The sequence below is a fragment of the Vibrio sp. HI00D65 genome, from assembly GCF_001635455.1.
Lineage (GTDB): Bacteria > Pseudomonadota > Gammaproteobacteria > Enterobacterales > Vibrionaceae > Vibrio.
This window is the reverse complement of the sequence record NZ_LWEH01000364.1, coordinates 173,015-230,685: the sequence shown is the minus strand read 5'-3', so window position 1 is coordinate 230,685 and position 57,671 is coordinate 173,015. Positions and strand designations below refer to the sequence as shown.

At 44.1% G+C, this 57,671-nt stretch carries 54 protein-coding genes and 4 pseudogenes (2 of these 58 running past the window's edge); 25 read left to right on the top strand and 33 right to left on the bottom strand.

All coding sequences use genetic code 11. The features are described 5' to 3' along the window. From A3712_RS20950 to A3712_RS20870, 17 genes are all read right to left on the bottom strand, one after another. Nucleotides 1-29: the 5' portion of a flagellar biosynthesis anti-sigma factor FlgM gene (locus A3712_RS20950; RefSeq protein ID WP_008223385.1), read on the bottom strand. 259 nt of this gene lie to the left of the window's left edge; the window shows 29 of its 288 coding nt (coding positions 1-29); its start codon is at nt 27-29; its stop codon lies beyond the left edge, outside the window. A gap of 61 nt (nt 30-90) precedes the next feature. Further along, nucleotides 91-1,098, bottom strand: coding sequence for a hypothetical protein (locus A3712_RS20945; protein WP_063524911.1), 1,008 nt, complete (start codon nt 1,096-1,098; stop codon nt 91-93). Between the two features lie 13 nt (nt 1,099-1,111). Further along, nucleotides 1,112-2,116: a FliG C-terminal domain-containing protein gene (locus A3712_RS20940; RefSeq protein ID WP_063524910.1), complete on the bottom strand. Its 1,005-nt coding sequence runs from the start codon at nt 2,114-2,116 to the stop codon at nt 1,112-1,114. A 32-nt stretch (nt 2,117-2,148) separates the two neighbouring features. After that, complete coding sequence (gene fliF / locus A3712_RS20935) at nt 2,149-3,822, bottom strand: flagellar basal-body MS-ring/collar protein FliF (protein ID WP_063524909.1); 1,674 nt, start codon at nt 3,820-3,822, stop codon at nt 2,149-2,151. A 14-nt stretch (nt 3,823-3,836) separates the two neighbouring features. Then, complete coding sequence (locus A3712_RS20930) at nt 3,837-4,211, bottom strand: flagellar hook-basal body complex protein FliE (protein WP_157618832.1); 375 nt, start codon at nt 4,209-4,211, stop codon at nt 3,837-3,839. Between the two features lie 29 nt (nt 4,212-4,240). Then, complete coding sequence (locus tag A3712_RS20925) at nt 4,241-5,038, bottom strand: OmpA family protein (protein WP_231891853.1); 798 nt, start codon at nt 5,036-5,038, stop codon at nt 4,241-4,243. 98 nt (nt 5,039-5,136) lie between these two features. Continuing rightward, complete coding sequence (flgL, locus tag A3712_RS20920) at nt 5,137-6,021, bottom strand: flagellar hook-associated protein FlgL (RefSeq protein ID WP_063524906.1); 885 nt, start codon at nt 6,019-6,021, stop codon at nt 5,137-5,139. A gap of 10 nt (nt 6,022-6,031) precedes the next feature. Further along, a complete protein-coding gene (gene flgK / locus A3712_RS20915; protein WP_063524905.1) occupies nt 6,032-7,411 on the bottom strand; it encodes a flagellar hook-associated protein FlgK in 1,380 nt (459 codons plus the stop codon). Beyond that, nucleotides 7,411-7,929: a rod-binding protein gene (locus tag A3712_RS20910; protein WP_157618830.1), complete on the bottom strand. Its 519-nt coding sequence runs from the start codon at nt 7,927-7,929 to the stop codon at nt 7,411-7,413. Before A3712_RS20910 ends, flgK begins: the two co-directional genes overlap by 1 nt. Then, on the bottom strand, nt 7,929-9,056 hold the full coding sequence (locus A3712_RS20905) for a flagellar basal body P-ring protein FlgI (RefSeq protein WP_063524904.1): 1,128 nt from the start codon (nt 9,054-9,056) through the stop codon (nt 7,929-7,931). Before A3712_RS20905 ends, A3712_RS20910 begins: the two co-directional genes overlap by 1 nt. Next, on the bottom strand, nt 9,056-9,691 hold the full coding sequence (flgH, locus tag A3712_RS20900; protein WP_063524980.1) for a flagellar basal body L-ring protein FlgH: 636 nt from the start codon (nt 9,689-9,691) through the stop codon (nt 9,056-9,058). The genes A3712_RS20905 and flgH overlap by 1 nt, the downstream gene beginning before the upstream one ends. A 134-nt stretch (nt 9,692-9,825) precedes the next feature. Next, nucleotides 9,826-10,611: a flagellar basal-body rod protein FlgG gene (gene flgG, locus A3712_RS20895; RefSeq protein WP_063524903.1), complete on the bottom strand. Its 786-nt coding sequence runs from the start codon at nt 10,609-10,611 to the stop codon at nt 9,826-9,828. Nucleotides 10,612-10,622: 11 nt separating this feature from the next. Continuing rightward, a complete protein-coding gene (locus A3712_RS20890) occupies nt 10,623-11,357 on the bottom strand; it encodes a flagellar basal body rod protein FlgF (RefSeq protein WP_063524902.1) in 735 nt (244 codons plus the stop codon). A 4-nt stretch (nt 11,358-11,361) separates the two neighbouring features. Continuing rightward, complete coding sequence (gene flgE, locus A3712_RS20885) at nt 11,362-12,588, bottom strand: flagellar hook protein FlgE (protein WP_063524901.1); 1,227 nt, start codon at nt 12,586-12,588, stop codon at nt 11,362-11,364. Between the two features lie 160 nt (nt 12,589-12,748). Beyond that, nucleotides 12,749-13,417 carry a flagellar hook capping FlgD N-terminal domain-containing protein gene (locus A3712_RS20880; protein WP_063524900.1) on the bottom strand — a complete coding sequence of 223 codons (669 nt, stop codon included), beginning with the start codon at nt 13,415-13,417 and terminating at the stop codon, nt 12,749-12,751. A gap of 36 nt (nt 13,418-13,453) precedes the next feature. Further along, on the bottom strand, nt 13,454-13,882 hold the full coding sequence (gene flgC / locus A3712_RS20875; RefSeq protein ID WP_008223411.1) for a flagellar basal body rod protein FlgC: 429 nt from the start codon (nt 13,880-13,882) through the stop codon (nt 13,454-13,456). A gap of 20 nt (nt 13,883-13,902) precedes the next feature. Continuing rightward, nucleotides 13,903-14,250, bottom strand: coding sequence for a flagellar basal body protein (locus A3712_RS20870; RefSeq protein WP_008223413.1), 348 nt, complete (start codon nt 14,248-14,250; stop codon nt 13,903-13,905). A 171-nt stretch (nt 14,251-14,421) separates the two neighbouring features. On the opposite strand from A3712_RS20870, the gene A3712_RS20865 reads away from it, so the two are divergent. The 9 genes and pseudogenes from A3712_RS20865 (at nt 14,422) to A3712_RS20825 (ending at nt 21,177) form a co-directional block, all read left to right on the top strand. Further along, complete coding sequence (locus tag A3712_RS20865) at nt 14,422-15,189, top strand: FliM/FliN family flagellar motor C-terminal domain-containing protein (RefSeq protein WP_063524899.1); 768 nt, start codon at nt 14,422-14,424, stop codon at nt 15,187-15,189. Continuing rightward, nucleotides 15,182-15,565, top strand: a complete 384-nt coding sequence (locus tag A3712_RS20860; RefSeq protein WP_008218033.1) for a FliM/FliN family flagellar motor switch protein — start codon at nt 15,182-15,184, stop codon at nt 15,563-15,565. The genes A3712_RS20865 and A3712_RS20860 overlap by 8 nt, the downstream gene beginning before the upstream one ends. Nucleotides 15,566-15,591: 26 nt before the next feature. Continuing rightward, nucleotides 15,592-16,332, top strand: coding sequence for a flagellar type III secretion system pore protein FliP (gene fliP / locus A3712_RS20855; RefSeq protein WP_063524898.1), 741 nt, complete (start codon nt 15,592-15,594; stop codon nt 16,330-16,332). Next, nucleotides 16,329-16,598: a flagellar biosynthesis protein FliQ gene (gene fliQ / locus A3712_RS20850; protein WP_063524897.1), complete on the top strand. Its 270-nt coding sequence runs from the start codon at nt 16,329-16,331 to the stop codon at nt 16,596-16,598. Before fliP ends, fliQ begins: the two co-directional genes overlap by 4 nt. Nucleotides 16,599-16,600: 2 nt before the next feature. Next, nucleotides 16,601-17,383, top strand: coding sequence for a flagellar biosynthetic protein FliR (gene fliR / locus A3712_RS20845; RefSeq protein ID WP_082856285.1), 783 nt, complete (start codon nt 16,601-16,603; stop codon nt 17,381-17,383). Further along, the gene (gene flhB, locus A3712_RS20840) at nt 17,376-18,515 is read left to right on the top strand and encodes a flagellar biosynthesis protein FlhB (RefSeq protein ID WP_063524896.1); all 1,140 of its coding nucleotides are present in this window, start codon (nt 17,376-17,378) and stop codon (nt 18,513-18,515) included. The genes fliR and flhB overlap by 8 nt, the downstream gene beginning before the upstream one ends. Nucleotides 18,516-18,620: 105 nt before the next feature. Beyond that, nucleotides 18,621-19,511, top strand: a pseudogene (locus tag A3712_RS20835) (GNAT family N-acetyltransferase). 81 nt (nt 19,512-19,592) lie between these two features. Then, nucleotides 19,593-20,432: a helix-turn-helix domain-containing protein gene (locus A3712_RS20830; RefSeq protein WP_063524895.1), complete on the top strand. Its 840-nt coding sequence runs from the start codon at nt 19,593-19,595 to the stop codon at nt 20,430-20,432. Between the two features lie 112 nt (nt 20,433-20,544). Further along, nucleotides 20,545-21,177 carry an esterase/lipase family protein gene (locus A3712_RS20825; protein WP_063524894.1) on the top strand — a complete coding sequence of 211 codons (633 nt, stop codon included), beginning with the start codon at nt 20,545-20,547 and terminating at the stop codon, nt 21,175-21,177. Nucleotides 21,178-21,278: 101 nt separating this feature from the next. Here A3712_RS20825 and A3712_RS20820 read toward each other — a convergent pair whose 3' ends face one another. Then, nucleotides 21,279-22,253: an arginine deiminase-related protein gene (locus A3712_RS20820; protein ID WP_063524893.1), complete on the bottom strand. Its 975-nt coding sequence runs from the start codon at nt 22,251-22,253 to the stop codon at nt 21,279-21,281. Between the two features lie 589 nt (nt 22,254-22,842). Between A3712_RS20820 and A3712_RS20815 the strand changes: the two genes are divergently transcribed. Next, nucleotides 22,843-24,675: an ABC transporter ATP-binding protein gene (locus A3712_RS20815; protein ID WP_063524892.1), complete on the top strand. Its 1,833-nt coding sequence runs from the start codon at nt 22,843-22,845 to the stop codon at nt 24,673-24,675. Nucleotides 24,676-24,928: 253 nt separating this feature from the next. On the opposite strand, the gene A3712_RS20810 is transcribed toward A3712_RS20815, so the two are convergent. Further along, nucleotides 24,929-26,161, bottom strand: a complete 1,233-nt coding sequence (locus tag A3712_RS20810) for a DUF711 family protein (protein ID WP_063524891.1) — start codon at nt 26,159-26,161, stop codon at nt 24,929-24,931. Between the two features lie 566 nt (nt 26,162-26,727). On the opposite strand from A3712_RS20810, the pseudogene A3712_RS27940 reads away from it, so the two are divergent. Further along, a pseudogene (locus A3712_RS27940) lies at nt 26,728-27,053 on the top strand (recombinase family protein); the annotation flags it as partial. 529 nt (nt 27,054-27,582) lie between these two features. After that, nucleotides 27,583-28,113 carry an orotate phosphoribosyltransferase gene (gene pyrE / locus A3712_RS20800; protein ID WP_063524978.1) on the top strand — a complete coding sequence of 177 codons (531 nt, stop codon included), beginning with the start codon at nt 27,583-27,585 and terminating at the stop codon, nt 28,111-28,113. A gap of 157 nt (nt 28,114-28,270) precedes the next feature. Here the strand turns inward: pyrE and A3712_RS20795 are convergent, their stop codons facing one another. Next, nucleotides 28,271-28,528: a helix-turn-helix domain-containing protein gene (locus A3712_RS20795; RefSeq protein ID WP_063524977.1), complete on the bottom strand. Its 258-nt coding sequence runs from the start codon at nt 28,526-28,528 to the stop codon at nt 28,271-28,273. Between the two features lie 39 nt (nt 28,529-28,567). Here A3712_RS20795 and A3712_RS27540 point away from each other — a divergent pair, with 39 nt between their 5' ends. From A3712_RS27540 to A3712_RS20770, 6 genes and pseudogenes are all read left to right on the top strand, one after another. Continuing rightward, nucleotides 28,568-28,717, top strand: coding sequence for a hypothetical protein (locus tag A3712_RS27540; RefSeq protein ID WP_157618829.1), 150 nt, complete (start codon nt 28,568-28,570; stop codon nt 28,715-28,717). Between the two features lie 135 nt (nt 28,718-28,852). Further along, on the top strand, nt 28,853-29,257 hold the full coding sequence (locus A3712_RS20790) for a putative signal transducing protein (RefSeq protein WP_063524890.1): 405 nt from the start codon (nt 28,853-28,855) through the stop codon (nt 29,255-29,257). Nucleotides 29,258-29,672: 415 nt separating this feature from the next. Next, nucleotides 29,673-30,410: a helix-turn-helix domain-containing protein gene (locus A3712_RS20785; protein WP_063524889.1), complete on the top strand. Its 738-nt coding sequence runs from the start codon at nt 29,673-29,675 to the stop codon at nt 30,408-30,410. 10 nt (nt 30,411-30,420) lie between these two features. Then, on the top strand, nt 30,421-30,780 hold the full coding sequence (locus tag A3712_RS20780) for a hypothetical protein (RefSeq protein ID WP_063524888.1): 360 nt from the start codon (nt 30,421-30,423) through the stop codon (nt 30,778-30,780). 182 nt (nt 30,781-30,962) lie between these two features. Continuing rightward, nucleotides 30,963-32,819: an MFS transporter gene (locus tag A3712_RS20775; protein WP_063524887.1), complete on the top strand. Its 1,857-nt coding sequence runs from the start codon at nt 30,963-30,965 to the stop codon at nt 32,817-32,819. A gap of 78 nt (nt 32,820-32,897) precedes the next feature. Then, nucleotides 32,898-33,604: pseudogene (locus tag A3712_RS20770) on the top strand (IS5 family transposase); the annotation flags it as partial. Between the two features lie 155 nt (nt 33,605-33,759). Here A3712_RS20770 and A3712_RS20765 read toward each other — a convergent pair. The 4 genes from A3712_RS20765 to A3712_RS20750 all read right to left on the bottom strand — a co-directional run bounded on the left by A3712_RS20765 (nt 33,760) and on the right by A3712_RS20750 (nt 37,398). Then, nucleotides 33,760-33,999, bottom strand: coding sequence for a hypothetical protein (locus A3712_RS20765; RefSeq protein WP_063524886.1), 240 nt, complete (start codon nt 33,997-33,999; stop codon nt 33,760-33,762). A 91-nt stretch (nt 34,000-34,090) separates the two neighbouring features. Then, complete coding sequence (locus A3712_RS20760; RefSeq protein WP_063524885.1) at nt 34,091-34,861, bottom strand: SDR family NAD(P)-dependent oxidoreductase; 771 nt, start codon at nt 34,859-34,861, stop codon at nt 34,091-34,093. A 393-nt stretch (nt 34,862-35,254) separates the two neighbouring features. Further along, on the bottom strand, nt 35,255-36,625 hold the full coding sequence (gene safD, locus A3712_RS20755; protein WP_063524884.1) for a sulfoacetaldehyde dehydrogenase SafD: 1,371 nt from the start codon (nt 36,623-36,625) through the stop codon (nt 35,255-35,257). Between the two features lie 17 nt (nt 36,626-36,642). Continuing rightward, complete coding sequence (locus A3712_RS20750) at nt 36,643-37,398, bottom strand: sulfite exporter TauE/SafE family protein (protein WP_082856284.1); 756 nt, start codon at nt 37,396-37,398, stop codon at nt 36,643-36,645. 271 nt (nt 37,399-37,669) lie between these two features. Here A3712_RS20750 and A3712_RS20745 point away from each other — a divergent pair, with 271 nt between their 5' ends. Further along, nucleotides 37,670-39,055: an aminotransferase family protein gene (locus A3712_RS20745; RefSeq protein ID WP_197465880.1), complete on the top strand. Its 1,386-nt coding sequence runs from the start codon at nt 37,670-37,672 to the stop codon at nt 39,053-39,055. Here A3712_RS20745 and pdxR read toward each other — a convergent pair. Beyond that, the gene (pdxR, locus tag A3712_RS20740; RefSeq protein WP_063524881.1) at nt 39,039-40,529 is read right to left on the bottom strand and encodes a MocR-like pyridoxine biosynthesis transcription factor PdxR; all 1,491 of its coding nucleotides are present in this window, start codon (nt 40,527-40,529) and stop codon (nt 39,039-39,041) included. The two genes, A3712_RS20745 and pdxR, sit on opposite strands and share 17 nt — an antisense overlap. A gap of 160 nt (nt 40,530-40,689) precedes the next feature. Between pdxR and A3712_RS20735 the strand changes: the two genes are divergently transcribed. Next, a complete protein-coding gene (locus tag A3712_RS20735; RefSeq protein WP_231891852.1) occupies nt 40,690-42,264 on the top strand; it encodes an alanine/glycine:cation symporter family protein in 1,575 nt (524 codons plus the stop codon). 67 nt (nt 42,265-42,331) lie between these two features. On the opposite strand, the pseudogene A3712_RS28735 reads toward A3712_RS20735, so the two are convergent. Beyond that, nucleotides 42,332-42,729 (bottom strand): annotated as a pseudogene (locus tag A3712_RS28735) (transposase); the annotation flags it as partial. 117 nt (nt 42,730-42,846) lie between these two features. Then, nucleotides 42,847-43,611: an SDR family oxidoreductase gene (locus tag A3712_RS20730; RefSeq protein WP_063524880.1), complete on the bottom strand. Its 765-nt coding sequence runs from the start codon at nt 43,609-43,611 to the stop codon at nt 42,847-42,849. 555 nt (nt 43,612-44,166) lie between these two features. Here A3712_RS20730 and aphA point away from each other — a divergent pair. Then, entirely contained in the window at nt 44,167-44,856 is a 690-nt protein-coding gene (gene aphA, locus A3712_RS20725; RefSeq protein ID WP_063524879.1) for an acid phosphatase AphA, read from the top strand. A 297-nt stretch (nt 44,857-45,153) separates the two neighbouring features. On the opposite strand, the gene A3712_RS20720 is transcribed toward aphA, so the two are convergent. Then, nucleotides 45,154-45,429 (bottom strand): HU family DNA-binding protein, encoded by a 276-nt coding sequence (locus A3712_RS20720; protein ID WP_063524878.1) that lies wholly within the window; start codon nt 45,427-45,429, stop codon nt 45,154-45,156. 747 nt (nt 45,430-46,176) lie between these two features. Here A3712_RS20720 and A3712_RS20715 point away from each other — a divergent pair. Then, complete coding sequence (locus A3712_RS20715) at nt 46,177-46,884, top strand: DUF445 family protein (RefSeq protein WP_063524877.1); 708 nt, start codon at nt 46,177-46,179, stop codon at nt 46,882-46,884. Nucleotides 46,885-46,993: 109 nt separating this feature from the next. Here the strand turns inward: A3712_RS20715 and A3712_RS20710 are convergent, their stop codons facing one another. Continuing rightward, a complete protein-coding gene (locus A3712_RS20710) occupies nt 46,994-47,482 on the bottom strand; it encodes an Lrp/AsnC family transcriptional regulator (protein WP_061031933.1) in 489 nt (162 codons plus the stop codon). Nucleotides 47,483-47,760: 278 nt separating this feature from the next. Here A3712_RS20710 and A3712_RS27935 point away from each other — a divergent pair, with 278 nt between their 5' ends. Continuing rightward, a complete protein-coding gene (locus tag A3712_RS27935; RefSeq protein ID WP_197465879.1) occupies nt 47,761-47,931 on the top strand; it encodes a hypothetical protein in 171 nt (56 codons plus the stop codon). A gap of 649 nt (nt 47,932-48,580) precedes the next feature. Here A3712_RS27935 and putP read toward each other — a convergent pair. From putP to A3712_RS20685, 4 genes are all read right to left on the bottom strand, one after another. Further along, nucleotides 48,581-50,071: a sodium/proline symporter PutP gene (putP, locus tag A3712_RS20700; protein WP_063524975.1), complete on the bottom strand. Its 1,491-nt coding sequence runs from the start codon at nt 50,069-50,071 to the stop codon at nt 48,581-48,583. Between the two features lie 156 nt (nt 50,072-50,227). Continuing rightward, entirely contained in the window at nt 50,228-50,932 is a 705-nt protein-coding gene (locus tag A3712_RS20695) for a hypothetical protein (RefSeq protein ID WP_063524875.1), read from the bottom strand. Between the two features lie 11 nt (nt 50,933-50,943). After that, a complete protein-coding gene (gene putA, locus A3712_RS20690; RefSeq protein WP_063524874.1) occupies nt 50,944-54,081 on the bottom strand; it encodes a bifunctional proline dehydrogenase/L-glutamate gamma-semialdehyde dehydrogenase PutA in 3,138 nt (1,045 codons plus the stop codon). A gap of 181 nt (nt 54,082-54,262) precedes the next feature. Next, complete coding sequence (locus A3712_RS20685; protein WP_008218001.1) at nt 54,263-55,087, bottom strand: helix-turn-helix domain-containing protein; 825 nt, start codon at nt 55,085-55,087, stop codon at nt 54,263-54,265. A gap of 483 nt (nt 55,088-55,570) precedes the next feature. On the opposite strand from A3712_RS20685, the gene A3712_RS20680 reads away from it, so the two are divergent. Together A3712_RS20680 and A3712_RS20675 are read left to right on the top strand one after the other, a co-directional pair. Then, the gene (locus A3712_RS20680; RefSeq protein WP_063524873.1) at nt 55,571-56,674 is read left to right on the top strand and encodes a PEGA domain-containing protein; all 1,104 of its coding nucleotides are present in this window, start codon (nt 55,571-55,573) and stop codon (nt 56,672-56,674) included. Between the two features lie 167 nt (nt 56,675-56,841). Further along, nucleotides 56,842-57,671, top strand: the beginning of a protein-coding gene (locus tag A3712_RS20675; RefSeq protein ID WP_063524872.1) for a formylglycine-generating enzyme family protein. Its footprint extends 1,003 nt past the window's final position; the window shows 830 of its 1,833 coding nt (coding positions 1-830); its start codon is at nt 56,842-56,844; its stop codon lies off the right edge, out of view.

Below are 57,671 nucleotides of genomic sequence, written 5' to 3'. Positions count from 1 at the left end.
TTCACATTGTCGACCTTAATTTGACTCATCTCTGCCTACCCATTTTGCTGCACTACTAATTAACTATAACGGCAGTATTTCGTCTCTGTTTCACCTTTTTCTCAATAGTTTGATTACATTGTCTCTAGTTGGCCCGCTAAAGCCGCGGTGAATTGACTTCAGCGACAGCTCTGGATTACTCACTAACTGATGTTTAAAACTGCCTAATTTGTGCAACTCGGGATGTGAACAAAACGCGATAAGCTGGTCAGCTTTTTTCCTTTTCACTTTCAACATTTTCGATAATGCCAAATACAGTTTATTGACCCGTTCAAGCAAGGCATCGATTTGTTGATTCGAGCCCGGCTCATTGACCAACAAGCGACTGATGTCGTCTAACACCGGATAGCGAGCTTGAGCCGGTACCGCAATCGGTGGTCCTTCAGCATACCGACCGCCTTGGCCCGAAACGAAGACCTGCCCATCCCACAATCGCCATTGTTGGTCTCGAATGCCGATCACAAACTCTTGTTGTTCATTAAATCTGAGCTGCAAATGCGCATAAGCAAACATCATCTTGAATTGTTCTAGCAATACCTCTCTGTCTTCAGAGCGTTCAAACGCCAACGGTATCAAGCGGTTGTTGATGTACAGAGAGACAACTTCATCACGAAACCGCTCTCGCTGTAAGTCGAGCCCCGGAACCGTGAACTCAATAAAAGGGTTATCGCCTTGAATCGGTGCAAAACTTGAATCCACCACATAATCACCAAACAACCGTTTCTGACTCCAAAACACCAGTTTTTTCTTAATGACATCAATATGGTTGGCTTGTTCAGGGTTGTACTGGTTCAGCTCGGCTAACTGGCGCAGCTTAATCAATTCACTCGCCACGGTTCGTAACACTTCCCCAGCCATCATGAGCCTGCTGTACATTTTGTGAGAGTCGGCGACTTCAGCAATTAACTTAGGCCTTTCTTGCAAGTTCATTTGCACCATTTGCTGTCGAATGAGTGCATTATTCGGCTTGTTGCTGGTCAGCTTTTCCGGCTTCTTAATCTTTCCCGTTGTTGTCGGATTCACCTGATTCTTGCGCTGCGTAATACCCGTGAGTTTCATACTGCCTCTCCAATTAGGTCAACCTTGGCTCGTTAGCAAAGTTCAGCTTGATGATCTCTTCCGATTGCATTTGTTTGACGATTTCAATGATATCTTTACGTGCTTGCTCAACCTGACTGACTGGCACCGCGCCAATGCGCACCAAGTTTTCTTTGAGCTGAGTCGATACCCGTTGCGGCATAGAGTTAATGATGTAAAGGCGGCAATCTTTATTGGTACCTTTAAGAGCATAAGCCCATTGCTCTAGGCTAACTCTTTCGTTAATCAGGTTGATGGTCTCTATGTCTTGATTGAATAGGGTGAAGAAATCAAACATCGCCTCTTCCACCAACTCTGCAGCTTCAGCGTCTTGATCATGAAGAAATTGGAATAAATTGCTTTTGTCACCGGAATAACGGTTGATGAGATTCGCGACCACTTTCGAACCTTGCAAACTGGCAGACCCGCCACTGTGATAATTGATTTTGCAGCGATCGATAAGGTCTTTGAGTGTCTCCATCAGACCCGAGGTGAGTACTTGCGTCTTAGATATTTGCAGTATTAACGCATGGCACTCTTCTTCCTCATATTCATCCATCACACGGCCGCTGTATTCCAAAGGGAGATGGGCAATCAACAGTGCTTGCAGGTTGATGTGCTCTTTTTTAAGGTCATTAACCAAGAGCTCCGGGGGAATCCACGCCAACTTTTCAGCATGTGAGCGGATCTCGTCACCATAAATCTCCGACACAAGATCTCTCGCTAAATTACCATTTAACGTCTTTTCCAACACATTGGTGATGTACTGTCGTGTCCCGCCAAGAATCCCGGAGTGCTTACGAAAATCATCAAAAAAGCCCGATAAAGAGACCAAGGCATCCTTAGCTTTAATGTCCTTCATCTTACTCATGGCATGCGTGATCTGTTTTATCTCCTCGTGGGTGAAGCCTTTGAGTACATCAGAACCAATGTCCTCTCCCATCGTCAACACCAACATCGCGACGCCGTCCACTGATTGATAGGTTTGTTTGCCATCCATGCACCTTCTCCTACAGACTTTTATTTGGTTCGTTATGCTTGTATCCAAGTACGTAAAATTTCAGCCACCCTGTTCGGGTCCTCTTTTGCGATGAGCTTGAGGTGTTTAATTTGAACTTCGAGTGGGCTATCTGCAGATGGCAAGTTGTCATCAAGCGCCTTAATACCTGTTGCATCAATACCTAACGATTCCAGTTTGGATTGCAATGCAGCATCAGCGGCACGCTCCTCTTTGGTAATGACGTCATCGTATTCCATGCTTTCCGCTTCCAACTCTTCTTGCTCCGCTGACTTAGTGAGATATTGAGCAAGAGGTCGTAGCACCACCATGATCATCAAGCCACTGAGCATCACACCTAGTAGATATTTGAGAGGCTGCATGATGTGCGTGTTCTCAAACCAAGCTATCGGAGCTTGTTCTGGAATACTCGCAATCACAAAAGGGAAGTGAGTGATGTGAATGCTGTCGCCGCGCTCTGTATTAAAACCGATTGCCGAACGAACCACATTCTCAACATTAGTGAGCTCTTCGGGAGTCCAAGTTTGATTGGGGTTCGCTAAATCGTTGACCACAATAGAGACCGAGAGATTTTGCAAGACACCTTGCTGGTGCTGAGTATGGCGAACCTTGCCACTCACTGCATAGTCACGCGATGTTTCACTTCGATTGACCTTAGCGTTTGGCTCTGGTTGTGGCTCGCTATCGGTCACTGGGGGGGTGTTGCTCAATGCCCCCGGAATACCGAGCGCCATCGACGACTCGTTCATGTCACTCAGTAAGGTCTCTTTTCGCACCACAGGATCAGCGTAGATCTCTTCTGTTTCTTCCACCTTAGAGAAATCAATATCACTGGCAATTTGCACTCGAAAATTAGCCGCACCGAGAATCGGAGTCAGCATGTCGGTCGCTTGAGCAACCAAGTTTTTTTCAAGGTTGCGCTTATAATCGGATTGCTTGCCAGTCGTCACGGTAATGTCCCCAACTGTCGCATCATTCGATAACAAACGACCGTGTTGATCGACCACTCGCACGTGTTCCGATTTAAGCCCTATCACCGCACCAGAAACCAAGTTAATGATTGACTCAACCTGCGTCGGCTTAAGGTCCATCCCATTGATAATATGCACAATCACAGAGGCTCTCGGCTGCTCAGCGTCATCACGCATAAACAAGCTTTCTTTGGGTATCGCTAAATGAACACGAGCCAAACTCACGGCACTCATGGTAGTAATACTGCGTGCTAGCTCACCCTCTAGAGCATGGCGGTAACGAGCATTTTCCATAAACTGACTTTCGCCAAGGCTCTTTGATCTATCCAGTGAATCAAAACCACTCGGCAATTGTTCTTTTAAGCCTTTCGACGCCAATATCATCCGAATCTTGGCGACATCACCTTCGGGCACCAGTATTTGTCCATCGTCCTGACTCAGTTGGTAACGTATTGATTCTTCGTCCAACATATGCAGCACTTGGCTAGAATCGAAGTTCGCCGATTTACTATAGAGGGGTCTAAATCTTTCCGATGACGTCCACAACATAATCACGATGATCGCCGCTGTGATCGTCGCAAAAATAGTGATGATAATGACGTTGCGCTGTGAACTCTGCCAAAACATGGTGAGCCAACCAGAGGCCTCCGTGAGCTTATCTTTGGCGGCTCCCATGTTGTTGGTCAACGCGGGTTGAGTTTCTGCTTCTCCTGCCATCGCTGCTCCCTAGCCTAAATTGGCATTTTTATGATGTCTTGGAAGTTAGACACCATCTTATTGCGCACTTGCATTAATGCATTGAATGAGAGCTGGGCTTTCTGAGATGCGACCGTTGCTCCCAATAAATCATCGCTTTTTCCTAGCTCAACAGCGGTGATTTTTTCAGATGCATGAGACTGGTATCTATCCACAGTATCGAGCACACTTCTCAAGGTATTGCTGAACGCCAGTGAATTGTCCGATACCGGACTTACCGTGTGATTGTCTTGCGTGATGCCCCTCACCATGGTTCCCGTGACGGCTTGGTTAGAGAACGGATTGCTGGCAACCTCTTGTTGCTGCTCTATCTTCCCTAACATGGCTTGTTGCATCTGGACTGCAGTCATCTTTTCCATTGTTTACCCTCGCGGTTGCATCACTTGCGCACTAACCGAATCTCTACACGACGATTCTTATCCCGGCCTTGCTGAGTGGTGTTGTCGTACTTTGGATAACGGTCGCCGTGACCACGTATCTCAATCATTTGCTTTGACACGCCATTGCCCATAAACCACTGCGCAACGTCCGATCCTCGCTGCTTTGAAAGTTGCAAATTAGCGACAGGATCACCGGAATTATCGGTGTAACCATCAATCAGAATTTTAATGATTCTCGAGTCTCGTTTGACCAAGGTGCTGATATCGTTGATGGTGCGCTTCTGCCCTTCGGTAAGGGTCACCGAGCCCTGTTGAAAGCGCAGTTCGACTCGACGCGCATGTTGGAAATTAACAGGCGGTAAGCCATAACGACATTCATTAAATTGCTCTAAAGCAGGCTTAAAATTGGTGGTTGGGAAATAGACATCAAAGTCCATCGCATTGACGTTAAACCAAGCGCCACTCGCCATATCATCCAACATCAAGGTGGCGCCATCGTCAGTCACCAGCGCCGCTCCTTGCTTGTTGACTCTTTCAATGGTGGTTGTGGTGTAAGACTGAGACCTTCCCCATACCGGCTCTGTGGTATTAAACGATGTTGAGGTCGGAAGTGAACGCACACCTCGCTTCTCCACTCTGACTTTTATCGGGCTTGCTGCCAACAAAATGAATTGCACTGAAAAGCCAGTGTGGGGGTCGAAAGAGTTCAGTTCACACATATCAACAGACTCAGTAAACCGCCACTCGACACTATCGAAGGGAACAATGTAGCGCTGTGCCGAAGCTTGGGACGACATTACTCCCCAGCTTATTAAAAATGCGCTCAGCACCTTACCAAGTCGGCGTCGAAAAGCGGAAGAAATGTCTAAGCTAGCGCTTACCCAAAAGAACCTATTCATAACAGGTCAAACAGTGAAATTCCGGCAACACGCGCAAAGGTTTTTTGCGTAGCTTCTAGCGCGATCATACCCTGGTTAAGTTCAACGGATGCCTCTGCATAATCCAGCTCCTCTAGCTCAGAGCGAACCGTTTCAGCAAAGAACACCATATCGATACTGGTCTCTTTTAACCTTTCTAATGCGTTGTATTGACTCCCAATATCGGTTAATGAAACCAGCAAGTTTTGATGAAGCGCTTGGTTGGTATTGAGCGCGTTATCCAAAGCCGTTGTAAATCCCCCGGTTGCTAACTCCAACTCTGATATCGCATTGTCTAAGTCAGTAAAAATTGCACTGCTACCTATGGTATCGGTGATAGTAAAATTACTCGATACATACTGGTTATCACCCACCTTGGTCTCGCGATAATCTGAATTAGGATTTAAGGTATAAGGCGGTGCGGTATCAATTGCTGGATTACTGATATCCGTTCCTGAAAAGAGATAACTGCCTTCATTGGCTTGGTTCAATGTGTTCAACATTTCCGTTTTAAGTGACTTGAGTTCGAGCACAATTCCCGCCCGACTTTCCGAATCAAGAGTGCCGTTTTTCCCTTGTAGAAGCAGTTCATTCACTTGTTGGGAGAGCGACTCCAGCGTGTTGACGTTAGTTTCGTAGCGCGTCAGTTGCGACTGCACATTTTCGATATTTCGCTGGTACTGCTGATTATCAGAGACTGTCTTTTTTAATCCCTCAAGGCGCACAGCGGCAATTGGGTCGTCGGATAAATGATTGATCCTTAGCCCTGTCGACATTTGCTCAAAAACTTTGTTCAAGCGGATATTGTTGTCCATTAATGAACGCTGCATCACCGCGTTAAATTGGGAGTCCGTTACACGCATCACTTTTCTCCTAGAATGCTCTTAGCAAGGTCTGGAACATCTGATTGGCCGTGCTAATAATTTTCATATTGGCCTCATAAGCGTTGAGGTAGAGCAGCATGTTGGCCGCCTCTTCATCGGAATTAACCGCACTGACACTGTCTCTTACCACTTGCGCGTCCTCCATGCTCACTTGAGCTGCGGTTGCTTCGCTCTGTGCCTGACGAGTGAAGATACCGATATCACCGAGTAGCCCTGAGTAAGCGCTGTAAGGGGTTTCTCCCACCACAGAGCCATTGGTTAATAGTGTTTGTGACAGCATCGATAGGTCTTTCAACACATCGCCGTTTCCGGCAAGCGTTGCACTCGATGAAAAGGCTAGGTCTTGTGCGGTCAGGGTGGGATCAATCGCCAAAGATAAGGCTTCACTGCCTGGGGTGTAGATAAACAAGTTCTGACCCGCCGCGCCATTAAGATCAAACCCAGAATTTAATGCCGAGTTCACACCGTCGGCCAAGCCTTTGGCAAGGTCCGCTAGCAGTGTTTTGATGGGTTCATATTGATTCGTTTTTAGTGCTTCGAGCGCTCCTAACTCTCCACCTAATGAAGCATCAACAGGCGTTGTCATTGACTGAAAGGTGATGTTCAAATCCGTGCTGTAAAGGTCGCCACTGGATTGGTCTCGCGCAAGCGATGCGGCATAACCGCCAATCACAAGAGGCTGGCCGTTTGGTGTAGAAAGTTCGACGCCGCCATTGGTGAAGATCACCTGAACATCGAGAGACTTAGAGAGTTCATTGAGGTGTTTATCCATCGCATCCTGTAAACCACCAACGCTCTTACCAAGCAGCGCATCTTCTTGCAGTTTTTGATTTAGGGAAGCGATGCTTTCTAATTGGCTATTCACATGGGTCACCAAGGCTCCATAACGCTCACTTTGCGCGGCTTCCTGCTGGCTCAACTGCGCAGACACAGAGTTAAACTGTTGCGCCAAAGCGTCAGCATTGGTCAGTACTTGCTGGCGAAAAGCGACACTTTCTGGTGTAACACTGGCCTCATCAATGGCAGCAAAAAAACCGTTCATCCCTTGTGTGAGGCTCAGTCCATCCGCTCCCAATAAATTTTCCAAATTGGAGAGGCCATTGAAGTAGCTTTGGCTAAACTGGGCAGATTCCGTCGCTTCTCTTAGTCGATTGATAGACGACTGATCGGCAATCCGCAGGATATCGCCAACCTCAACACCAGATCCTAGATTAATGCCATTCACAGTATTGCCCGACACACTGGCTTCCATGGTCACTATTTGACGGCTATACCCGGGAGTATTCACATTAGCGGTATTTTGCGCCGTTGTATTGAGAGCTACCCGGTTGGCGAGTGCGCCACTTAACCCGATATTGGTCATGCCCATTATTGATTCTCCTTATCAAAAGGTCGTCCCATAACTTGTGATGACAACTGTTTGAAGATCATATCTGCTAACCCAAACGACGATTGACGACTGATTCTTTGTGCAAGCTGAGCATCTAGCATGCCCTGAAACATATCGTCTGATTTCATCGACAACGGATTGTCTTTATCACTCAGTGCTTGGCTGGCAGAACGCATTCGGGTCAGCATTTGTTGTAAAAACAACGCCTCGAACTGCTGTGAAACGGCCAATAAACCTGAGGCAGAATTGTCATGCTTTAATTTGGCAAGCGCGTTGTTGTCCAAGTAAAAGTTGGTCATTGCTTGGCTCGAACCTGCGCTGGCTTTCACCATCGGCATCATTTCTGGTGCCCTGTTCATCATGAATCTTTCAAATGACTGTGGATGCTCAACAGGTTTTATCGATGCAGCCATTTTAGGGTTATCGAGTATTGGCGCCGTATGGTTACTCGACACCGGCTCAAGCGACGAAGGGTTCATAACCGTTATATTTGCCATTAGATCACCACCAGATCACCGTTAATGGCACCCACCTCATCGAGAGCCTGCAAGATTTGCATAAGCGCTTCCGGTGTCGCACCAATGTTGTTGATCGCATCCACGATCTCTTGTAGGTTCGTCCCTTTCGGCCAAACCATAGTCGTACCATCTTCCTCACCAACACTCACTTGTGAGTTCTGAATAATCGCGGTTTCCCCTGCAGTATTGAAAGCACCACCAGGCTGAGAAACAGATTGAGATTCCTGTATTGTCACTGTGATCCCACCTTGGCTGACCGCCGCTTCAGACACCGTCACGTTCTGGCTGATCACCACGGTTCCGGTGCGAGAGTTAAACACCACTTTCGGTAATCGACGCCCCTCTTCCACCTCAAGTTCTTGAATCATGGCAACAAACATCACGCGGTCTTCACTATCTATCGGAGCAGAGACTTGAACCTGGCCTTTGTTAAGCGCTTTCGCTACCTGACCGCCAAACATCTGGTTAATTGCCTTGGAAACATTGAGCGCAGTTTCGTAATTCGGTTGCTTGAGTTGCAGGCGTATCGTTGGCTCTAAGTCAGCACCAGTTGAGACCTCGCGCTCCAAGGTCGCACCATTAGGGATACGCCCGACGGTAGGTGTGTTCCTAGTAATACTGGTTCCGTTTTCACCAGTCGCATTGAAGCCTCCAACCACAAGACTGCCTTGCGCTATGGCGTACACTTCGCCATCAATACCTCGTAGTGGAGTGAGCAATAAGGTGCCACCGCGCAAGCTTTTTGCATCCCCCAATGAAGACACCGTCACAGTCAGGGTTTGACCTGCACCTTGGTGAGGTTCCACCATAGCTGTGACACTAACGGCAGCGACATTTTTCAGCTTAGGGTTGGTGGAATCATCCAGTTGCACCCCAAATTGTTTGATCATGTTAACTACCGATTGTTGCGTGAACTTCACTTGCGATTTATCGCCAGACCCGTCCAAACCCACAACTAACCCATAGCCAATAAGTTGGTTTTGTCTATCGCCATACACCTCGGCGACTTCTGCAATTGGTCGTGCCGCATCTGCCGAAGAAATAAACCCAAGCAAACACCAAGGCAGCGCCAATGAGGTCAAGTAGAAGCGAATTAGGGCACTCATTAGAATGGCATCCATGGCGAATTGAAGAACTGGGTCAACCAACCAGCAGTGTTGGTATCAGCAAACGAGCCGCGGCCAGCATAAGTAATTCTTGCATCGGCAATTCGCTGGGAAGAAAGTGTGTTGTCTGCCTGAATATCATCGACCCGTACATTGCCAGTCAGACGAATGTATTCATCTCCTTGGTTAAGCTTGAGCCACTTCTCTCCTCTTACTCTAAGCACACCATTCGGCAACACGTTATACACGGTGACAGTAATAGAACCCGATAAGCTGTTACCTTGTTTCGAGGCAGCTGCGCCATCAAAATCTCGCATGGCATCAACAGAAGCGCCCACGTCTTCAAAGGTCTTGTTGCCCAATGTAGGCGCGGTGATGTTAGCGCTGGAATCTTTGCCATATTGGGTTGAAGCACTCTTATCGGACTCTGTTTTTTCATCCAACAACACCGTTAAAATATCGCCCACACGGTACGCTCTTCGATCTTGGAACAAGGTCATCGAAGTCGTTCCCGTATAGAGGCTACCTTTGCTGATTCTGGTCACTTGATAGTCCAGCTCGGGCGGCGCGTACGCTTCATCATTTGGCGATGGTGGAATAAAATCGTCTTGGCGACCAGCACAACCCGTACCCATCACCACCAGCAAGGTAACTACGGTAAGGCAATAAATCGCACCGATTGCATGCGGCTTACCCAACCTTGACTTAATTGGCTTTTCCATGTCAGATCTCCCTAGCAACCATCGTTATTCGCTCGTTAAAGCGAGAGTTATGATTGCTGCGCGATGTACTGCAGCATCTCATCGGCTGCGCTGACCATCTTGGCGCTCATCTCATAAGCGCGTTGGGTGGCGATCATATCAACCATTTCTTCCACCACCTGTACGTTCGACCCTTCAAGTGCCCCTTGTTTTAACTGGCCTGAACCTTCTGTTCCTGCGATGAGCTCGACCGCTTCACCTGAACCTTCCGTTTCAATAAATAAGTTACCCCCTTGAGCAGAAAGCCCTGCAGGGTTCATGAATTTCACTATGGTGATTTGCCCTAAATCTTCAGGATTCACTTGGCCCGGTATCGTAGCACTGACCACGCCATCAGCAGTAATACTGACGAGAGTCGCCTCTTGAGGAATGACGACTTCAGGGATCAGAGGATAGCCTTGTGTATTGACTAACTGACCATCAGAGTTGGTTTGAAACTGGCCATTTCGGGTATAGAGTAGCTCTCCATCTGAGTTTTCTATCTGGAAGAAACCATCACCGAGAATAGCCAGATCAAATTGTTGGTTGGTATTCTGGATATTCCCTTGAGTAAACACTTTCTCGGTGCCAACCACTCGAACACCATTACCGAGCTGAATCCCCGTTGGATGTTCATTAAGCTCTGTAGTTTCGGTACCTGCTTGCTTATCGACACTGTAAAAAAGATCTTCGAACACCACTCGGTCTCGCTTAAAACCGACTGTATTGATATTGGCAAGGTTGTTCGAAATCGCCGTCATTTTTGCATCTTGTGCAGCCATCCCTGTTTTGGATATCCATAAGGCACTGTGCATAATTCCCTTCCTTAAGCTTTGAGAAGCTTATTGCCTATCTGAGCGATCTCATCCGCGGATGCCATCACTTCAATTTGCATTTCGTATTGTCGAGTCAGCGACATAATGCTGACGAGCTCTTCTAAACTGGAGACGTTGCTCGCCTCTAAATAACCAGAACGAATCTGAACGTTAAAGTCTTCAACCAGAACCTGACCGCCTTTAGGAACAAAGTGACCACTCGCATGCATGGTCATCTGTTCGTTCTCAGGCTTAACCAATTTGAGAGCGCCAACTTCTAGCGATGCCTCGCCGCCAATCGGGGTGATCGACACCAATCCATTCGAACTCACCGACACAAACTCAAAGTCTGGCAACACCATTGGACCATCAGTCGACATCACTCGACGCTCACCAAGGTAGAGTTGACCATTACCATCCAATCGAAAATTGCCCGCCCGCGTATAGAGCTCGGCAGGTTCATCCTCTATCCCTTCGAGCGTAATAAAGCCGTCACCATTAATGGCGACATCCAGTGGTCGCTCAGTACGTATATCTTCACCCTGAGCAAAGTTATTGATCGATGAGTTAGTTCTGGAGGTGATGGAAGTAAGAAAGCCCGAGCCTTCAAGGCGCATCGGTGTTGAGTGCTCCATCAAGGCTTTAAAACCAACGGTGTCCGCATGGGACAAATTATTCGCGCGCACGTGCTGAGCGAGCATGGTTCGCTCAGCACCTTTCGCAGCACTAAAGAGAATCGGATTCATAGTGCTACACCACGTTGAACAAGGCTTGCGTCAGTTGATCCGATGTCGATATCGACTTGGTGTTGGCTTGATAATTACGCTGAGCCGTCATCAAGGCCACGAGTTCAGACGTCAGATCGACGTTGGAACCTTCGAGCGCACCGGAAGTCAAATCCCCAAACACCCCACTGCCCGCAGTACCCAGAACAGGCGTGCCAGAACTAAAGCTTTGTAACCAAGCGGTATCACTGGTTTTGATCATGTTCTGAGGGGAAGCAAAGTCGGCAAGTACAACCTGACCTTGCAATTGAGACTGACCATTAGTATAAGTCGCAAAGATACGACCATCGTTTTCCATTCGCACGCTGGCATAATCACCAGAGGTGTAACCATTTGGGCTATTTTTGGAAACAACGAAGTCGCTACCAAACTGGGTGACTGCGGATAGGTCGATATTCACCGTGACACTGTTTGCCCCATTGGCTGGGTCGAAACTGACTGAGTAGTTACCACCCGATGAGATGGTGCCATCGGCATTAAAGGTAAAGTTTGCAGTATCCGTCGCGGTTGGCGAAGCGGCGGGTATCAAGGCATCAGCCCCATCAATCGCTTTACCATCAACCAAGATGTGAACATCCCAGTCATTAGATGCGCCCTTAACAAAGTACTGGCTCACCGTATGAGGGTTACCCAAAGAGTCATAAACTGGCGTGGTATAAGAGTGGTTGTAGGTGGATGAATCGCTGTAGTCAAACGCGCTGGCAGGAACCTGCTCTCTGGCGTCGAGGTTGGCAACAAACTCGATACTGTCCGTTTCTCTAGCTTGCAGCGATGCCGTGCTGATCTGCACCGTGCCTACCGAGCCGAGCAATAAATTGTTATTACCATCAACCGAGTAACCTTGCAGGGCGGCACCACTGTTCGCAGTTATCACCCCATCAGCATTCATGTTGAAAATACCAGAACGGGTATAGAGAGTTTGCCCTTTACTGTCTTCAAGCACGAAGAAGCCATTGCCACTTAATGCCATATCCAGTGAGCGCCCAGTTCCGGTTACGGTTCCGCTTTTCTCAAAGTTTTGCGAAACCCCGACCACTTCAACGCCGCCTGCCTCACTACCGCTATAAACGGACGCAAACTCGGTTCTCGACTCCTTAAAACCCGTCGTAGAAACGTTAGCAATGTTATTTGAAATGGTGTTCAGCTCTGAGTTCGAGGCATTCAGCCCACTCAGTGCAATACTAAAACTCATAATGTCTTCCTCTTCACGCTAAAGAGGCTATCTCCGTCGACTTAAACACCACGGAGAACGACAGCCGTCATCTTACTTACTTAAAACAAAACTAAAAAATACAAACCAAAAACCGGCAAAGCCGAAAATGTAGCGAAAATTATCTAACTAATTAAAAGCCTTACTCATTTGAGAAGGCAGCCACGTCATAAAACGCGACCATGCCAACCCCTTTGACCTGCAAATGGCTCGTGCCACCAATCAAAGGCGTCGTCACATGTTCCACCTGACCATGCTGATAAATCGATGGCTGGTAATCCTGTCCACTGTCCAATTTGATACGCATCTGATACTGACCGGTTAGCCCCATGGCTTGCGCATCCAATGTGTAATCCACTCGCCCTGCGCTATTCGGGCCAAGATTCAATGACTTAACATTGCTAAGCGAATCCACTAATTCGAGCATGACGGTGTTCGACGGAGCTTGCAGCTCAATGTACCCGGTATGCTGATCAACACCCGCTGCAGATAATCGATCACTTTTTACCGTCACCGTTTTATCGATCAATGCAGCGGTGCTAAGTACTTGTAAGTTATCGAGCATGGTTGAGTTGTTTTGCGTCAACTGAACAAGGTTTTCCGTACTTTCAACCTGAGAGAACTGCGCCAGCTGTGCGACATATTCAGTGCCGTCAGTTGGGTTCAGTGGATCCTGATTTTCAATCTGAGCCACCATTAAAGTGATGAACTCATTCTTTAATGCACTCGCACTGTTCGGATTGTCTTGAAGGGTCATCGTTGACGCAGACTCAATATTATTGACCTGCGCAGCACCGGATATCGTTGTCATGGTGTAGCTCCTCTGGTGTCATTGGCAGCAGTTGGGTTAACTGCGCCAAAGCCCCATCAATGATTGTTGCATCGATTTTACGTTGCCGAGCACTTCGACGCTGGCTTCAAAACTACGAGTAGCCGATATCATGTCAGCCATTTCGTTAACGACATTGATGCCAGAGTAATAAACATACCCTTCGTCGTTAGAGAGAGGATTGTTGGGCTCATAACGCCCTTCCATCATTGAAGAGACTTCCACAACATCGGCAATGCGAATCGGCACCACACCTTGCTGTTGAGTTTGCTGTGCGTTGAAGTGGTTATAGACCGCTGAGAAAATCGGTTTTAGCGGTTTATAAACTTGTGATGGGTCACCAGATACAGAGTCGGCGTTCGCCAAGTTACTGGAGATAGTATTAAGCCTGACGGTCTGCGCACTCATCGCTGAGCCTGCCGTCTCGTAGATACCTAAGAATGCCATAATGTCCCTACCTAATTCACTTATTGTCCTTTGATGGCAGACTTTATCCCGTTGATTTTAGACTGCAAAAACGCAAGGCTCTGATGATAATCCATCACATTTTTCGCGAATCTAGCTTGCTCGTTTTCTAGCTCAACAGTGTTGCCATCTCGTGTTCTTTGCACAGGAATCCGATATTGAGCCGCCGTACCTATGTACCAGTCTTTTGAGTGACCAATACCACTGAGTACCGCCTCAAACCTGAGATCCATCGCTTTGTAATTAGGCGTATCCACGTTGGCAATATTGGAACTCAATACTGCCGCTCTGTCCAAACGAAACTGCACCATTTTTGGGTGTACCCCAAGTGCATCGTCTAAGTGAATCATTGCCCTAGCCTCGTCGTTGATTGGCCTTAATCCTTAGCAGAAGTAGGCCTTTATCTTTTTATATTTTCTCTCGCAACCGAAGTTGAAATGAGACTGCTTTAACCTATAGTTAGGATTAATTAGCGTGTCAAATTTGAGAATGACCGCAAAAACCAACCACCGGTACTTGACATGAAGAAATTATTATTGACTGAATTCGGAAATCCGAGCATAAAAATGCGTAAGTTTCTGTTAAGACATTCAAAACATTTCTCAACAGAAATTATTGATATTTTTAAATTTAACTTTGCGGGCCGTCACGTCAAAGCCACGTTTTCAGAAGCGCGCCGACCACCAGCAAGCAGCATCAAAACCGTTCTTCATATTGAGGAGTTTGGGCATGTTTTTTTCTTTATTTCACCCCAAACCGCCGATATTCTGCTACATAAGCACCTCAACAACCCATTACCACTCAAAAAATCTAAGCGTAGCAACACCGATATTGCGCTAACCCAAAGCCATCTAAGGCTTTTTCAAAAGTTCACCATGGCGATCACCAACGCGCTGACTGCCGATGCCAATCACTACGCCATTGAGCATACCGACCATCAGCCCTCAGACATTGGTGTCACCATTAAGTTTGAACTCGACGACCAACAGCTTGATGTGACCTTCATGATCGACAACAAATACGTGAAAAAGCTGCGCGACATGATGGAAAGTAACGAAACCTTTGATCGGGAAGAGATACTCGACAACCTGCGTTATCAACCCGTCGAATTAGGGTGCGTCATGCTTCACAAGCAGTGCACACTGCATGAGCTTTCTCAGCTGAAACCAGGGGATTTTATGCCCATGACCCTATGCAAAAACCTAACGGTCAAGGTCAACGGGCACCCAACTTTTTTTGGCAAACTTCAATCCATAAACTCTGAACTGGGAGTCGAAATCGATGGCTAACGACAAAGAGACACGCAACATTGACAGCTCAATGAGCGACCTAAACCTGCATGATGAGTTGCCAGATCTTGACGATTTAGATCTCGATGATCTTGCCGACGACATCGACCTTGGTGCCGACAAAGAGCACGTCAGTAACATCTCTCTGCTCAAGAGTATTCCTGTCGATATCACCGTTGAGGTTGCGCGTAAGACATTGATATTAGATGAGCTACTGAATCTAAAAGCGGGCAGTGTTGTGATGCTAGAAAAACATGAAGGAGACCCTGTTGATATCAAAATCAATGGCACCGCGTTTGGTACAGGAGAAATTGTATCCAAGAATGGTCAGTATGGCGTGAGATTACTGAGCATCATCAAAAAGCCAAGTAAGTAACGACTTTGAGTAACGTAAAGAATACGATGTCTAAGCCAATATCCTTCACCCTCGCTTTCGCCCTATTTGCGGGCGCATCGCACGCAGAAGGGTTGACGATTCTCAGTGAAACCACCACATCTGACGGCACCGAATACAGCGTTAAATTGCAAATTCTGATCCTGATGACATTACTGAGCTTCGTTCCAGCTTTCGTGATTATGTGTACTAGCTTCACACGAATTGTGATTGTTTTGGCTATTTTGAGGCAAGCGCTTGGCCTACAACAAACACCGCCAAATCAGGTGCTTGTGGGCATTGCACTGATTTTTACTTTACTGATTATGAGGCCGGTTTGGACCAAGATTTACGATACCGCTTACATTCCATACTCAAACGACGAAGTGACCTTGATGCAGGCGTTAGACACAGCAGAAAAACCACTACGTCGCTACATGCTCGACCAAACACAACGCAAGGCACTTGAACAAGTATCCAAGATAGCAGGAGAAACCTCCATAGAGTCTGATCAGGATATCCCCTTCTTAGTTTTACTGCCGGCCTATCTGCTGAGTGAGCTCAAGGCCGCCTTCCAAATCGGCTTTATGTTGTTTTTGCCCTTTCTTGTCATCGACTTAGTGGTGGCATCCGTCTTAATGTCGATGGGGATGATGATGTTGTCACCCTTGATTGTTTCTCTGCCTTTCAAACTGTTGGTATTTGTCATCGTTGATGGCTGGGGCTTACTGATGGGGAGTTTAGCCAACAGTTTTTGGATCAGTGGATGAGCCCGGAAGAAGCCGTCACACTGGTCAGCCAAGCAATCTGGCTGATCATTCTTATGGTGTCGGTTCTTATCTTACCTAGCTTGGTCGTCGGTTTGGTGGTAGCGATTTTCCAAGCCGTCACTCAAGTTAATGAACAAACCCTCAGCTTCCTCCCTCGGCTGCTCGTCACTTTGCTATGCATCATTCTTGCGGGTCACTGGCTATTACAAGAGATCAACGACCTATTCTTGTTTATCTTCAATACGATACCAAGCAAGGTTGGCTAACCATGATGCAAATAAGCTTCACTGATATCACCCAATGGCTAGGGGTACTTTGGTGGCCTTTTGTTCGGTTTACTGGGCTTTTTCTGATCGCACCCTTTTTTGGTGATAAAGCGATTCCGGTAAGAGTTAAGCTGCTGTTTGCTTTTATTTTTTCTCTGCTTCTCGCCCCCTTGGTGAAAGAGGTCCCTCCATTTAACCCTTTCAGCATCGACACGCTACTGTTCTCTTTTTACCAGCTCATCTTTGGTTTTTTAATTGGTTTTGCGGTGATGATATTTTTCACCATTTTTTCGATTGCGGGTCAGGCCATTTCCATGCAAATGGGATTAGCTATGGCTGTGATGAACGACCCTGCCAACGGAGTCAGTATTGCCATCATTGGCAGGATCATGTTCATCACTTCCATGCTGCTTTTCCTCTCTTTGGATGGACACTTAGTGGTGCTACTTGTGTTCAAAGAGAGCTTTGAGTATTGGCCTCTCAATTCACCTTTCCCTTTCAACAGCATTGAATACGTCTTAAAAATGGTGTCTTGGATGTTTGCGACCGGCTTGTTGGTAGCGGTGCCTGCTATCGTTGTCATGCTGTTGAGTAATATTACGTTTAGTCTAATGAACAAAGCGGCGCCGTCTCTTAATGTCTTTGCTCTTGGTTTCCCAATGACCATGCTACTTGGCTTATTCGCATTAATGGCGTCTCTAACCGGTATCGGCGATCACTATTTTGATCTGGTATTAGAGTTGAACCAGCACCTGCACTATATGCTGAGGCTACCGAATGTCTGATCATCAAGATTCCGGAGATAAGAGCGAACAACCCAGTCAACATAAGCTCGCTAAAGCTAGACGAGAGGGTCAAGTACCGCGCGCTAAAGAGTTCGTTTCTTCCATAACCCTCATGAGCGTCGTCGCTTACTACGTGTTGAATGTAGACATGATTAAACAGACCTTCATTGAACTGTTTCTTTTAAGCTTTCGGTTTGATAGCCAAACGGTCAGCCAACCTATGGCTATCGTCGAGTTAGTAGGCACCGCGCTTTTTTCGATGATCATGCTATTTTTCCCACTGCTGATTTATCAAATGATCGCCGCGATCGTCGGCTCGACGCTGCTTGGAGGGTGGATATTCAGCCCATCTTTACTGATTCCCAAGTGGGAAAAGATAAGTCCACTTAAAGGACTGAAGCGTATATTTTCCTCCCAATCGATCGTCGAGCTTTTCAAGAACGTTATTAAGGTCTCTCTATTCTTTACCCTGCTGTATTGGGTAATATCGAGCTACATCTCAGTAATCACCAACCTCGTAAGCGCCCACTTTGATACCGTGGTGCTTTCAGTCGCGACCATTACCATTGAGTACTTGGGCTACCTTCTTTTAATCGTCTTACTGTTTGGCTTGTTTGATTTTCCTTATCAACGACATGAATTTACAAAGCAGATGAAAATGACTAAGCAAGAGGTCAAAGATGAGCACAAAGAACAAGAAGGTAGGCCAGAGGTTAAAGCTCGAATCCGTCAAATACAGACTCAAAATGCCAAGAGAAGTGCCAATGAGCGCGTGCCTAAAGCAAGTGTTGTGTTAACCAACCCAAGCCGTTACGCCATTGCCCTAATTTATGATTTAAGCCAAGCAGAGGCACCGTTTGTGATCGCGAAAGGACAAGATGATGTGGCACTTTACATTAGAGAGCTTGCGACTAAAAATGAGGTTGAAGTAGTCGAGAGCCCTGCACTTGCCAGAGCGATTTACAACACCACTCAAATCGATCAAATGGTTCCAAACCAACTCTTTGTCGCGATAGCGCACATTCTCACGTACGTGAACCAGCTAAAAGCATGGCGCAAAGGCGAAAGAAACAAACCCACCAACTTGCCCCACTTCAACATTCCTAAATCATGGTCCGATCCAAACGATTAGGCAACCATTCCACTAGTGGTACACATAAAACTGTCGCTTTTATTCAATACCTGCCTAAAGCACTCGCCTACAATTGCAGCTATCGAAACAACAGGAATTCAAGCGATGTTAGACATCAAAAAAATCACAACACTGAGCGACTTAAGCAAACTAAAAACAGCTTCTTACTTTGCTGATTCAACAGCACCACTTGATGGCATGTGGCACTTCGGTTTTGTGTAAATGTCTGACCATTAAGGCTTTTACGAAAATGACAAGCTTGTGGGTTACTGCATGTTGAATGGTGAAGGCTACTTACTTCAATTCTATCTAGCACCAACCACCAACACCAATATTGCAGACTTGTTTACATTAATCGTAGAAAACAACAGCTCTGTGGTTGGTGAGGTGAAAGGTGCATTTGTGAGTGCGGCTGAACCACAATATCTGTCACTATGCTTGGACAATACTGAGTCCTTCAAAGTCAACGCACTGATGTTCCGCCAGCGTCCAACAGCCGTCGCAAACAGCATTGAAAACATCGAAATGACTCTCGCGACGCCAGAACAACTCGATCAACTAGTCGAATTTGCTTCATCAGCGATTGGCGCGCCTAAAGCGTGGCTCAGCGGTTATTACGGTAATTTGATTACTCACCAAGAGCTTTGGGGTTACAGGGGAAATGAAAGCGTTCTTGCAACTGGAGAGTGTCGTAAATTCGATGAGCACCAAACGCAGTTTGCAGATTTAGGCATGATTGTCGCGCAAGCTGAATGTGGCAAAGGCTTAGCAACACGCGTAATGAACTTTCTAACACAACACGCCACCAGCCAAGGTTTAGAAGTTATATGCTCGACCGAGAGCAGTAATATCGGTGCACAAAAAGCAATTGAGCGAGCTGGTTTGTCATCAAAGAATCGCATCTTGCAGTTTGACTTTTACTCATTAAATACTCAGCCTAGCCCTTGCTCTGCTGAGTATGCTCAGGCACTGTCAAACAACCGATACCAAGCATAGACAACCAATGTGGATAAAACTGTCGCCGACAAGGATATCCACATATAGTTGTGATGATACTCATCAGAAATAGAAGTTCGAATGATCAATTGGTTACAGTCTCCTCAACCCTCTGTTGCTGCTCAATACATTGATTGTTATTGGCTTATCGAGAAAACGCCCGATGCTCAAACTCATCAGTTTCCGATACTCAACCCTGACCCTTCAGCACATTTGATTCTGTCACCCAGCGACCAACCGTATCACTACACAATAAATCAACAAGTCCAACAAGGAGTTGGCAGCCACCTATTACTGCCCCATCACAAGGCGATAGAACTGGATCACTCGAAGCCGTTTATTCACTTGGGCATCAAGTTCCACGTCGGCGCTTTATACTCGCTCACAATCCCTGATTACCCCCATCAAAGCTTAGATCGCGCCAACACCATCGACCTTGCAGTTCTACTCAACAATTCTGATGCCGATGTAACTTCACTGATTAAGCTTGCTCAAAGCGACTTTGAAGCTTGTTGTCAGCAGTTGGATGACTTACTGCTACCTTGGTTATCCACCGCTAGAACCGATAGACATAGCGAGCTCACTCGTAAAGTACTGAGTGTGATTGGTTCGACGCCCATAGCTGAACTTGGTGACACGCTATTTTGTTCTCAAAGAACACTCGAACGAAGCTTTAACAAAGTGACAGGCCTAACGTTAAAGCAGTGCCAATCCATGAACAAACTCGAAGCAATGCTCGAATATCTTTATAAGAAAGAGTTGAATGACATAGATTGGCTAGACGTCGCTTTTCAATTTGGATTTAGCGACCAACCACACCTGATTCGTTACTTAAAAAAGACCATTGGCTTCACACCAAATACCTATGTCAAAGAAGGTGGATTAACCATAGATGTATATGGCGGTGTCAGGTCAGAGTAACGGGCTGCCCACACACTAGATCTCTGTCTATCGTATCCCATTCGGAGCAAGTTTTGTTGAGTTTAGGATTGCGACTCCATATACTGGAAACACCATCAGACGGAGGGCAATAATGAATAATAAAAACAAACACATAGTTTTAATTCATGGTCTGTATATGCCTGCGTTGATCATGCAATATCTAGATAGAAATTTTAAGAAACGCGGCTTTACTACCCATAAGTTTGCCTACAACTCACTGCGCTTCCCATCCGCAGCAAAACGCCTAAATCGCTTCGTAAATGCACGCTTTGATGAGCACGATAAGGTCTATTTCTTTGGTCACTCACTCGGTGGCTTACTGATTCGTCATTACTTCAAATTCTACCAGCCACACTTCACTGACACCTGCATCATTACAGCGGGCACACCACACAATGGTGCGACTATCGCGAAAACCCTGTCGAATCATGGATTAGGTTTTATATTCGGTTCGAGCAAGATGATCTTAAGTGATGGCTTAGGCGACTACGATATTGATGTGCCGATTGGCGTGATTACTGGCACCTACGACGCAGGTGTAGGACGCATTGTGTTGGGCAGAAACCTAGGAGATGGCACAGTGACGCTTGAAGACGCTAACCTGCGAGGCGCAACAGACACCTGCGCACTCAAGCTCAATCACACCGCGCTGGTGTACTCTAAGGAAGTAGTCACGCTCTCTACTCAATTTATCGAACACAGAGCTTTCAAGAAGGCTCCCTAGCCCTTCTCCCGCGCCTGTTTCACGAAGTTCGTTAAATACAAAAATACCACTCTATTACAAGAGTGGTATTCAAAGGCTTAGAGCTCAATATGAATCGTTCGCTACAGACGCTTCACTCGTGTTGGTAGGAACACTTCACCAAGCATACAACGTACTGAACCGCCACCAATGTCTTCAATGGTTTTTACGTCGAATGGTAGCAACTTTCCATGAGTCGATAGCTGGGCAAGTTGAGCTGGAGAGAACGCATCGTAAGCCGATTGAGACATCGCGATCACTTTGTCACCATTCACAGTTTCAAGCTGCAGAATATTGCCGCAGAAACGGTTCATCTGATCGATTGAGATAGAGATAACCTGCTTGTCCTTCGCGAGTGACTTGACTACAAAACGGCGCTCAAACTCTGGAATCACTTCATCACAGATTACACAGAAGTTATCACCAATCGCCATCATTACATTGGTATGATAGATCGGCTGACCAGATGGCAATGCCGTTTGGAACGAAACCACGCGTGAATAACCAATACGCTTAGCGTAATCCTCTAATACTTCACGGTCACAACGTTGAGAAAGCGCGGCATAGATGGTCTTGTTGATGTGATCAATCACCATCACACCCGTGCTCTCAAGATAAGAACCTTGCGCGATATAAGACTCTAGCGAATCAGTGTGGTTAACAACGCGACCTGACGCCTCTAATGCTTCAATAAGCGCATTTGGTTTCACTTCATTCTGACGGTTTTCACAGGCCATTGGGAAGGTGAATAAGCTGCCATCGCTACAGGTGCTGAACCAATTGTTTGGGAACACCGCATCTGGCGTTTCCACACCAAGCTCTGGATAATCAAACTCTACAACTTGCACACCCTCTTTACGTAATGAAGCCACCATCGTCTTGAATTCAGACATAGTTTCTAACTTCACCTCAGCTTCAGTGAGGCTAACTCTGTTTTGAAACTCGTTATCACGTGCAGTTTCTTCGTTAAATCGAAACTCTTTTGGCGGCACCATAACAACGCAATTGGCGTTTTGAACATTGGTAATGTGAAGTGATTTTTTGTGTAGGTTTAACATTTCAACCGTCCCTATCTTTTATTTACCTAAGAATTGTAAACAAGTTGTTACGGCAAGATTCACTGAAAAGAATAATGATTTGAATATTTATCCAAAACATTTACTGCCAAACCAAGTTTAAACCATAATTTTTACTGCAAGATAACAGCACATCAGAAAGAACCAACAGTTTGCATATCAATTAGAGAATTTGCTGAATAAATATCCGAACGCTCTTTTCTGTATTACCGCGAGTTTAGGTTACAATTTAATCCATTTAGCGTTAGGATTATCACCGTTGCATAACAATTAATTACGTTTGAAATAAGCTTAACTCTCCCAATCTGATCCAATCTAAAATAAGCGTCATACACAATACGTTTTGGACCTTTCGCGATAACTAAAACACGGTGTTAAACCAAGCTCTAGAGCCAAGCGTTTAAGCCAGAGTGAAAACCAAACTCCATCGAATGATTTAATGCTTATAAGAGCGTATAGGCGCTCATAAAATTTCAAACTAAGACTGTGAAAATTTAAATTGAGACTATAAAAACAAAGCTGCACGACGATACCGCTGCTTATAGAGACACGAGTTTATAAAGGGAAATCTATGTACAAAAAGTTTGAAGGCTTTACTGAAGCCTTTCCAAAGGGAGAGCCGATACAACCTCCTACTGGAATACTGGCATTTTGCCGCCACTACACGCGAGGTTTTGAAAAGCCACTGATCTTGCTCGGTATCATGAGCATGACGATTGCGATCATCGAAGTGGCGTTATTTGGTTACATGGGACAATTGGTTGACTGGCTATCAACAAGTAACCCGGAAACCTTCTTAGCTGACAACAAGTCCACTCTTGTGGGCCTTGGGTTGCTGCTGTTGGTAGTAATGCCAATCTTAATCAGTGTCTACTCACTGTTGCTTCATCAAACCTTACTTGGCAACTATCCGATGTCGATTCGCTGGTTGGCGCACCGCTACCTTTTAAAGCAAAGCTTATCCTTCTACCAAGATGACTTTGCCGGACGTGTCGCCACCAAAGTAATGCAAACATCGCTCGCGGTGCGTGAAACCGTGACCAAGATGGTTGATGTGTTTGTCTACGTAACGGTTTACTTCACCGCGATGCTGTTCATGCTGGCCGAGTCGGATTGGCGCTTGATGGCTCCAATGTTGATCTGGTTGTTCGTCTATATCGGTATTCAGCTTTACTTCGTACCGAAACTTAAAGATGTGTCATCGGAACAGGCGGATGCTCGTTCACTCATGACAGGTCGAATTGTTGATAGCTACACCAACATCGCGACAGTAAAACTGTTTTCACACAGCAAACGTGAAACGGAATACGCTGAAGAAGGCATGGAAGGTTTCCTAGATACCGTGTATCGCCAAATGCGCCTTGTTACTGGCTTCAACATCTGTGTTGAATTCGCTAACTACTTACTGGTATTCAGTATCGCAGGTATCTCTATCTACCTATGGCTCGATAGCGCAATCACTGTGGGTGCTATTGCGATTGCGGTGAGTTTGGCTCTACGTATTAACGGCATGTCGAAATGGATCATGTGGGAGATCGGTGGCCTGTTTGAAAACCTAGGTACCGTGATTGACGGCATTAAGACCATGTCGAAGCCTATCGCTATCGAAGACAAGAAAGACGCGCAGCCACTTAAGGTTCCACAAGGCGGCATCAACTTTGAAAACGTGAGCTTCAACTACGGTGAAAGCAAAGGCGTTATCAATAAGCTAAACCTGAACATCAAACCAGGTGAAAAGGTAGGTCTAGTTGGACGTTCTGGCGCAGGTAAATCGACGTTGGTTAACTTGTTACTGCGTTTTCATGATGTCGAAAGCGGTCGTATCCTGATTGATGATCAAGAGATCTCAAGCGTTACTCAAGACTCACTGCGCAGCAATATTGGTATGGTGACACAAGACACTTCACTGCTTCACCGTTCGATCAAAGACAACATTCTTTACGGTCGTCCGGAAGCGACGGATGAAGAGGTGTATGCCGCAACCAAGCAAGCGCACGCGCATGAGTTTATTGAAACCCTAACCGACCCGTTTGGCAACATTGGTTACGATGCTCAAGTGGGCGAGCGTGGTGTTAAGCTTTCTGGTGGTCAACGCCAACGTGTAGCGATTTCACGTGTACTTCTGAAAAATGCACCACTGTTGGTTCTTGATGAAGCGACTTCAGCTCTAGATTCAGAGGTAGAGGCTGCTATCCAAGAGAGCTTAATTGAGCTAATGGAAGGTAAGACGGTTATCGCAATTGCGCACCGCCTATCCACCATCGCAGCAATGGATCGCCTGATCGTTTTAGATGAAGGTAATATCGTTGAAGAAGGCACTCACCAAGATCTGATTAACCAAAATGGTATCTATGCGCAGTTGTGGAATCACCAGACTGGTGGCTTTATCGGTACCGAGAATTAGGCTTTAAAACATTAATTAGAATAGAACATTAAATGGCGACAATATAACAAAGAATATAAGTACATCGCTTCTAAAAAAACCAGAGCTCATGCTCTGGTTTTCAAGATTAGCGTTCAGCTAGCTTGTTTTTGCATTAGGGTATGTATCTTAAAAATCTTACTCAATAATCTTTAATTTTTTGTTTATTTAGAGAAAGAGATAAGCCCCACTGTAATATACCAGCCATTTATGAGTGAGTAATTTTACTTACGCTTTAATCCACACTGAGTACGGCAGAGTTACACAAATCGTCGCTTTCAAACTGAGTAACATCACCTGCTACTAAATTTGGAATAGGAAACAAACGCACAGTTAATGGTTTATTCAACCTATAGGCCATTGTCCCTGTATCGCGCATTAACGCTGAAATTTTATCTATTGATGTGTTACCTGGAATCGGTACTGTGTCTAAACCGATACCACAGACGGCACTATTAGTAAGTAAGGTCAGAATATCAAAATCACTAGTCATGGTTCTCTCAGCAAGCCCTGTATCCTCTGTCAATGCGAGCATTAAGCCTGAAAATCCAACTAGATTAACGTGAGTCATTGACTTAAATACGCGAGTTAACAATGAAGAGACCTCAACTGTACCAGCGGCCCCAAAGTTTTTAACGCCTAATTCTTTATATACTTCCACCATACTTGCGCAACTTTTAGACGGTGCAGCAGAACTATCAAAACCTGCAAAATTGAAGCTATCTGTTGTCGTTGAATTTAAAATAAGTTGGTTAATTTCCTCGATATGATAATGCAAAGCAGTTTTCATTGCGTCAAAATATATTTTGAATGCTTCGTTATGGTTTTTAATATTATAATTTTCATTTATATCTTTTAATACTTGCACTAAAAGATCTGGTGTTTCCAAACCAATCACAAAGCTATCCTCAAGCTCTGAACGGTGGTAGCTTGCAGGAAAACATGGGATAAATGGTTTACAGTTAAAATTAACTGTAAAATTAAAGTTACCTTCACCATGGCTAGTTATTACACTAATTCTTTTTACGGTTGTTGCTGCTAAGTCAATCATCTCATTATCAAGAATACCAAACTCATCAGGTGATACATTAACGCAAGCATTACACAAATCTCCGAAGTCACGTATTAATTCAGGAAGAAGGCCAAGCTCATGTTTAGTTTTAACTTCACCGATAGCAAATCTAATACGTAATCCGCTTTTATTATGGCTATTAATCAATTTACTTAGTAGAGTTAAATCAGCTTTAGCACTTTCTATATTTAAAGTATTTAAGTATTCACCAAACGGATTGGTGACAATACGAATAGATTGAACTATATAGCCCTGACTAATAAATTTTTCAGATAGATTATTACAAAAATCAGCAGCTTTTTGTATTTGACTTCTCCAAGTTTTTTTATCATTTTTTAATGACAAAAAAGTAGTAATAGTTCTTATTTTACACAGTTCTTTGTTTTTGAATTTCATACACAACAACCTTAATTGACTAGCGGTTTCATTTATTTTTGCATTAATCAAAGCTAATAGTAGTCATTCAGCGGCTGTTAAGTAAGATACAATTTCTGATCATTTTTAGTGTACAGAATGGCTTTGCTGCGTAATTCGCACATAAAACTGAACGCCCTAAACTGAGGAGTCATTAGACAGCGGACTGAGTTTTTGGCATGACTTACTCGATGCCTTAAATACAGTATAAGTATCGCCAACCTAGCGTAGTGATTTTTTAGCCTTAGCTCCGATCTAATAACTGTTTTACTCAGCAAATATCTGTCTCTGATAAAGAACGTTTATGATATGGGCAAAGAATAGAAAGTGGCTGTATTGGGGGCTTGTTGTAGACATCTCAATTAACTGTTATTCATCACTGAACGAAGTTTTATGGCAAAGTCGCTTGGTGATCACATAGGAGTACTTGGATTTGAGACTCACTTTTGAACACAAATTTGCTCGTGGCTTTGCTAAATTGGTTATTTATGAATAAATAAGGGTATGTAAAGTCGTTTAACTTAGTGCCCAGTATTGGTCGTGCTGTTCATATTGCACTGGCCCAAAAAATTTCTAATGAGTTCACGCACTCAATGATCAAAGCCATCAATAACATGATGATGGACATGTTGGCTGCAATTTCTCGAAAAGATTATGAAGACAGACGCCGACGCCAAAAACAAGGTATCGAGAAGACTAAGAAAGAGGGAAGTATCAAGGAAGAAAGCCAGATTTAGAGCTGCATGAAAAAATCTACAAGCTTAGAGTGGGTAACCAGATGAGCATTAATGAGACAGCCAAAATGATAGGCGTCTCAGCGAGAACAGTTGTACGTGTCGTTAAGAAGATGAATGCTCAGCGCGAAGGTGAATAGGTATGCATTGCTTGTCACTAAACAGTATGTATTGTAATTCGTCAGCGATGGTATCTATCAAATTTTGCATGCAAAATTTGGAGGGGAGGGTTAGTAAAATTAGTTACAATTTCCATCGGTAATTAGGCTAACGACAAAGTCGCTTGGTAGTTAAGGTACGACAGAATCGCTTGGTGATCACAGCTAAATTAGTTGATTACCAAACACGTCTTTGCCCCAAAGTGTGTTTAGAACGTATGAATTAAGCATGAGAACTATTGTGGCAACAGCTTGCTGGCAAATCGTCTAACCCTTATTCGTACATCAGGCTGGAACATATTTTGCCTATCAATTCATGCTTTACAGAAAAATCTGTATTTAGTGATGTAGGTACGGAACTGTAGAACTTAAAGTATTGTTATTCATATAAAAACAGATGTATTGTTTACGTCATTAAGATACTAGACAGAATAATTCTATATTTAAGTACAGAATTATTCTGTCTAGTATAGCTGTTATAACCCTAGTATAAAATTGAAGGAGAATGTCATTGAACAAGGAACAGTTGGCTAAAGAAATCTACGAAATATCAAATATTAAGGGCAGCTTTAAGTTACGCTCAGGTGTCACTGCGACGGAATACTTCGATAAATACTTGTTTGAATCGAACCCACAAATTTTACAAGCAATCGCAGAGCACTTGGAAGAGGTTTTGCCTTCAAGTTTTGACCAATTGGCTGGTCTTGAAATGGGCGGAATTCCAATAGCTACGGCACTCTCTTTAAGAATTCAAAAGCAAGTTTTATTCGTCCGCAAGGAAGCTAAAGAGTATGGTACGTGTAAGTTAGCTGAGGGCGGCGAAATAGACAATCAGGAACTTTTGATTGTTGAAGACGTTGTAACTTCGGGTGGAGCAATAATTGACGCAGTTAACGAATTACGTGCTCGTGGTGCTATTGTCAATAATGTCGTTTGTGTAATTGACCGAGAAGGTAGTGGCAGAGAGAACTTAGAAAAATTGGGTCTTAAGTTTAGCCCTCTCTTCACAAAGTCAGAGTTAGAAAAAGCGGTCGGGTTATAACAAACGTTTAAGGCTCAAGCTACTTTCTCTAATGTTCACGGAACTAGTTAGAGCTTCGGCTCTAACTCACTTTTGTCCAATAATGAGTTACGATTAGTTAAAAGTCGGTGTTCTAAACTCTTAAAGAGCACATCAAATATACCGGCACAGTGAAGCTTCACCTGCCTTGTCGTTGAGAGGCTGTATCTTTTATTTTGATAGTGAAATTACTACGACTAATGCCCAATAACTTCGCGGGTTTTGCTTGATTACCACGAGTATGCACAATTACGGCTTTAAGAGCTTCATCTTTGACCATCGCCATGACCCAGGAAACGTCGGTATTTTGGGCTTTATCGAGCAACATAGGTTCAAGATAGATTTGTAAGTGTTTGAGGATAGCCTTGTGGCTAATGACTTTATTATCTTTGTTCATTGAGTGGGAGTGAGGCTGTTGAAAGATTGAAGTATATATATGGATATTTCTAATCGACCTGGGCTCATGCTTATAAAACAAGCATTAATCCTAGAAACGTTACTTTCTGATGAAGCACTTGAGGGGGTTCACCTTGTCTTCGGTTTCAAAATTCATGAGCTAGACAGTGAAATATTGAACAAGTTATAAGTGAGTCATTTAGAATCTATAAGCTTTTGTGATGATAAGGTTATCGACCCCACAGCGTCACAATCGAGAAATGGTGACTGTTAGGACTTTAGCTCATTCGTGGGGGCATTATGTCTATACCTTTAGGAGAAATTCATGATTGTAGTAGCAAGGTTTTCTTTTCCTCATGAAGCCCATATTGCCAAAGCTAGTCTAGAAAGTGCTGGTATTAAAAGCTTCATTGGAGATGAACATACGGTGAATACACAATGGCTATATTCGAATGCAATTGGAGGTGTTCGATTAATGGTTTCAGAAGAAGACTTAGAGGAGGCAACCGAAATTCTTAATGGTGATTTTTCTGAATGCCTAGAAAGTCACTCTCAAGAAATAGGAGAAAAGCTAGACATTTGCCCTCACTGCGGAAGTAGTGACTTATCTGCCTATACAAAGGGTAAGCGGCCAGCGTTTCTGGTGTTCATATTGTTAGGCTTTCCTCTGTTTTTCTATAAACAGGGTTATAAGTGCAATCAGTGTGATGAGTTCAGCGAAAAACTTTGAGTCATGACTTAAATAGAAATGTAAGCAAAGCCATAAAAACAAGAAGAAGTAAGTTAAATGGTTCAAATACTGATTTTATACCTGTCTTTCTAGCTGAGTTAGCCACTTTCTTTCCAATCGATAAAGACGATAAGTACCGAGCATATTGAATCATGTGAGTTACATTTTGCAACACTGCAAAAGGGTTCTTTTCCCCCAATTAATCGCAATTATCACCGACCAGATAAATAATTAGTCCACACTCATCATTGGGTCGATTTCTTTTAGATTAACGCTGTCGTGTGTAAGAATATCCAGCTTAGATTGAACAGTATCAACTGGATACAGCGCTTGAGATAGTCGAATATGCGAATCGAGAACATTAAACAGTAAATCAATCTCGCTAGAATAATTACACTGAGGAGTAAAGGTTAATATGTCAGAAAGTCAAGACCTTATCAAAGAACTCAAACGCCAACTCAAGCTGTATGGCTTGCACTATGTCGATGTTGCACAACATTTGGAGTTAAGCGAGGGCTCCATAAAGCGCTTATTGGCAGAAGGCAGTCAAATTAGCCTCGATCGATTGGAGCGTATCTGTCAACTAATTGGTTTGGAGATGTCTGAGCTATTTAAGCTGGCTGCGGCACACAACAAAGGGCTGGAGTCGCTCACGCTAGAACAAGAAAAACAGCTGGTTGATGATAAAGGCTTATTGTTGGTTGCGGTTTGTGTGGTCAATGGTTATCGCTTCGAGCAAATCATCGAGCAATACACCTTTGATGAGTTAGAGCTGATACAAAAGCTCGCCCAACTCGATCGTCTCAATATCATCGACTTGCTGCCAGGTAACAAGATTCGCCTGCGTATTTCCCCGACTTTCCGTTGGCACACAGGTGGCCCTATTCAGCGTTTCTTCCAGCAACAAGTTCAAGAAGCTTTCTTCCAGAGCTATTTCTCTGCTGAAGATGAAAAGCTAGTGATGGCAACGGGCTTAATGAGCTTACCAACTAACAAGAAGATGCAGCAGAAGCTACAAAAGGTCATTGATGAGTTTTATCAGACCTGTCAGAGCGACGATTCACTGGATATGAACGAGAAGCACGGTACCTCTCTGGTGATTGCGATGCGTCGTTGGACATTCCCGCTGTTTAACCCTTGGGAACGCAAGTAGGTACTACCTGATGCTCGATAAACTCAAAAGCTTATCGGTCAAGACGAGACCTATTCTCCCTTTATTCATACTCATTGCCTTTGCTGGTTTTGCGGTGTTCATTGCCACACTCTTGCAACTTTCTGATGTGGTTGGGGAGTCTTATCTTATTCCGAGTGGCGTAACGGCGTTGTGGGCACTTGCCGCTTGGGTGATGTTCTCAAGCTTTCAGCATGTTCCTGAACTTACACCAAGCCTCGGTTTTTTCAAACGAATGAAAGTTCGCTTGGTGCGTCTGTTCTTTTATCTCATCACCTTGGGCTTTATTGGACTGTCTGGCTTTATCTTGTTCGTTACATTGAGAATGCTCAGCGTCTGGTTCCGACATTAAGCTAATCTCGTAACGTATAAAAGCACCTATCCGTTCAATGTCTCAAGTTAATGAAACCAGAAGTATCGCAAAGTGTTACTTTTGGTTTCTCATAACGTAACTCTTTTCTTTACGCTGGTTTCCTAAAGCTCAGCCATTAAAGTGCTCCCATCTCAACGCGATTTTGCCCCTACGGAGCCAGCATGTTTCTTACTAAACGATTCTTCCCCTATTTCGTTACTCAGTGCCTTGGTGCACTGAACGACAATATCTACAAAAATATTCTCTTGCTGATGGTGACCTACAGCCAAATTGATTCACTACCGATGTCGGTCGATCTTTTTGTTAACCTTGCGGCTGGCTTATTTATTCTTCCCTTCTTTCTGTTTTCAGCTCACGCTGGTGCGATTGCCGACAACATGGACAAAGCTAAGCTAATCCGCCGCTTAAAACTTATTGAATTGGTGATCATGAGTTGTGCTGCGACGGCTATCATGACGCAGAGTGCTATCCTAATGCTGGGACTACTCTTCATGACTGGCGCTCAATCGGCTTACTTCGGCCCTGTGAAATACGCTCTACTTCCTCAAGCGCTAAAATCGGATGATCTAGTTAAAGGTAATGCTTGGGTTGAGATTGGGACTTTCCTTTCTATCCTGATTGGTACATTAAGCGCAGGTCTTCTGCTTGCAGTTCCAAACGGCATGATTATCGCCTCTTGCATTGTAATTACGCTTTCACTTCTAGGCTTTTTAAGCAGCGCTAACATCCCTTCTCTGCCAAGTAAGAAAAGTGACAAAGTAAAATTCGAACCTATTACTGGTTTGAAGAAAACACTCAAACTGGCAAAAAAACAACGCGGTATTTGGATGTCTATTCTCGCGATCAGTTGGTTCTGGTTTATGGGTGCGACTTACCTAACTCAATTCCCGAACTTTGCTCGCGAACACCTATTTGCAGACAGCACTGTGGTTTCTCTGCTGTTAGCTCTATTCTCAGTTGGAATCGCGACGGGTTCATGGTTGTGTGAAAAGCTGTCTTTCAATCAAGTTGAACTGGGTATTCTACCATTTGGTATTTTGGGCTTAACGATTTTCAGTGCCGACCTTTTATGGGCAGTACCTGCAATCGAATCTTTCCCAAGTCAATATTACGATGTACAAAGCTTTGTTGCTCAGTCTTCGCATATTAGAGTGATGATCGACTTGTTCTTGGTGGGTGTGAGCGGAGGTGTATTTATTGTTCCCCTTTATGCGTTTATCCAATCGCGTTCAGAAGAAGGCGAATGTGCTCAATCTATTGCGGCAAACAACATCATGAATGCACTGTTTATGGTCGCTTCCGCTGCTGTTTCTATCTTGGTGTTAAGTGTTTTTGAGTTCTCTATTGTTGAGCTATTTGCGATTTTGGCCGTCGGTAACTTCATCGTAGCCATCTATGTTTACCGTCAAGTACCTGAGTTTACTCAGCGCTTTATTAGCTACTTGCTAAGCCACTGCCTGTACCGAGTTTCGGTAACCGGTCGTCAGCATATCCCGGAGCAAGGCGCTGCCCTGATTGTGGCAAACCATGTAAGCTATGTGGACGCTTTGATTCTAATGGGTACATCAACCCGCCCAGTTCGATTCGTGATGGACAAGTCAATCAGTGAGCTACCTGTTCTTAAACACGTTTTTCGTCATGCTGGAGTTATCCCAATCTGCTCTCCACGCAAATGTGCAGAGACTTACAAAAGAGCTTTCGAACAGATTGAGCAAGCGTTTAGTAACGATGAAGTAGTTTGTCTCTTCCCTGAAGGCCGTTTGACCTCAAATGGTGAACTGGGCGAGTTCAGACCCGGTGTTGAGAAGATTTTAAAGAGAAGATCTGTACCCGTGATTCCAATGGCGTTAAAGGGCTTATGGGGCTCTTTCTTCAGCCATAAAAATGGACACGCGTTAACTAAGCGCCCGACTCGTATTTGGTCTCGTATCGAGGTCAATATTGGTAAGCTATTACAACCAACCACGTTAGATCGCCATTTGTTACAAAAAGAAGTGCATGATTTGCTAATTCGCTGACAGTAGTGCTATGGAGAATTTAGTAGGATAAAATTAGCGTCATAAATCTAGGAGATATTATGAAAATCATCATCTTAAGCGCTGCAAGGTTTTCTAGACTCCGTATTTAAGCTGGCTAACATTCCGCTGGTTGGCCCACACTACACCTGTATAAGCCGTCGATCTAAAGATGTTGAGGTTTCATTTAAAACTAAAACCAGAAGTGTGATACAAAACCTAGCCATTGATGTCACTGGTCTCAAGGTTAATGGCGAAGGTGAATGTAAAGTCAAGAAGCATAGAACTGACGGGATACGCAGAGTATGGCGTAAGCTGCACATCGCAGTAGATACAAGCCCCCACGAGATAGCACAGCAGAGCTGAGCTTATCTCACGTAACCGATGCCGAAGTGCTCCCCAAGTTACTCATGCAGACACGTCGGAAAATCATTGAGATATCAGATAATTGCGCTTATGACACAAGGATTTGCCATGATGCCATACTGATCAAGCGAGCTGTTCCGCTCATCCCGCCAAGAGAAAGGGCAGCCTTCTGGGAACAAGGGCATGTTCGTAACTTAAGGGTGGGTTGCCAGAAGCTCTGCGGCTCCAACAAGAAGTGGAAAAAGCGGTATGGCTATCACAAGCGCTCTCTATCCGAGACCGCAATGTACCGAGTAAAGCAGCTGCTAGGTGAAAAATTAATCCTGGGGAACTACAATGCTCAGGTGGGTGAAACCTATGCGATTATAAAAGCGTTGAACAAGCTTACTGGATTAGGTGTGCCTAAAACTTTATCGTATTGACTAAGAAATACAAGAAACGGGCGACTCTATCTCTAAGCTGAATTACTTAACAAAGCCAGTCCACATTATTACCTAGTTCGCACCAATGCTCCCCCTAATCACAAAACGAAAAAACTGCACCCGACGGCACAGTATTTTCATGGCATGATTTAGCGTTAATCACGACGACCTTTCAATTGGAATTTTTGGTCATGTGAAGCATTCGAACTAAATTTCAAACCGCCATTAGACGCTTTATTTCTTCCTTTAAGAATAAAATCAACCTTGACACGCTCTACCTTTACTTGATTGCCTTTGCTCGTTGTCGTATCAATAGTTCCTGTATAAGCCCCATCTGCAGCAAAAACAGTATTCATTGAAGTAGCCATTAATCCAAGTGCAATTATCTTACGCATACATTAGCCTTTCTATTTCTAATTTTTATTCGTTTGGTTACAGTATTTCTTTATTGAAACAACTGCCACATCTTGAAAAGTCGTAAATAATTTAGTTTCGACCCGCCATAACGCCGCCATCGACATTTAGAATCGTGCCCGTTACCCAAGAAGACTTATTCGATAGTAGGTACTCAATCGCGTCAGCAACATCGTCTGTAGAACCAATTCGACCGATTGGGTGGAAGTCGTTAAAACCTTGTAGTGCAGATTCAATCTCATCTTCAGCGATGAATGACTTATAAATTGTCGACATTACGACTGCTGGAGCCACTGCGTTTACACGTACACCGTGGTCACCTAGTTCAATGGCCAAGTTTTTTGTTAGTGCATGTAGTGCCGCTTTCTGCATTGAGTAAGCTGAAGAAGGCGTTGCTTTAATTGCTTGGTGTGCCCACATAGAACCGATGTTTACAATTGCGCCACCACAGTGCTGTTTCATATTTTTCGCAACAGCTTGTGTAATGAAGAAGAAAGCACGGTTCATATCTAACTGAAGGTCGTAATCTTGCTCAGAATGCTCTAGGAAATCGACAGGTTTGAAGAAACCAGCCGCATTCACCAAATAGCCAATGTGACGTTTTTCTGCATTCAACTGTTCAATAAAGCTTTGAACAGCAGAAGGGTCGTATAAATCAACCTGAGCCGTTTCAACATGACCATTCGTAGTTGATTCCAGTTCCAATTTTGCTTCAGCAAGATTCTGTTTGTCATGAGAGAGAATCATTACAGGCACACCAGACTTAAGCAGTCGCTCTGCTGTTGCTTTACCCATACCAGAAGAACCGCCAACAATTAGTGCAATAGAAGATGTGTTAAACATAATGAAATCCTTAATCTAAAAACTACCTACCAGTAGATAGGTTTCTTATTCAAAAAAATGGAGGAGTAGTAGAGACCATCTCCTCGTCAGTGGGTGTACTTTAAGATCGGATCGGTTTCACGTCAACAACTTTATCTACCTACTGATAGGTAGGTGGGGTTGCTTTGAATAAAATCACTTACTTATCATGTATATAGGTTATAAAATTATTTTTATAAAAATGAGTATCGCTCTCAAAATCGAAGCCTGTGAAGTATTGTCCGATAAGCCCGTTAAAACTTCACGGGCTTTAATTTAGAGAAAAACGAGTTACCTTTTGCTTAACTTCCCCATAAATGAGTGAAGTTGCGTAATCTAATGTCCAAACTACATCTACACACCATAGATAAATATTTATAACACTAGCGTTTTAGTAACAGACATTTCTCTTATCGCATACTTTATTCCTTCTCGACCAATACCACTATTCTTCACCCCTCCGAATGGAAAGTGCTCTGCTCTAAATCCAGGACCGTCATTCACCGCAAGAGTCCCCACATCTAGCTCATCGAACAACCTATTTATTGTTCTCAAGTCATGAGTAAATACACCAGCCTGAAGACCATAATCACTACTATTGATAATAGGAATAATCTCATCGATAGACGCAAACTCACGCAATGGAATAACCGGGCCAAACACTTCCTCTGTCATCACTGGGCTATCATCTGGCACATTCTCTAATATGGTCGGAAAAACAATATTGCCTTCTCTTTGTCCACCAAGAACAATGTGGGCGCCCATTTTCACACTTTGATCAATCACATCTTGTATTTGAATAGCGGATTGCTCGTTGACAAGCGGCCCGACAAAAGTCGCTTCTTCAGCAGGATCACCTATAACAAGCTCACTGCTCGCGCTCAACAGTGAGTCACGAAATTCATTATATATGTCTTGGTGGACAAACAAACGTTTCGCAGCAGTACAGCGCTGACCTGCCGTAGCAAAACGCTGTTGAATAGCAGCATTAACCGCAGCTTCAAGATCTGCATCAGGCATGACAATGAGTGGATCACTGCCTCCTAATTCAAACAGCATTTTTTTATAACCTGCGTGGGCAGCGATAGCTTCAGCCGCTGGATGACCTCCGGTGAAGTTCACCGCATTAACGTCTGGATGACTCACTAGCCCAGCCATTTGATTAATATCTGGCACAAGAAGCTGCAGCACTTCTTTTGGGATGCCCGCTTCGTAGCAAAGCTCGACCAACTTTGCTGCTGAACCATGGTTAATCGGTGCTGGTTTAAAAATAATCCGGTTGCCTGCAGCAAAAGCTGGGCCAATTTTGTGCATTGCTATATTAATAGGGAAATTAAAAGGTGTAATACATAGCACGGTACCGATAGGAGTGTAACGAACAACACCAGTTTTGCCTCTCGCAGGTGCATAGGCATCAGAGTCCAGCACTTCACCTTGGATTTGACGTGCTTCTTCACTGCAAGCAATGGTGGTATTAATAGCACGCGTCAACTCGATTCGGCTATCTGCGATCGTTTTTCCTGTTTCTTGCGTTATCATTGATGCTAAAGATTCAGCATGGGTTTCTAATAAACCCGCTAATCTACGCAAAATATCAGAACGCTGAAAAGCCCTTAGCTTCGACTGTACTTCACGCCCCTCATGAAGGATGGCAAAACAATTTGCAATTTCTTCTTTTGAACTAAAGTGAAATTGACCAATGCTCTCTTGTGTATAAGGGTTTTTTACCTGATAAGCCAATGTCATAAGTCTTTCCTATTATTCTAGTTAAGGTGTATGGTGATAACTTGATAGGCCAATTGCCCGCCAGATATTAGCAGTGCCCACCACATCAAACGTAAAAATAAGGCTGTGTTTACCTTAGTCAGTAGAAACACTCCTAGCTTTGTTGCTAAAAAAGCAGCCAGAGCAAAAATTACAATCAGCCCAGCATTGTCAGAGAATGAAAAGCCAAGATAGAGAAATGCCGGTATTTTGGTTAAGTGGACAAAAAGCTGCATGATAGACTTGTTGGCAACAATACTTTCCTTTGACAAATCATCACGCATGAAAAATGCCGTAAGCAAAGGGTCAACTGCACCCGCAATAATTCCTAAACTTCCTGCTGCCAGCCCTACCCAAAAAAAACTCCGATCTTTTATCTTTAACATCGGCAGTTTCTTGGGTTTAAACAATGTATAAGCAATCAGTATTAGTAATAGATATAAGGCAAACAAATCACTTACTAGCTCAACCAGCAATCTGGTCGTCAACGCAGCACCGATCAAAGCACCAATACAAAATGGTATGCACATTTGGGCAGAAACTTCACGACGCAATAACCAAGCACGAATGCCATTCCCCACAATCTGAATGGATGCATGAATTGCAATTAATGGCCTCACGGGAATGAATACACTCATGCCAGTGAACATCAAGATACCACCAGCACTCCCTGTCAAGCTCGATAGCACGGAAGCCAAAACCACCACCAAGGTAGTTAAAGCTAGGGTTGTGGTTGACAGAGGAATAACATCCATTGCTTATTTTTCTACCCAGTCATAAACAGAACCATTAATGTAGGTGACCTAACCCATTGAGCGTAGAGCCAACAAGCATTTTTTTTGGTACCAGAACTGGACTTAAAAACTGTCCACATCTGGCTCTACTCAACTCGTCACATTGGTCTGTAAACTTTATTCACACGCACAACACCTTAACTAAGCAAGTGGTGAGTTAACCTGACCTAATGGTTCATTCATCGAGCATCAAAGTTAAGCCGTTATAAAAAGTAGTAATCTTAAGGAGCTGATGATGAAGGACATGGATATTCAATCACTGGTTGACAGCAACAATGAGCACGTCTGGCACCATATGAAGCCACACCAAGCTACGCCTATGATGATCGAAAAAGGCCAAGGTATGTATGTCTGGGATGTCCACGGCAAACAATACTTAGATGCTGTCTCGGGTGGCGTTTGGTGTGTCAATGTTGGCTACGGCCGCAAAGAGATCGCGAATGCCGTTAGAGACCAATTAGTGACTATGAACTACTTTGCTCAAACCGCTGGTAACCTGCCCGCTGGGCGCTTTGCCAAAAAGCTCCTTGAGAAAATGCCTGGACTAAGCCGCGTTTATTACTCAAACTCTGGTTCTGAGGCCAACGAGAAAGCATTTAAACTAGTAAGGCAAATTGCTGCAAAAAAATATGGCGGAAAAAAGTACAAGATACTTTATCGCGAGCGTGACTATCATGGCACAACGATTACGTGCTTAAGCGCAACAGGCCAAGAAGAAAGGCGCGATCAATACGGGCCATTTACTCCTGGATTTGTTAGCGTACCTCACTGCTGTGAGTATCGTTCTCAATGGGGCGAAATGGAAGATTATGGTCTTAAAGCAGCCGATGAAATTGAAAAAGTAATACTGAGAGAGGGACCTGATACCGTTGGCGCTATTTGCCTTGAGCCTATTACGGCAGGAGGCGGTGTTATTGAGCCACCAATTGGCTACTGGCAACGTGTACAAGAAATATGTCACCAATATGATGTACTACTGCACATCGATGAAGTCGTATGTGGCCTTGGCCGAACTGGTAAGTGGTTTGGCTATCAGCATTACGGCATACAGCCTGATATCGTCACTATGGCTAAAGGTGTTGCATCAGGTTATGCCGCTATCTCATGCACGGTAACCACGGAGCGTATTTATCAATTGATCCATGATCAAGATACAACCAGTCGTATGGATTTTTTCCGCGACATTTCTACGTTTGGTGGTTGTACTGCAGGGCCTGTCGCTGCACTAGCTAATCTAGAGATCATAGAAAGAGAAAGCTTGGTCGAAAATGCACGGATACAAGGCGAATACCTGAAAGAAAAGATGCTTGAGTTACAGAAAAAACACCCCATTGTCGGTGATGTACGTGGTAAAGGTCTCTTCGTCGGCCTCGAGATTGTAACAGACAAAGAAACCAAGCAACCTGTTGATGAGAGTATAAGTGCTGCCATTGCGGCTAACTGCCTAAAACAAGGCGTTATTATTGGCAGAACGAATCGCTCATTCCAGACACTCAATAACACCTTGTGTTTAAGTCCTGCGCTTATTACTCAGCAATACGAGATCGACCTGATAGCACAAGCGATCGACAAGGCACTGACAGAAGTAGAAGAGAAGATACTCACGCCAGCGTTGTAGTCGAAAGCACTTGATCAACCGCATACGATAAAAGACGGACTCCATCTCGAATACGGTCCGTCTTTATCAAAGAAAACCCCAACCTGAAATATCGGCTTGCCTCATATTCGTTATTGGACAGTTGATGAAAGTGCTGTATTCCAGTCTCGATATACACACCATGTTTTAACGCTTCTCTTTGTAAACGGACACAGTCTAAACCTGGAGCTCCTTTAAGCCAAATCGCACTTCCGCCTAATGATGGTGTTAATTCCACGCTAGGAAGAAACTCTTGTAAGGCTGTTTTTAGCACCTCATAGCGCTCAGAATATCTAAGCGTCAGTCTGTGTACTAAAGTATCGTGGTACCCACCAGCTAGAAAAAGTGCTAATGCGCGTTGATTATTCGATGGAGTGTGACGCATCATTAATCGCCGCAGCGCACGAGCTTCACGTATTAAGGCTTCTGGCCCAACCAAGTAGCCAACTCTCAAGCCCGGAGCAAGTGTTTTTGACAAACTACCTATATAAATGACCCGACCTTCATTATCTAGACTCTTCAGTGCCGGAGTTGGCGCTGAATGAAAATTAATCTCGCATTCGTAATCATCTTCGATAAGCACAAGATCATGGTCAGCCGCTTTTTGCAACAACTTAAGGCGACGCTCAAGCGGCATGGTGACAGTTGTAGGTGATTGATGGCTGGGCGTTACAAATACATAGTCACAACCATCCATCTTTTGGTTCACGACCAACCCACCTTCATCTACGTCCAACTCACGAAGTTGTGTTTGGTTAAGATCAAAAATGTGACGAACATCGGAATAACCGGGAGTCTCTAACCCGAGACAAGCGTGATCGCCACCGAGCAATTGACTCAGTAGATATAATGAATGCTGGGTACCCACCGTAAGCAAGATCTCATTTTTGTTACAACGAACCCCTCGGCGAGCAAGAATACGAGTCCTAAGTTGATCAATTAATAACGAGTCATCTTCATCGAAACGGTCTTGAAGCCACTCTTTTGCATGCAAAGTCTGTGCAGCTCGCTGAGTGCACTCGCGCCATTCCCTAACAGGAAAAAAATCAGGGTCAGGTTGCCCATAAATAAATGGGTATTCACACTGCTTCCAAGCATCCGGTTTATAAAAAAGATGTTGCTGAGACGGCATAAGTTTAAGCTTCTTATCCCAATTAACATTCGATCCTCTTGACGGTAAAGAGGAGTGACTTGCCACTAGATTCTCGTCATAAGTAGAGTGGACGAAGAATCCTTTTCTCTCTTTGGCAATTGCATACCCTTCCTCAATCAGCCTCTCATAAGCAAGAACCACAGTATTACGGGAAACTCCAAGCGTTTTTGCTAGCTCTCGACATGAAGGTAATGGTGCACCTGAACTAATGTGACCATCGAGAATGCTGGAGGTGATCATATTCTTAATCTGAGTTTGTAGACTGGCACCTTCGTCAAACTCCATGTAAAACAAATGTTTCATTTTATTATAACTATCAACAATTTAGCAACTTACTGGCCCCATTTTTAACATACTTCTGGCTCTAATAGTATTCGGATCTTTTATCTAAGATGAATCCTATGCCGTTAATAACGCAGGACTTTAAGCAATGCATCTACATCCACTTAATCAAGCCTTTCGAGTGCTAGCTTGGTTTGTACCATTAAGTTTGTCTTCTCCCGCTTTGGCCACAAACTCTGCTCAAGCACTTAACTTTGATCAGCAAGTCAATTCCATCATTTCTCCTATCGCACACCAACTCTCTTCAATCGTTTTCTACAAAATAAACTTATTCGGTTACTCAGTGCCCATCATTGTTCTCTGGCTAAGCGTTGCCGCTGTTTTTTTCACCTTTTATTTGAATTTTGTTAATTTACGTGGTTTGGCAACAGCATTTCGATTAATTAGAGGCGACTACACCAACCCAAGAGCAACGGGGGAAATTTCTCACTTTCAAGCTGTTGCCACTGCAATATCAGGGACCGTCGGGATTGGTAATATTGGTGGCGTCGCCGTAGCAATCACTATTGGCGGACCAGGCGCAACTTTCTGGCTTATCATGGCTGGCTTTCTCAGTATGTCGACCAAGCTGGTTGAGTGTACTTTGGGTGTAAAGTACCGAAAAGTAAATCCAGATGGCAGTATTTCAGGTGGCCCTATGTACTACCTTGAGCATTATTTAAAAAGTCGTAACTACCCGACTTTAGGTAAATGTTTAGGAAGCTTTTATGCACTTGCTCTTGTTATTGGGTGCTTAGGAATTGGCAACATGTTCCAATCAAATCAAGCCTATTCACAGTTACTGGTTATCACAGGAGAAAGCCAAAGCTTCTTTGCCGATAAAGGTTGGCTGTTTGGTTTGATTATGGCGGTGCTAGTAGCTCTAGTCATTCTTGGAGGTATCAGTTCCATCGCTAAGGTAACCGCCAAACTTGTTCCGATCATGGCTATTCTCTATGTGATTTCTGCCTGCATTATTCTTATCAAAAGCGTAGAGCACTTACCAAGTGCTGTATCACTCATATTCTTACACGCTTTTAGCCTAGAAAGTGCCACTGGTGGTGCAATTGGAGCCATCATAGTTGGATTCCAGCGGGCGGTATTCTCTAATGAGGCCGGAATAGGCTCATCATCCATTGCCCATTCGGCGGTACAAACAGAGGAACCGGCTTCTGAAGGCCTAGTTTCCTTGTTTGAACCACTGATTGACACCGTTGTTATTTGTACTCTGAGCGCCCTGGTGGTGATTTCTACTGCTTATCCAGCCGGCCTGATTAATGGTGACCTTGTTGGTATTGAATTAACTTCGGCTGTCTTTGCACATCATTTTACTTGGGCCCCTTATCCACTAGCAATTGCAGCTCTGTTATTTGCTTTTTCAACTACCATTGCATGGTCATACTATGGGTTGAAGGGGTGGACGTATCTCTTCGGTGAGAAGCGTCACTCAAAATTTTTATTCAAACTTATGTTCTGTTGCTTTGTTGCTATAGGCTGCATGCTCCATCTCGATGCTGTACTGATGTTCTCTGATGCCCTAGTATTTCTAATTGCGTTGCCTAACGTCATCGGTCTTTATTTGTTTGCCCCATTAGTTAAACATGAAGTCGAAGACTATCTAAACCGAATTAAGCTTGGAGAGATCGTAAATTACCGTCTTCTAGGCAATAGCCTAGATGATCAACCAAGCCATAAAACTATGACATCATCTGACTAATCGCGCTTTGAGACAGTAGGGTAAATATCGTCGAGAGGTCGCGACTGACATTAAATCACTTAATCAGCACCGAGCCCGTTACTTTTGATATCTGCGTTGGTGAGAAATCAGCATCATACATTTCCTTGAACGTTGCGACGATTTCACGTGTGGCCATGCCCTTTGCGTACAAGCTTAATATATTGTGGTCCCTGGATTGAAAGTGAGTTGGGTGTTTGCGGACGAGTTGAGGCTAAAAACTAACTTCACGATCGCGAGGATTAACTTACCCTATTAGCCGTTGCGGGAGTTGGAACTCACTCTAAATTCTTGGTTTTGCTATCCAAGGTGCTCATCGAGTTCAGCGTTTAAGGCCGTTTCAACGGTCACCTTGGTTAACAGTTTTCAAGAGTCATCAAGATCAGACTCTGTCTTAATTGACTTTGCTGCTTCACGAGCAAAAGCTTCAAGTGCTTTCTTAACCATATTGTCGATCTTTAACCTTTGAGGCTTAAGTCTAGACAGCTACACAGAATTCTAGACACTCTCAAAGGAGCCGTTGAAAAGCTACCTCTGAGTCCATACAAGTTTAAGATAATTCAATCAATACGCCTTGTTAAAACCACCATCTAACAAAATATTTTGCCCTGTCATATGATTCGCTAATGGACCTAACAAGGCAACTATAGATTCTGTAACATCGTTTACCGTGGCATACTTTTTCAGTGGGATATTTGCAACTTCACTAACCATAAATTCTTCAAAGCTGACCCCTTGAGCCTCTGCTTTATCTCTCATCTTTTGAGTGTAACTCTCAGTCATGACACCTCCAAGTGAAATAGTGTTCACAGATATGTTCTGAGAGGCTAAATACAACGCCATCGTTTTTGCTTGTCCAACCCAAGCACTTCTCAGACAATTATTTGTAGAATAATGTGTTAGAGCACTCTTTGAGCTTAGACCGGAAATCAACACGATCTTACACCCACTGTTTAATCGTGAGTGATTAACAAGCTTTTTGATAAGCCTCAAAGGTAATATAAAATATTTTTCGTACAAGTCTCTCCAAGCCTCATCGTCCGGAAATACACTATTAGAAGGCGGAATCCTTGGAATGATAAAAACTAATCCATCCAGCCCACCAAACTCAGTAATGGAGTCTGCACACAGGTCGATAGATCCTTTGTCGAAGAAGTCCAGGTGATGTGCCAGTACACTATGATGCCCTGATGTGACGACGGTATCGACAATATTGTCCAATTTAGCTGTATCTCGAGCGGCAAGATAAAGCTCGTTGTCTGCAGCCAATCTTTTAGCTAGAGCTGAGCCAATATTACTGGTAGCACAAGTGATCAATATTTTTTTCATTTTTTGACCCAATTTAATTATGAAAGAACTTTCAATAATGTGGTTTCTGATTGATGACTTGTTTCAAGTTCCACTAATTTAGGTTTAACTTAAAGGAAGGTTTGGTATTTCTATTTGTTTTCCTTGGTTTGAATGTCATCAGAGCTATGATGCTGGCATACATTATAAAACTCAATTTACATCAATCTGTTATGTGAATCGAAATATAATTTAGAGATAGAACTTCGGAAGGTTTCAGTACGGACACCTCAAGATACGACTTAAATCAATTCGATTTACATCAATGTTCACCAAACGGTAAGTTCATCAGATCTAAAAACTTCAGGACAAAAAGTGAATAGATAACATGGGTCAACGAGACTGTCAGTACCATTAAATAAACAGCACACCACACTAGGCACACTTCTAAATCGACAACGATGAAACACAGGATTTCAAGACACTTTGAAAAGCCATTAATAAAAACTAATTTTGAGCGAATGCACAGCATAATAAAAGATGTAAGATCGATTGAAACCTAAACCACAAGCATACAAACTCTTACTAGGATTAAAAATGAAGACGTCTACCATCATTGTACTTAGCTCACTTTTTTCGGTATCAGTACTCGCCAATACTAATGCAACCATAGATATGCATACTCTTTCAAAACAAGCACCAACGCATTACTCGGATATCAGTTGGACAACTGTTGACAAGATTGCTTCAGAGCTTCCTGAGCACCCAATTAATGTTGGTTTAGATATTGATGATACTATGTTGTTCTCAAGTCCTGTTTTTCATTACGGTAAACAAAAATATTCTCCGGACTCTTTTAATTACCTAAAGAACCAAGATTTTTGGAATGAGGCTTCTACGGGTCTTGACCGTTTTTCTATACCAAAAAAGTCAGCGGTAGAAATAGTATCAATGCACCTAAAACACGGTGATACCATATACTTCATTACTGGCCGCACTGCTCCTCAAGGACAAGAAACTATTACCGAAACCTTACGCAATATTTTTCCGAAAGAATACAGGGAACAAATTCAACCCGTCATATTCTCTGGCTCTTTAGATAAGGTAAAACAACTTAAAATGGCAAAAATTGCTCAATACTACGGTGATTCAGACGAAGATATCACCAGCTCTCGTGAAGCAGGCGCAAAAGCTATACGCTTTCTAAGAGGCGCACAAACAACCTATACTCCGCTGCCTCAGGCAGGTAGGTATGGCGAAGAAGTTCTAATCAACTCAAACTACTGAAGTGGGTGTGACGTCTCTTAGACTGAATTCAAATCACGCGTCATAGCGAGTGCTTTCTAACCATAGCGATGGCTTCGTTTGATTGTGAACAAAAGAAGGTTATGGGACACCCAAGTAAGATAAGTAAGCATGGATGATCAAAAGTATACAGACCGTTGCTTACATGATTGTCCTACGTTGAAGAGCAGGTAAGTGTTAATAATAATTGGACTCGTTAAACTAAAAAGGCTGCCTTTTGACAGCCTTTTCTTGATGTGTGTTTTTACTAGCTGAAGTTAGAATTTAGGTAAATTCGCACTAAGCGTTACATTCCGCCTTCAGTTTTGTTCCAGCTTTAAATGTCGGAACTTTTGCCGCCGCAATCGTTATTTCTTCACCTGTTTTAGGATTACGCCCTTTACGTTCAGCACGCTCGTTAACTCTAAATGTACCAAATCCGACCAGCGCAACTTCATTACCATTAGAGAGCGCATGGCTCACACTTTCCATAACAGCTTTCAAAGCCTTTTCAGCCTTCGTTTTTGATATATCCGCTGACAGCGCAATTTGATCAACTAGTTGAGACTTATTCATATGCTATTTTTCCTTAAATAGTGGTATCACTACTTATTGTTTAGTATCTGCTGACAATTAATGCAAGAACAAAAATGGAAATTTCTAAATATAGCCCAACACTCGATCTGTATGTTTTTTATACGATTTGTATTATAAAAGTGCCAAACATAAAATGTAGTTCTATGATATTTTTGGCCTATTGTGAGTTTGTCTTTTATATAACAACCTAACCTTACAGTTAGCCCTGGTATAGAAATCAGGAAAGGTATGAAGCCAATATATATTCTTTGCACCATTAGACATCACTCAATCAGTGTAGAGAGTAAATTTCCGGTAAGATGATAACCGCCTCGATAGGACATTCTGCAACGACTTATGCTTGTTCCGAGAAGATATGCGCCTTCCTTTGATGGTATTAGATTTAAAAACTGAAGGCTTTTATGGCGTATTATCTTGCTCAAAAATAGTAGCGATTAATTTATATGCTATTTTAAAAGTGCGGCGCACTTCACACCAATTTGCTGCATAGAGGTAAATTGCACATGGCAGAATGTCATGTTGTAATTATATAATGACTTTAACAAACCAAGGCGGCTTCGCTTGCGCGTTCTGGAATAAGGCTAGACTTCGGGGGGAGGCTAGCCTTTCTTATGCCCGTATATCAGCGATTTTTCTCACCAGTTCCATTAACTTCATCGATCCTTTTGTTTTTTTCTTGATGTTTTTTTCTTAAAATGCGCGCAATATTCTTTTTAGAGATCAACCATGAACAAAAGTGTCTTAACTAACCTCATAGCGTTAGTACTGCTTGCTGGCGGCTATGCGACAGCAAATCAATACCTACTTTACGCGGGCCTATTCGCATTTTCTGGTGCCATCACCAACTGGCTTGCAATTCACATGTTGTTCGAGAAAGTACCCGGCCTATACGGTTCTGGCATTATTCCAGCGCGTTTTGAAGAGTTCAAAGCAGCCATCAAACAACTAATGATGGAGCAGTTCTTTACTGAAAGTAACATCGACCGCTTCCTAAGCAGCGAAATGGGCGGTGGCCAATCACTGAACCTAGAGCCTGTGATTAAGAAAATCGATTTCAATCCTGCATTCGATTCACTGGTTAACATTATCGAGAACTCACAGTTTGGCGGCATGCTAGCAATGTTTGGTGGTACAGAAGCATTAGAGCCAATGAAGGCACCATTTGTTGAGAAGATGCAAGAATCTGTCATCGAAATCAGCAAGAGTGATTCAGTGAAAAATGCCATCAAGGAAGAACTAGAATCACCAGCAATGATGGATGAAATCAAAGAGAACATCGAAGCCATCATCGACCAGCGTTTGAATGAACTGACACCGAAGCTGGTAAAAGAGATGGTTCAAACCATGATCAAGAAACACCTTGGCTGGCTTGTCGTTTGGGGCGGTGTATTCGGTGGTGTAATCGGTCTTATTTCAGCGGCGATTACACTATAAAGCGTTTATGACTGCACTTATCTGATTGCTCTTTCTAGCAGTCACAAAAATGGAAGCTCACTAGCTTCCATTTTTTATATCTATCAAAACTGGCTCAATCCAAGGGGCGCTAATTTAAAGTCGCTAACAGCTCAGGGTTCACACCAAAGCCCTTTTTATGCTCTTCAATCACCACTTCACTGCGCGTCTGAATCACACCAGGTAAGGTCCCGAGCTTGGTAGCCATAAATGCTTGGTAAGCCTTCATGTCTTTTACCCGAACCTTAATCATGGTGTCGAAGTCTCCAGATAGCGAATAACACTCTTCCACCTCTGGCATCATTTCCACAGCTTGGGCAAATTTATCAAAGATTGAAAAACTGGTTTGGTCGAGACGAATATGGATAAACACTTGAACATCGAGCCCCAACTTCTCGGAACACAGCTCTGCGTGGTAACCCGTGATGTAACCCTCTTTTTCTAATCGCTTCAATCTGTCAGAGCAAGGAGAGGTAGTTAGGTTAACTTGTTTGGCCAATTCAACTACAGGCAAGCGCCCTTTCATATGTAGAATTCTTAGTATCTCTTTATCGATACGATCAAGCTGATGCTGAGACATAACATTCCTTAAACATTCTAAATTCGGCTCAGTATATTCCATACCTAAGGCGATCGAAGAAAACCCCGCTCACACATTTAAAAACTAAACGCACAAGTCGCATTCACACTAAATATGAATCCATACAAACCGATAACAAACTTCAAAGATCAAACTCTGGTTATTAACAAATTATTATAGAAATGACCCGATAAACAAATAAGTTGAGCCAGAAACGAAAGAAAGGATATATGGCAAAGTTAATAATATAATTATCAAAGAGAAAGGATAACTCTATTATGAAAACACAAGAACTCGCATATAAACCCTACGGTATCGGCTCATGGACACACGTAACAGTGTCAAAAGATGTGGCTCAAGCACTCGCCAATGAATACTCAAACTACGGATGGGAAGTAAAAATTGATGGCAATGCCATTAACAGCGATATCGCGCTTAAAGCGGCCTAAATGACAAAAAACCTCCCAAACGGAGGTTTTTTTGATATGGGTTAGTAAGCACTTACAATCAACTAAGCTAAGCCAACCTGGGGAGCTGAACTTCCAGTTTCACAACGGCAGTTGCATGTACGACAAAAGTGCTGCGTTTCCATATCGTAATATAAGTTTCCACTAAACAGCTTTGAGGTCCATTGCAACACACGACCAGAGGCTGTCTCGGGCTCTGATTCACAACGTTTCATTATAGACTTATGTAGTGTTGTTTTTTTACATCCTTTGCAATAGAGATCAGGCGTACCTTTGTCCTATAGGTCTTTAGTGATTACTGACAATTGACACATCATGTCCAATTCGGTTCCACAATTCACCGAGCTAATAACAAAAGTGAGCACCAAGTTCAAAAATTAGCCAATTTTCTATTTCATTTTTTGACATCACAGGCCATTGAGCAAGTTAATCTTTCCCTTCTCACGCAAGATCCGATCGCTTCGAAAAAGATGGAACCAACCGCTCACCAAGAGTTTTTGGAGTCATTGAATATCGATGAGCAAGAAGTCGCAAGTATTAGAGAGTGGTCAAAAAAATAGAGCCACCGAAGTGACTCTATTGTTCTTGATTAATATTTTTTGCTAATTCGCTTGTATTTTTACAATGTAAATTAGTCTAGCTCTACTAGCTTCTTCTCGAACTCAGCGTGTTGCGCTTTCACTTCGTCTTCTGGCTCGCCAGTAATTAGGCTCACGATAACGATAGAGATAGTCGATAGGATGATTCCCGGTACGATTTCGTAAACGTCGAACCAACCGCCCGTGAACTGTTTCCAAAGTACGATAGTCACACCACCAACCACGATACCCGCTAGAGCACCGTTACGGTTCATACGAGACCAGTAAAGGCTCATAACGATAGCTGGACCAAATGCCGCACCAAAGCCAGCCCAAGCGTAAGACACAAGACCAAGTACAGAGCTGTCTGGCGTCATCGCTAGGAATAGCGCGATAAGAGAAATAATGATTACCGCAAAGCGACCCACACGAACGATCTCTTCAGATGTCGCATCTTTCTTGAGCACTTGCTTGTAAAGGTCTTCTGCCATCGCAGATGAAGATACAAGAAGTTGTGAATCCGCAGTACTCATAATTGCAGCAAGGATAGCCGCCAGTAGGATACCTGCGATTACTGGGTGGAACATCGCGTTAACAAGAAGCATGAAAATCTTCTCACCATCGTCTAGCTTAGGCACGCCAGAGTTAGTCACGTAGATTAGACCAACCAGACCCACTAGCATTGCACCAACCATAGACAGTGCTGTCCATACCACTGCGATACGACGCGCTGTTGCTAGGTCTTTATTAGTACGTGTTGCTTTGAAACGAGCAAGGATGTGTGGCTGACCGAAGTAACCAAGACCCCAAGCCGTTAACGAGATGATCGCGATAGCAGATAGTGGTTCACCTTTCGCATCATTCCATAGCGTTAGAAGCTCTGGGTTGATGTTGTGAAGATCAGTCGATAGCTGACCAAGACCACCGTTCATCGCTGCGATTGGTACAATCAATAGCGCAGCAGACATCAGTAGACCTTGAACCAAGTCCGTCCAAGATACCGCAAGGAAACCACCAAATAACGTGTAAGAAACCACACATACTGTGCCGATGATTACCGCTGTTGTGTAATCTAGGCCGAATACCGTTTCAAACAATTTACCACCCGCTACCAAGCCAGAACTTGTGTAGAAAAGGAAGAATAAAAGGATAAAGAAAGCAGAAATTGTCTGGATCAGCTTAGAATTATCATTAAAACGACGAGATAAGAACTCAGGTAGTGTCAGTGACTCTGTCGTAATGCTGTAAGTACGCAGACGCTTAGCACTGATTAGCCAGTTCGCCCAAGTACCCACTAGCAGGCCACCAGCAAGCCAGAATGCTTCAAAACCAGCAGCATAAGCGTAACCCGGTAAGCCAAGTAATAGCCAACCACTCATGTCTGATGCACCAGCAGAAAGTGCAGCAGGCCATGGGCCTAGCGAACGACCACCAAGGAAATAGTCTGTCGAGCTAGAAGTGCGTTTGTAAGCAATAACACCGATTGCCAGCATCATAATTAGATACGCAATGAACGTCGTCGTTATTGCAAAACTGTTTTCTATCATTTGATAGTCCTCATTTGTAAAAAGCCTTCCATGCCTAACCCAATACCATGCCCTTACCTAAATAAAGGCAAGCCATTACATTGAGTTAGGGATTTTGGCTCCAAAGCACTGAGGTAAAAAACCCAAAGTGCTTAGAGCCAATGTTACTGAAGGTTAGTGAGCTTCGCTTCCGAGTTCGAGCAAGGTCGCGTTACCGCCCACGGCTGTTATATTTATAGTTCGCGTACGCTCGGTAATAAAGCGTAGCGATAGGTGTGGATCGTGAGCAACATGCATTGCTGTCAGATCCGTTTCAGCTACTAAACTGACGATGGCACCGTCACGCTTAGCAAGCTGTAAATTGATAGCTTGAGCCGTTTGTGAATTACCTACGTAACCTGCGCTACGTACATCGCAAGACAGCAGCTGTTGAGCCGCGTCGTACGAAGCAACCTGCACCAAGTTCGTCGGTAGATTCGCTTGTTTCGCCGCATCTACAATCAACGTGTTGAATTGCACGTCATCACTGCACAGTTGCACGCTGTTACCCGCTAATAGTGCTGCAGTAATCATCGCAGTTGCTGTTTGCAGTGCTGGCTCTTTGTCTTGGCAATCATCAACAATCACCAAAGCCACACCACGGCCTGCAGCATACAGCTCGTTTGTTTCACCAGTCGGGCCAGCCATTAGATGCTGCTCTGAAAGCAGCGCAGACGCTTGCTCTAGGTGATAAGTTGCCACTGCCGCCAAAGACGTAGATTGGCTTTCGATCTCTGATTTGAATGCAAGTACCTGGGCACTCTTATGATCAAAGTCGGTAAGATTCCATTGTTCCCACGCCAAGAAAGCATCAGAAAAACCTGTCACTTGATGAACCATGATACTGCTCCTTATGCCTTGTCTTGTGATTGAGAGAAATGAACATCAGTAAAGCGGTATAGGTAGTGAGGACCACCCGCTTTAGGGCCAGTACCAGACAAGCCTTGACCACCAAATGGTTGTACACCAACAACAGCGCCTACTTGGTCACGGTTGATGTAACAGTTACCCACACGAACGTGTTTTTCGATCCAACGGTAAGTTGTCTCGTTACGGCTGTGGATACCCATGGTTAAGCCGAAACCAGTTTGGTTAATTTGGTCTACCACTTTTGCCAGTTCACTCGCTTTGAAGCGAACGATATGCAGCACAGGACCAAACTGCTCTTCTTTCAAGCAGCTAATGTCATCGATTTCAAATGCACTTGGTGGAACGAAGTCACCATGTTCACAATCCGATCCTAGAGAAAGTTGAGCCACTTTCTTCTGGGTCTTGGTCATGTTTTCTAGGTGCGTCATCAACTTCTGTTTCGCGTTTCGGTCGATAACCGGGCCCACATCCGTTTTATGAAGATGTGGAATGCCAACACTTAGCTCATCCATCGCACCGTGAATTAGTCCAATCACGCGGTCTGCAATATCTTCTTGAATGTAAAGCACACGTAGCGCAGAACAACGTTGACCTGCTGAAGCAAAGGCAGAACGAATGACATCACGAACCACTTGTTCAGGCAGTGCCGTACTGTCGACGATCATCGCGTTCTGACCACCAGTTTCCGCGATCAACGGCACAGGCTTAGCGTTGCGGCTTGCTAGCGACACGTTGATGCGTTGTGCAGTTGGTGTTGAACCCGTGAAGGCAACGCCTGCAATCGCATCGTGGCTAGTTAGCGCACTGCCGATCTCTGCACCACGACCAGGTAGAAGTTGAATCGTGCCAGCAGGGAAACCCGCTTCCTTCATCAGTTCAACCGCGCGAGCTGCAATCAAGCTTGTTTGCTCTGCAGGTTTCGCCACAACCGTATTACCCGCCACTAGTGCAGCGGTAATTTGGCCAAGGAAGATCGCCAATGGGAAGTTCCAAGGGCTGATACAAACGAACACACCACGACCTTGTCGCGAAGCGATTCGAGTTAGACCATCAAAGCCTTTTAGCTCAAAACCTTGTAGGTTGTTCGCTTGTTTTGCATAGTAACGACAGAAGTCGACCGCTTCACGCACTTCATCGATGCTATCGTGAATAGTCTTACCCGCTTCTTGATGACAAATTGCCACCAACTCAGCTAAGTTTTCTTCCATCAAATCAGCCAACTTCTCAAGCGCAGCGGCTTTGGTTTCAACCGATGTCGCATTCCAATCAGCAAATGCTGCGTCTGCACCAGAGATCGCTGCGGAAACATGATCAAGGTTTGCGAAAGCCACCTGACCCACGTTAATACGACGATCGTAAGGTGCAGTTACTTGTTCAACATTCTGATCAGCCTTGATCATGCTTTCAGCAAGAGATTCACCGTTGATCACCGGTCCAGCAGTCCATTGATTGTTCAAAAAGCCTTTTACTTGCTCTTCAAACAGGTGCGCTTCGCTCTCGATATCAATGTTCACACCGTATGAGTTCTTACGCTCAGGGAATACCGCTGGCGGCAGAGGAATCTTAGTGTTGTTCAAAGTATCGAATGCCAAAAGCATGTCGACTGGGTGCTGTGTTAGCTCTGCCACAGGGCAACGAGCATCAACCAAACGGTGTACAAACGAGCTGTTTGCACCGTTCTCTAGCAGGCGACGTACTAGGTATGGCAGCAGATCTTTATGGCTACCAACTGGCGCGTAAATACGTACCGACTGTTGGTAAGCTTCCATTGCATGGTTGTAAAGTGAATCCCCCATGCCGTGTAAGCGTTGGAATTCAAAATCTTTATGGTCTGTCATCACAGCAATAGCAGAAACCGTGTGAGCATTGTGGCTCGCAAACTGCGGGAAGATATTGCCACGAACACTTGAGCTCAATAGGTAACGCGCACACGCTAGGTAAGCTACATCAGTCGCTTCTTTACGTGTGTAAACTGGGTAATTATCGAAGCCAGCTTGTTGCGACCATTTGATCTCGCTATCCCAGTAAGCGCCTTTAACTAGGCGAAGCGGGATTAAGTCACCCTGATCTTTTGCTAGGCGGTTTAGCCAAACTAGAACCGGTAGCGCACGCTTTGAATACGCTTGAATAACCAGACCAAACTTGCCCCAACCTTTCACTAGCTCGCTGCGGTAAAGTTTTTCAAACAACTTTAGCGAAAGCTCTAAACGATCCGCTTCTTCTGCATCAATCGTAATCGCAACATCAAGCTCAATCGCGCGGCGCAGTAACTGTTCTAGCGTGTCGCATAGCTCAATCAGTACGCGGTCTTCATTCGCCACTTCGTAACGAGGGTGAAGTGCAGAAAGCTTGATAGATACAGATGGCGCTGGACTAGATTTTGAAGAGACATAAGTGTCTCGACCTACGGCTTCAATCGCCATTAGGTAATCTTTAAAGTACTTATTTGCGTCAGCTGTAGTCAGTGCCGCTTCCCCCAGCATGTCGTAAGAGTAGGTAAAGCCTCTGTCGCGCATAGACTTACCGTTCTTTTGCGCTTCAGCAATGCTGCGGCCAAGAACAAATTGGTGACCCATCACTTTCATCGCTTGGTGCATCGCTTTACGAATTACCGGTTCAGAAAGCTTGTTCACTAGACGGTTGACCGCTTGTCCAGCACTCTGCTCGTTCGATGAAAGTCCAACCACCTTGCCTGTTAGCATTAAGCCCCAGGTCGAAGCGTTAACAAAAACCGAGTCAGAATTCTTTAGGTGAGACTTCCAATCCGCAACGCTTAGCTTGTCGCGAATCAGTGCATCAGCCGTTGCTGAATCAGGAATACGCATCAAGGCTTCCGCCAGACACATCAGCAAGATGCCCTCTTGAGTATCTAAGCTGTATTCAAGCAACAGCGCATCGATCATCTGGATAGAAGTCTTATCCGCACGGATAGCTTCGATCAAAGAAGTCGTTTTGTCTTTGATTTGCTGCTTTTCAGACTCAGAAGGGGTAGCTAGTGGCAGAAGTTGCTCTAGCCATTGGGTTTCATCCACCATATATAATGGTGAGATAAGCGACCATAGATCATCAAGCGACTGCTCGTTGAATTCTGGCTTTAACACATCAGTAGCTGTAAACATGCGTTTTCCTTAATCTCACACCCGGAATTAGCCCGGGCTCTCTACAATGGCAGCAGTGTATTTAGAGTATATAAGGAATACTTGTCAAAAACTCCGAGTTTTTTGCTAAAAACTCGCTTTATTAACAAAACAAACACAATGTCACATATGAAACTTTAATATAATATGCCGTTTCGTTTCACTATTTAACAGAAATTTGCTTTTTGTATTGAGATGGTGACATGCCTTGAAGGCGCGAGAATGTGTGGGTAAATGAGGATTGCCCGGAGAATCCAGCAAGTTCTGCGACCTGGCCAAGGCTTAAATTCCCTTGTTCAATAAGGCGTCGAGCACGATCGATTCGCTTACCTAGTACATATTGATGAGGAGTGATGCCCATTTGCTCTTTAAACAGCATGTGAAATTGGCTCTCGCCTAAGAACACGCTCCCCGCTAGTTGCGCGACTGAGATCTTACTTGCTAAATGTTGCTCGATGTAACGATCAAGTGCTTCAAGATCGAAGCGCGAATCCTTCACTGAAGTTTCAAATGCCGAAATGTGCCTTTGCATTAAGGCGATCACCGTGTCATTACACGCTCGGCTTAACAAGAGATCATCAGGACTTGCCTGCATCTCTTGCACTAACATATGGATAAGCTTCTGAATTTGCGCATCTAATTGGAAATAGACGTTCGAAGATTCGAGCTGGTTAATCTTCTCTAGCATCAGCGGGTCGTCGTCACTCGGCACTGGCATGTTAAGTACCAAAATATCGGACTGACCGACCACACCACCGAAAGCATGATCAGAGCTCGCCGTCACCACACAACCTTGTCCAGGGCCGACAAGGTTTCCCTTACCGCTGACTTCAAATTCAGCCTGACCTTTTAAACCAATCACCACCTGAGAATAACTATGATCATGACAATCCATGTGCGATGGCAAAGTGATGATCTCAGCTGGTCTAGGGCCAGTAAGGCCTAGCGGAGAAAGGTCTAGGTTAGGAAAGGGTAAAGGTTTAGACATGACAGGCAAGTACTCGGGTCAACATACTGAGAATAATACTCTTAAATGCCCATAAGATGAATTTGTAAATATTCCTGAGAGTCATTTGCGCGCGAGAACGAAAAGATCATTATCGCGATCATCATGATCATGCCTCCGGAAAGATGATCAAGAGTATACAAACTACGGGCTATGTAAAATCAATATTTCCGGTGCTTTTTTACAAATCCCAACCTCATTATTCAACTCACTCAAGATGACTCATAAATGAGAATTTAATCACCAGAACATCGCTGAAAAATTTGCTTACATAGCTCAAACAATTCGCATAAAACTTATAAAAAGTGTATCCAAAGTACCGAAACGCGGCATTTGAGTAGATTGAAATACAATAAAACGGTATAAAGACGGATAATGTGTTGACTGCTAATAACTAGTGACTCACAACTAGAAAGCAGACACATTATCAATGAGCCAATTACAATCTATAAGTTGCAGGGACCTATGACTAACTTTCGAATTTCAGCGCTTTTACTTGCGCTATCCCCACTTTGGGTATCTGCATCGGTATCAGCTGAAGAACTTAATCAGGTCGATCCCGTTTCAGCCATCGATGCAAAAATCACAGAGAAAAACTCAGATATTGAGCGTATTTCAGCAACCAAAGTATCGGCGACTGAGAACCTAAAACAACTACAAAATAAAAACAATAAGTTGTTGCGTGAAGGTGAAGAACTTAAGGAAAAACGTAACAGAGCCAAGTCTGTACTAGACAGGCAGTACAGTCGTTTACTTGAAGATCCAGAAACGGATCTGGTCTCTTTTCAAAAAAGCTACCAAGATGCATGGGCTGCAGTTAAAGAAAATCAATCGGCTCAGTTAGACAATCAACAAGCGATGAATGAAGGTGAAATTCACCTTTCTCAGATCAAACAGAAGCAAGCTCGCCTAAATAATGAGTTAGCGAATCTACGAGAGTCTAAAGTTGAAGCTCGCGTAAAACGTATTGCTACAGAGCTGCGTGAAAGTGGGGTTTTGGAAACCAGCTACACCACGACATGTGCATCAACAATGACGCTTGGTGAGTGTACTGCGCAAGGTAAATACCTAACGAACCAAAAAGCGGTGCAAACGTTCAAGACCCAATTACTTGAGCAGCTCACAGAAAGCACTTTGGCGAAGCAAAACTTGCAAGGTGTTCAGCTGAACATCCACGTTCAAGACAGCCAGCCAATAAAGAGCGGTTTCTCTGGCAACAACTCTTACTTCATGCAGATGCAAGCTCAGCTGCAAGCAAAACCTGAGGCAGTTGCAGCATGTAACCTATTGAACGTGTCGACACGCTACTGTTTAACTGGCAGCGATGCAGTTGCAGTTAAAAAGAGCGACAAGAAATGGGCAAACGTAACTGTGCGTTCTGACCAATACAACGACTCTGTGACCATCAATGGCATTAAGTATGGCAGCACACCTCTTGAGGTTGCGCTACCAAGCGGTCGTCATCAAATAACCATCTCTAAGCAAGGTTACGAGTCATACAACCGCACAGTCACCATCAATGGCAGCGATACTATCTGGGTTAAGCTTCTTCCTAGCAAAGAAAGCTAATTCCCTCAGTAGAAGATCACCATACCGATTTCACAAAGCTGAATGAACACTCGCCATTTTGTTGATAGTTATAAACTGTTGATTTTTTTATAAACAGTAGCTGAGACGAAATGGCGTTGTTCTTTAGAATAGTCGATTAACCTAAATTACGATTGAAGTTGCCCATCATGCGCCAAGGTTTACCCACTCTATTATTCGCACTTGCTCCCTGCTTAATGACACCTGCTGTTTTCGCTGAAGCAACACCACCAGCAATCACGGCCGCGTCTGTTACCGATCTTGAAGGCTTACTTTTCGAAAAGCACGCCGAGTTAACGACTATCGAAAAGAAAGCCGCAGACAAACAAAACCAAGTCGATAACCAAGCGCAGCAAACGGCACGTCTCGCTAAACGATCTGTGGAAGCAGAACAAAAGCTCGCATCGGCCAAAGCAAGCCTAGAGCAAGATTACACGCGCATGATTGATGAGCCAGACTTCGATATCTCGACTGCTCAAAATCACTTCCAAGACGCATGGAAAAGCGTGAAAGAAGGCAAACTTGCGATTTCTGACTCTAAGCAGAAGCAGCAAAGCTTGGCTATGGAGCTTGAAGCTATCCAAGCCGAGAAAACAGCGACAGAAACAGCCATCGCACAGCTAGAGCAAGACAAGCTGAGAGCAAGAGCTGAACGACTCAGAAGCGAGATCACCCAAACACAAGAGCAGACAGTCAGCTTTACCAATCGCTGCAGCAACGACATGACATTAGCCCAATGTTCTGATCAAACAGTGACACTAGCGCTTCAGAAGTCGGTGAAACAGTTCCAACACAGCCTGATTGATAACACCACAGAGTCGAAAACCGTTAAAAAGCACTTATCGTCTACATCACTGAACATCCACGTTCTGCAACACAAAGTGACCTCTTCAGGCTTCTCGGAAGATAACCGCTACCGCGCAGTCATCTCTGCAAACCTAGAAACTCGCCCAAACAAAAACACACCTTGTCGCCTGCT

Excerpts from the sequence above, each read along its gene's own strand:
- A3712_RS20945 (WP_063524911.1), bottom strand. The coding sequence starts at position 1,098 with ATGAAACTCACGGGTATTACGCAGCGCAAGAATCAGGTGAATCCGACA.
- A3712_RS20940 (WP_063524910.1), bottom strand. The coding sequence starts at position 2,116 with ATGGATGGCAAACAAACCTATCAATCAGTGGACGGCGTCGCGATGTTG.
- fliF (WP_063524909.1), bottom strand. The coding sequence starts at position 3,822 with ATGGCAGGAGAAGCAGAAACTCAACCCGCGTTGACCAACAACATGGGA.
- A3712_RS20930 (WP_157618832.1), bottom strand. The coding sequence starts at position 4,211 with ATGACTGCAGTCCAGATGCAACAAGCCATGTTAGGGAAGATAGAGCAG.
- A3712_RS20925 (WP_231891853.1), bottom strand. The coding sequence starts at position 5,038 with ATGTCGTCCCAAGCTTCGGCACAGCGCTACATTGTTCCCTTCGATAGT.
- flgL (WP_063524906.1), bottom strand. The coding sequence starts at position 6,021 with ATGCGTGTAACGGACTCCCAATTTAACGCGGTGATGCAGCGTTCATTA.
- flgK (WP_063524905.1), bottom strand. The coding sequence starts at position 7,411 with ATGGGCATGACCAATATCGGGTTAAGTGGCGCACTCGCCAACCGGGTA.
- A3712_RS20910 (WP_157618830.1), bottom strand. The coding sequence starts at position 7,929 with ATGGCAAATATAACGGTTATGAACCCTTCGTCGCTTGAGCCGGTGTCG.
- A3712_RS20905 (WP_063524904.1), bottom strand. The coding sequence starts at position 9,056 with ATGAGTGCCCTAATTCGCTTCTACTTGACCTCATTGGCGCTGCCTTGG.
- flgH (WP_063524980.1), bottom strand. The coding sequence starts at position 9,691 with ATGGGTACGGGTTGTGCTGGTCGCCAAGACGATTTTATTCCACCATCG.
- flgG (WP_063524903.1), bottom strand. The coding sequence starts at position 10,611 with ATGCACAGTGCCTTATGGATATCCAAAACAGGGATGGCTGCACAAGAT.
- A3712_RS20890 (WP_063524902.1), bottom strand. The coding sequence starts at position 11,357 with ATGAATCCGATTCTCTTTAGTGCTGCGAAAGGTGCTGAGCGAACCATG.
- flgE (WP_063524901.1), bottom strand. The coding sequence starts at position 12,588 with ATGAGTTTTAGTATTGCACTGAGTGGGCTGAATGCCTCGAACTCAGAG.
- A3712_RS20880 (WP_063524900.1), bottom strand. The coding sequence starts at position 13,417 with ATGACAACGATATCCGGTGCTGCGCAGGTCAATAATATTGAGTCTGCG.
- flgC (WP_008223411.1), bottom strand. The coding sequence starts at position 13,882 with ATGGCATTCTTAGGTATCTACGAGACGGCAGGCTCAGCGATGAGTGCG.
- A3712_RS20870 (WP_008223413.1), bottom strand. The coding sequence starts at position 14,250 with ATGATTCACTTAGACGATGCACTTGGGGTACACCCAAAAATGGTGCAG.
- A3712_RS20865 (WP_063524899.1), top strand. The coding sequence starts at position 14,422 with ATGAAGAAATTATTATTGACTGAATTCGGAAATCCGAGCATAAAAATG.
- A3712_RS20860 (WP_008218033.1), top strand. The coding sequence starts at position 15,182 with ATGGCTAACGACAAAGAGACACGCAACATTGACAGCTCAATGAGCGAC.
- fliP (WP_063524898.1), top strand. The coding sequence starts at position 15,592 with ATGTCTAAGCCAATATCCTTCACCCTCGCTTTCGCCCTATTTGCGGGC.
- fliQ (WP_063524897.1), top strand. The coding sequence starts at position 16,329 with ATGAGCCCGGAAGAAGCCGTCACACTGGTCAGCCAAGCAATCTGGCTG.
- fliR (WP_082856285.1), top strand. The coding sequence starts at position 16,601 with ATGATGCAAATAAGCTTCACTGATATCACCCAATGGCTAGGGGTACTT.
- flhB (WP_063524896.1), top strand. The coding sequence starts at position 17,376 with ATGTCTGATCATCAAGATTCCGGAGATAAGAGCGAACAACCCAGTCAA.
- A3712_RS20830 (WP_063524895.1), top strand. The coding sequence starts at position 19,593 with ATGATCAATTGGTTACAGTCTCCTCAACCCTCTGTTGCTGCTCAATAC.
- A3712_RS20825 (WP_063524894.1), top strand. The coding sequence starts at position 20,545 with ATGAATAATAAAAACAAACACATAGTTTTAATTCATGGTCTGTATATG.
- A3712_RS20820 (WP_063524893.1), bottom strand. The coding sequence starts at position 22,253 with ATGTTAAACCTACACAAAAAATCACTTCACATTACCAATGTTCAAAAC.
- A3712_RS20815 (WP_063524892.1), top strand. The coding sequence starts at position 22,843 with ATGTACAAAAAGTTTGAAGGCTTTACTGAAGCCTTTCCAAAGGGAGAG.
- A3712_RS20810 (WP_063524891.1), bottom strand. The coding sequence starts at position 26,161 with ATGAAATTCAAAAACAAAGAACTGTGTAAAATAAGAACTATTACTACT.
- A3712_RS20795 (WP_063524977.1), bottom strand. The coding sequence starts at position 28,528 with ATGAACAAAGATAATAAAGTCATTAGCCACAAGGCTATCCTCAAACAC.
- A3712_RS27540 (WP_157618829.1), top strand. The coding sequence starts at position 28,568 with ATGGATATTTCTAATCGACCTGGGCTCATGCTTATAAAACAAGCATTA.
- A3712_RS20790 (WP_063524890.1), top strand. The coding sequence starts at position 28,853 with ATGATTGTAGTAGCAAGGTTTTCTTTTCCTCATGAAGCCCATATTGCC.
- A3712_RS20785 (WP_063524889.1), top strand. The coding sequence starts at position 29,673 with ATGTCAGAAAGTCAAGACCTTATCAAAGAACTCAAACGCCAACTCAAG.
- A3712_RS20780 (WP_063524888.1), top strand. The coding sequence starts at position 30,421 with ATGCTCGATAAACTCAAAAGCTTATCGGTCAAGACGAGACCTATTCTC.
- A3712_RS20775 (WP_063524887.1), top strand. The coding sequence starts at position 30,963 with ATGTTTCTTACTAAACGATTCTTCCCCTATTTCGTTACTCAGTGCCTT.
- A3712_RS20765 (WP_063524886.1), bottom strand. The coding sequence starts at position 33,999 with ATGCGTAAGATAATTGCACTTGGATTAATGGCTACTTCAATGAATACT.
- A3712_RS20760 (WP_063524885.1), bottom strand. The coding sequence starts at position 34,861 with ATGTTTAACACATCTTCTATTGCACTAATTGTTGGCGGTTCTTCTGGT.
- safD (WP_063524884.1), bottom strand. The coding sequence starts at position 36,625 with ATGACATTGGCTTATCAGGTAAAAAACCCTTATACACAAGAGAGCATT.
- A3712_RS20750 (WP_082856284.1), bottom strand. The coding sequence starts at position 37,398 with ATGGATGTTATTCCTCTGTCAACCACAACCCTAGCTTTAACTACCTTG.
- A3712_RS20745 (WP_197465880.1), top strand. The coding sequence starts at position 37,670 with ATGATGAAGGACATGGATATTCAATCACTGGTTGACAGCAACAATGAG.
- pdxR (WP_063524881.1), bottom strand. The coding sequence starts at position 40,529 with ATGAAACATTTGTTTTACATGGAGTTTGACGAAGGTGCCAGTCTACAA.
- A3712_RS20730 (WP_063524880.1), bottom strand. The coding sequence starts at position 43,611 with ATGAAAAAAATATTGATCACTTGTGCTACCAGTAATATTGGCTCAGCT.
- aphA (WP_063524879.1), top strand. The coding sequence starts at position 44,167 with ATGAAGACGTCTACCATCATTGTACTTAGCTCACTTTTTTCGGTATCA.
- A3712_RS20720 (WP_063524878.1), bottom strand. The coding sequence starts at position 45,429 with ATGAATAAGTCTCAACTAGTTGATCAAATTGCGCTGTCAGCGGATATA.
- A3712_RS20715 (WP_063524877.1), top strand. The coding sequence starts at position 46,177 with ATGAACAAAAGTGTCTTAACTAACCTCATAGCGTTAGTACTGCTTGCT.
- A3712_RS20710 (WP_061031933.1), bottom strand. The coding sequence starts at position 47,482 with ATGTCTCAGCATCAGCTTGATCGTATCGATAAAGAGATACTAAGAATT.
- A3712_RS27935 (WP_197465879.1), top strand. The coding sequence starts at position 47,761 with ATGAAAACACAAGAACTCGCATATAAACCCTACGGTATCGGCTCATGG.
- A3712_RS20695 (WP_063524875.1), bottom strand. The coding sequence starts at position 50,932 with ATGGTTCATCAAGTGACAGGTTTTTCTGATGCTTTCTTGGCGTGGGAA.
- putA (WP_063524874.1), bottom strand. The coding sequence starts at position 54,081 with ATGTTTACAGCTACTGATGTGTTAAAGCCAGAATTCAACGAGCAGTCG.
- A3712_RS20685 (WP_008218001.1), bottom strand. The coding sequence starts at position 55,087 with ATGTCTAAACCTTTACCCTTTCCTAACCTAGACCTTTCTCCGCTAGGC.
- A3712_RS20680 (WP_063524873.1), top strand. The coding sequence starts at position 55,571 with ATGACTAACTTTCGAATTTCAGCGCTTTTACTTGCGCTATCCCCACTT.